This window comes from Undibacterium hunanense (genome assembly GCF_014284335.1).
GTDB lineage: Bacteria > Pseudomonadota > Gammaproteobacteria > Burkholderiales > Burkholderiaceae_D > Undibacterium > Undibacterium hunanense.
Genome location: NZ_JACOGF010000003.1, coordinates 230,685 through 288,355, shown reverse-complemented (window position 1 = coordinate 288,355; position 57,671 = coordinate 230,685). Strand labels below are relative to the sequence as shown.

Annotated in this window: 46 protein-coding genes (2 of these 46 cut by a window edge); 18 read left to right on the top strand and 28 right to left on the bottom strand. The window is 50.3% G+C overall.

Going from position 1 to position 57,671, the window contains the following annotated elements; genetic code table 11:
• From H8L32_RS07325 to H8L32_RS07310, 4 genes are all read right to left on the bottom strand, one after another.
• Positions 1-125 carry the start of a FadR/GntR family transcriptional regulator gene (locus H8L32_RS07325; RefSeq protein ID WP_186946512.1) on the bottom strand. 574 nt of this gene lie to the left of the window's left edge, so only the first 125 of its 699 coding nucleotides appear in the window; the start codon lies at positions 123-125; its stop codon lies beyond the left edge, outside the window.
• A gap of 209 nt (positions 126-334) precedes the next feature.
• Positions 335-1,300 carry an ornithine cyclodeaminase family protein gene (locus H8L32_RS07320; protein ID WP_186946511.1) on the bottom strand — a complete coding sequence of 322 codons (966 nt, stop codon included), beginning with the start codon at positions 1,298-1,300 and terminating at the stop codon, positions 335-337.
• Positions 1,301-1,304: 4 nt separating this feature from the next.
• The gene (locus tag H8L32_RS07315) at positions 1,305-2,588 is read right to left on the bottom strand and encodes a D-amino acid dehydrogenase (RefSeq protein WP_186946510.1); all 1,284 of its coding nucleotides are present in this window, start codon (positions 2,586-2,588) and stop codon (positions 1,305-1,307) included.
• Complete coding sequence (locus tag H8L32_RS07310; protein WP_186946509.1) at positions 2,585-3,340, bottom strand: gamma-glutamyl-gamma-aminobutyrate hydrolase family protein; 756 nt, start codon at positions 3,338-3,340, stop codon at positions 2,585-2,587. The genes H8L32_RS07315 and H8L32_RS07310 overlap by 4 nt, the downstream gene beginning before the upstream one ends.
• A gap of 147 nt (positions 3,341-3,487) precedes the next feature.
• On the opposite strand from H8L32_RS07310, the gene H8L32_RS07305 reads away from it, so the two are divergent.
• The 3 genes from H8L32_RS07305 (at position 3,488) to H8L32_RS07295 (ending at position 6,594) form a co-directional block, all read left to right on the top strand.
• A complete protein-coding gene (locus H8L32_RS07305; RefSeq protein ID WP_186946508.1) occupies positions 3,488-4,471 on the top strand; it encodes a LysR substrate-binding domain-containing protein in 984 nt (327 codons plus the stop codon).
• Positions 4,472-4,802: 331 nt separating this feature from the next.
• On the top strand, positions 4,803-5,954 hold the full coding sequence (locus tag H8L32_RS07300; RefSeq protein ID WP_186946507.1) for a branched-chain amino acid ABC transporter substrate-binding protein: 1,152 nt from the start codon (positions 4,803-4,805) through the stop codon (positions 5,952-5,954).
• 73 nt (positions 5,955-6,027) lie between these two features.
• Positions 6,028-6,594 carry an Rrf2 family transcriptional regulator gene (locus H8L32_RS07295; protein ID WP_186946506.1) on the top strand — a complete coding sequence of 189 codons (567 nt, stop codon included), beginning with the start codon at positions 6,028-6,030 and terminating at the stop codon, positions 6,592-6,594.
• A 97-nt stretch (positions 6,595-6,691) separates the two neighbouring features.
• On the opposite strand, the gene H8L32_RS07290 is transcribed toward H8L32_RS07295, so the two are convergent.
• From H8L32_RS07290 to H8L32_RS07200, 19 genes are all read right to left on the bottom strand, one after another.
• Positions 6,692-10,042, bottom strand: a complete 3,351-nt coding sequence (locus H8L32_RS07290; RefSeq protein WP_186946505.1) for a hypothetical protein — start codon at positions 10,040-10,042, stop codon at positions 6,692-6,694.
• 8 nt (positions 10,043-10,050) lie between these two features.
• The gene (locus H8L32_RS07285) at positions 10,051-11,391 is read right to left on the bottom strand and encodes an ATP-binding protein (RefSeq protein WP_186946504.1); all 1,341 of its coding nucleotides are present in this window, start codon (positions 11,389-11,391) and stop codon (positions 10,051-10,053) included.
• Between the two features lie 29 nt (positions 11,392-11,420).
• Positions 11,421-18,899: a contractile injection system tape measure protein gene (locus H8L32_RS07280; RefSeq protein ID WP_186946503.1), complete on the bottom strand. Its 7,479-nt coding sequence runs from the start codon at positions 18,897-18,899 to the stop codon at positions 11,421-11,423.
• A gap of 2 nt (positions 18,900-18,901) precedes the next feature.
• Positions 18,902-21,403 carry a hypothetical protein gene (locus H8L32_RS07275; protein WP_186946502.1) on the bottom strand — a complete coding sequence of 834 codons (2,502 nt, stop codon included), beginning with the start codon at positions 21,401-21,403 and terminating at the stop codon, positions 18,902-18,904.
• The gene (locus H8L32_RS07270; protein WP_186946501.1) at positions 21,393-21,689 is read right to left on the bottom strand and encodes a hypothetical protein; all 297 of its coding nucleotides are present in this window, start codon (positions 21,687-21,689) and stop codon (positions 21,393-21,395) included. Before H8L32_RS07270 ends, H8L32_RS07275 begins: the two co-directional genes overlap by 11 nt.
• Before the next feature lie 7 nt (positions 21,690-21,696).
• The gene (locus H8L32_RS07265; protein ID WP_186946500.1) at positions 21,697-22,512 is read right to left on the bottom strand and encodes a hypothetical protein; all 816 of its coding nucleotides are present in this window, start codon (positions 22,510-22,512) and stop codon (positions 21,697-21,699) included.
• 2 nt (positions 22,513-22,514) lie between these two features.
• Complete coding sequence (locus H8L32_RS28150) at positions 22,515-26,261, bottom strand: baseplate J/gp47 family protein (protein ID WP_186946499.1); 3,747 nt, start codon at positions 26,259-26,261, stop codon at positions 22,515-22,517.
• 15 nt (positions 26,262-26,276) lie between these two features.
• The gene (locus H8L32_RS07255) at positions 26,277-26,690 is read right to left on the bottom strand and encodes a GPW/gp25 family protein (RefSeq protein ID WP_222619266.1); all 414 of its coding nucleotides are present in this window, start codon (positions 26,688-26,690) and stop codon (positions 26,277-26,279) included.
• A gap of 21 nt (positions 26,691-26,711) precedes the next feature.
• Entirely contained in the window at positions 26,712-27,011 is a 300-nt protein-coding gene (locus H8L32_RS07250) for a PAAR domain-containing protein (RefSeq protein WP_186946497.1), read from the bottom strand.
• A 14-nt stretch (positions 27,012-27,025) separates the two neighbouring features.
• Positions 27,026-28,816: a type VI secretion system tip protein VgrG gene (gene vgrG / locus H8L32_RS07245; RefSeq protein ID WP_186946496.1), complete on the bottom strand. Its 1,791-nt coding sequence runs from the start codon at positions 28,814-28,816 to the stop codon at positions 27,026-27,028.
• Positions 28,817-28,870: 54 nt separating this feature from the next.
• Positions 28,871-29,575: a CIS tube protein gene (locus tag H8L32_RS07240; protein WP_186946495.1), complete on the bottom strand. Its 705-nt coding sequence runs from the start codon at positions 29,573-29,575 to the stop codon at positions 28,871-28,873.
• Between the two features lie 2 nt (positions 29,576-29,577).
• On the bottom strand, positions 29,578-29,742 hold the full coding sequence (locus H8L32_RS07235; protein ID WP_186946494.1) for a DUF5908 family protein: 165 nt from the start codon (positions 29,740-29,742) through the stop codon (positions 29,578-29,580).
• A 14-nt stretch (positions 29,743-29,756) separates the two neighbouring features.
• Positions 29,757-30,248, bottom strand: coding sequence for a phage tail protein (locus H8L32_RS07230; protein WP_186946493.1), 492 nt, complete (start codon positions 30,246-30,248; stop codon positions 29,757-29,759).
• Between the two features lie 13 nt (positions 30,249-30,261).
• Positions 30,262-30,720 (bottom strand): phage tail protein, encoded by a 459-nt coding sequence (locus tag H8L32_RS07225; protein WP_186946492.1) that lies wholly within the window; start codon positions 30,718-30,720, stop codon positions 30,262-30,264.
• A gap of 89 nt (positions 30,721-30,809) precedes the next feature.
• On the bottom strand, positions 30,810-32,345 hold the full coding sequence (locus H8L32_RS07220) for a phage tail sheath family protein (protein ID WP_186946491.1): 1,536 nt from the start codon (positions 32,343-32,345) through the stop codon (positions 30,810-30,812).
• A 17-nt stretch (positions 32,346-32,362) separates the two neighbouring features.
• Positions 32,363-32,872, bottom strand: a complete 510-nt coding sequence (locus H8L32_RS07215) for a hypothetical protein (protein WP_222619264.1) — start codon at positions 32,870-32,872, stop codon at positions 32,363-32,365.
• Between the two features lie 388 nt (positions 32,873-33,260).
• On the bottom strand, positions 33,261-33,836 hold the full coding sequence (locus H8L32_RS07210; RefSeq protein WP_186946489.1) for a DUF4255 domain-containing protein: 576 nt from the start codon (positions 33,834-33,836) through the stop codon (positions 33,261-33,263).
• 391 nt (positions 33,837-34,227) lie between these two features.
• Positions 34,228-34,824: a class I SAM-dependent methyltransferase gene (locus tag H8L32_RS07205; protein ID WP_186946488.1), complete on the bottom strand. Its 597-nt coding sequence runs from the start codon at positions 34,822-34,824 to the stop codon at positions 34,228-34,230.
• Between the two features lie 185 nt (positions 34,825-35,009).
• A complete protein-coding gene (locus H8L32_RS07200) occupies positions 35,010-35,243 on the bottom strand; it encodes a hypothetical protein (RefSeq protein ID WP_230412107.1) in 234 nt (77 codons plus the stop codon).
• An 825-nt stretch (positions 35,244-36,068) separates the two neighbouring features.
• Between H8L32_RS07200 and H8L32_RS07195 the strand changes: the two genes are divergently transcribed.
• Complete coding sequence (locus H8L32_RS07195) at positions 36,069-36,404, top strand: helix-turn-helix domain-containing protein (protein WP_186946487.1); 336 nt, start codon at positions 36,069-36,071, stop codon at positions 36,402-36,404.
• Between the two features lie 242 nt (positions 36,405-36,646).
• Here the strand turns inward: H8L32_RS07195 and H8L32_RS07190 are convergent, their stop codons facing one another.
• Complete coding sequence (locus H8L32_RS07190) at positions 36,647-37,702, bottom strand: AraC family transcriptional regulator (RefSeq protein WP_186946486.1); 1,056 nt, start codon at positions 37,700-37,702, stop codon at positions 36,647-36,649.
• A 236-nt stretch (positions 37,703-37,938) separates the two neighbouring features.
• Between H8L32_RS07190 and H8L32_RS07185 the strand changes: the two genes are divergently transcribed.
• The 10 genes from H8L32_RS07185 to H8L32_RS07140 all read left to right on the top strand — a co-directional run bounded on the left by H8L32_RS07185 (position 37,939) and on the right by H8L32_RS07140 (position 50,483).
• Positions 37,939-39,549, top strand: a complete 1,611-nt coding sequence (locus tag H8L32_RS07185) for an FAD-binding oxidoreductase (protein WP_186946485.1) — start codon at positions 37,939-37,941, stop codon at positions 39,547-39,549.
• On the top strand, positions 39,546-41,234 hold the full coding sequence (locus tag H8L32_RS07180; protein WP_186946484.1) for a glycerol-3-phosphate dehydrogenase/oxidase: 1,689 nt from the start codon (positions 39,546-39,548) through the stop codon (positions 41,232-41,234). Before H8L32_RS07185 ends, H8L32_RS07180 begins: the two co-directional genes overlap by 4 nt.
• A 51-nt stretch (positions 41,235-41,285) precedes the next feature.
• Positions 41,286-42,848, top strand: coding sequence for an FGGY-family carbohydrate kinase (locus H8L32_RS07175; protein ID WP_186946483.1), 1,563 nt, complete (start codon positions 41,286-41,288; stop codon positions 42,846-42,848).
• A 32-nt stretch (positions 42,849-42,880) separates the two neighbouring features.
• Positions 42,881-43,555 carry an alpha/beta fold hydrolase gene (locus H8L32_RS07170; protein ID WP_186946482.1) on the top strand — a complete coding sequence of 225 codons (675 nt, stop codon included), beginning with the start codon at positions 42,881-42,883 and terminating at the stop codon, positions 43,553-43,555.
• A 372-nt stretch (positions 43,556-43,927) separates the two neighbouring features.
• Positions 43,928-45,181, top strand: a complete 1,254-nt coding sequence (gene urtA / locus H8L32_RS07165) for an urea ABC transporter substrate-binding protein (RefSeq protein WP_186946481.1) — start codon at positions 43,928-43,930, stop codon at positions 45,179-45,181.
• A gap of 122 nt (positions 45,182-45,303) precedes the next feature.
• Entirely contained in the window at positions 45,304-46,902 is a 1,599-nt protein-coding gene (gene urtB, locus H8L32_RS07160; RefSeq protein WP_186946480.1) for an urea ABC transporter permease subunit UrtB, read from the top strand.
• On the top strand, positions 46,899-48,002 hold the full coding sequence (urtC, locus tag H8L32_RS07155) for an urea ABC transporter permease subunit UrtC (protein WP_230412106.1): 1,104 nt from the start codon (positions 46,899-46,901) through the stop codon (positions 48,000-48,002). Before urtB ends, urtC begins: the two co-directional genes overlap by 4 nt.
• An 11-nt stretch (positions 48,003-48,013) precedes the next feature.
• Positions 48,014-48,856, top strand: a complete 843-nt coding sequence (gene urtD, locus H8L32_RS07150) for an urea ABC transporter ATP-binding protein UrtD (RefSeq protein ID WP_186946785.1) — start codon at positions 48,014-48,016, stop codon at positions 48,854-48,856.
• Between the two features lie 21 nt (positions 48,857-48,877).
• Positions 48,878-49,576 (top strand): urea ABC transporter ATP-binding subunit UrtE, encoded by a 699-nt coding sequence (gene urtE, locus H8L32_RS07145; protein ID WP_186946479.1) that lies wholly within the window; start codon positions 48,878-48,880, stop codon positions 49,574-49,576.
• A 28-nt stretch (positions 49,577-49,604) separates the two neighbouring features.
• The gene (locus H8L32_RS07140; protein WP_186946478.1) at positions 49,605-50,483 is read left to right on the top strand and encodes an urease accessory protein UreD; all 879 of its coding nucleotides are present in this window, start codon (positions 49,605-49,607) and stop codon (positions 50,481-50,483) included.
• Here H8L32_RS07140 and H8L32_RS07135 read toward each other — a convergent pair.
• Positions 50,427-51,482, bottom strand: coding sequence for an NAD-dependent epimerase/dehydratase family protein (locus H8L32_RS07135; protein ID WP_186946477.1), 1,056 nt, complete (start codon positions 51,480-51,482; stop codon positions 50,427-50,429). The two genes, H8L32_RS07140 and H8L32_RS07135, sit on opposite strands and share 57 nt — an antisense overlap.
• 97 nt (positions 51,483-51,579) lie before the next feature.
• Between H8L32_RS07135 and H8L32_RS07130 the strand changes: the two genes are divergently transcribed.
• Positions 51,580-52,476, top strand: a complete 897-nt coding sequence (locus H8L32_RS07130; protein WP_186946476.1) for a LysR family transcriptional regulator — start codon at positions 51,580-51,582, stop codon at positions 52,474-52,476.
• Positions 52,477-52,536: 60 nt separating this feature from the next.
• On the opposite strand, the gene H8L32_RS07125 is transcribed toward H8L32_RS07130, so the two are convergent.
• Positions 52,537-53,481, bottom strand: coding sequence for a VTT domain-containing protein (locus H8L32_RS07125; protein WP_186946475.1), 945 nt, complete (start codon positions 53,479-53,481; stop codon positions 52,537-52,539).
• A gap of 162 nt (positions 53,482-53,643) precedes the next feature.
• On the bottom strand, positions 53,644-54,726 hold the full coding sequence (locus H8L32_RS07120; RefSeq protein ID WP_186946474.1) for a threonine ammonia-lyase: 1,083 nt from the start codon (positions 54,724-54,726) through the stop codon (positions 53,644-53,646).
• Between the two features lie 428 nt (positions 54,727-55,154).
• Between H8L32_RS07120 and H8L32_RS07115 the strand changes: the two genes are divergently transcribed.
• Positions 55,155-55,547, top strand: a complete 393-nt coding sequence (locus H8L32_RS07115) for a hypothetical protein (protein ID WP_186946473.1) — start codon at positions 55,155-55,157, stop codon at positions 55,545-55,547.
• Between the two features lie 107 nt (positions 55,548-55,654).
• Here the strand turns inward: H8L32_RS07115 and H8L32_RS07110 are convergent, their stop codons facing one another.
• Complete coding sequence (locus H8L32_RS07110) at positions 55,655-56,146, bottom strand: DUF1579 domain-containing protein (RefSeq protein WP_186946472.1); 492 nt, start codon at positions 56,144-56,146, stop codon at positions 55,655-55,657.
• 105 nt (positions 56,147-56,251) lie between these two features.
• Between H8L32_RS07110 and H8L32_RS07105 the strand changes: the two genes are divergently transcribed.
• Both H8L32_RS07105 and H8L32_RS07100 read left to right on the top strand, forming a co-directional pair.
• Complete coding sequence (locus tag H8L32_RS07105; RefSeq protein WP_222619263.1) at positions 56,252-57,202, top strand: helix-turn-helix transcriptional regulator; 951 nt, start codon at positions 56,252-56,254, stop codon at positions 57,200-57,202.
• A 198-nt stretch (positions 57,203-57,400) separates the two neighbouring features.
• Positions 57,401-57,671: the 5' portion of a hypothetical protein gene (locus tag H8L32_RS07100; protein WP_186946471.1), read on the top strand. It continues 17 nt past the right edge of the window; only the first 271 of its 288 coding nucleotides appear in the window; its start codon is at positions 57,401-57,403; its stop codon lies beyond the right edge, outside the window.

Sequence of the window (57,671 nt, the reverse complement as noted above, 5' to 3'; positions counted from 1 at the left end):
GGTGGTAGCCGTTCTCCTGCACCTATGTTTTCTTCGCGGATAAGTTCTTGAATCCGGCTTGATACCACCTTGTACAGACGTGGTTCGGTAATATTCGCTTCTTGAGGAGCAGGATTTTTTTTCATTGAGAGAATTCGATTAATGCAAAATATAGCAAGCGAAACTATAGCAGGCGAAATCGCCAACTCCCAATCTTAGTTTGATCTGTTCATTGTGGCAAGTTGCGATAGGTAAGAATTTTTTCAATATGTACTCCTGAACTTGTCAGATTTGACCTCCAAACGGTAAGAAATGAAAAATTTGCACCAAATTGGCTCATTATTAGATGCTGGACTTAAGCGCCGGACCCCACTTTCTGTTTGAGCCGCCTGTACACAAATTCCGCCATGGCAACATCTTCCATGCCTATGCCAACTGCCTTGTATAAGATGATCTGGCTATCGTCTTGCCTGATGGGTGCTGCCGCTGCCAGAACATCAGCCAGTTCGCTGAGCTTGTTCCAGTCAAGATAAGCCGGATTGCACAGGATTAAATCACCGGCTTCCTTTTTTGTCTGGGGTATCGATTCCACGACAATCCGGGCAGCGCGCCTGATGACGGTATCATCGATTTCCCTACTGTCTGGCTTGCTGGAACCTATCGCGGCAACAAAAGTGCCAGGTTTCAGCAAGTTACCGTCGAACAGTGGCGTGCTTGCCCTGGTTGCAGTGATCAGCACGTCAGCGCTGGCTGCTGCTTCATCTGCACTGACTGCACGGCAAGGACGTTGGTAGCGTATGGACAGTTCATGCGCAAATTGTTCGGGCTGGGCGATGCCTGACACCAATATTTCGGAAAAGTCGCGTACTGCCATCAGGGCTGGCACATGGGCACGTGCCTGTACCCCGGTGCCAAAGATGGCGAGGGTGGTGGCATTTTTTCGCGCCATGGCATCTGCAGCCAGTGCAGTGACGGCTGCGGTACGGTATTCCGTCATGGCTTCGCCTTCCATAACGGCCAGCAAGGTACCATCTGTGGCAGAAAAAAGCACGATCGCGAACGTGAATTTGCCATTGACAGTGGTATAGACTTTGGCACCTGCTGCATTCAGTCCGGGCATGATGGCACCCATCATGCTGAGCTTGGTGCTGCCACAGTCTATGCGCACTCTTTCCTGGTTGCTGCCTTGTTGGCTAAAGCCGGGAAATGCCTTGCGCATGACCTGTATGGCATCTTCTATCGTTAGCAGGTCAGCGATTTGTGCGTTGGTGATGATGTGCTCAATGCGGCGGCTATTGCTGTTTTCTATGCTATTTTCCATGCAGTTATCCATGTGGGTTTTCGTGTGGTTTGATTTGATGGGTTTGCGATGTCTGTAGCGCAGCGGGAATGGGTTCGTTACATAGTTCACTTGCCAGTTTTTCTGCGCTACCGCAGGCCAGGGTCCAGCCCAAAGCGCCATGGCCGGTATTGAGGTACAGGTTTTTCAGCTTGCTGCGCCCGATGATGGGTATGCCGGTTGGGGTGGCTGGCCTTAGGCCGGTCCAGGGAGACGTCCGGCCTTGTTGCTGACGCAGGGCCGGGAATAGTTGCTGTGCTTCATTTGCGATGCCGGCCCAGCGTTGCGGTTTTAGCGACAGGTCATTGCCTGTCATTTCCACTTTTCCAGCCACCCGCAGATACTTGCCTATGCGTGCGTAGACGATTTTTTTGCTCAGATCAGTGACACTCACGCTGGGGAGCTGCTTATCGTCACTGGCTTCATAAGTCAGGCTATAGCCTTTCAATGGGTAGATCGGTAGCTCGATTCCCATTGATGCCGCTGTGGCGACGCTGCCGACACCATTTGCCAGTACGTAGGCGTCGGCCACGATGTCGCCGGCGGTGGATTGCAGTGCCATGATTTTTCCACCAGCGACGATGGCTGAGGTAATGCTGGTATTGAAAGCAAATTCGACTTTATTACCTGCTTGCGCGAGATGCTTGCTCAATTGTGTACAAAATACGCCGCAATCGCCGACCTGTTCTGATGACGTATAGACGCCGCCAAACCAGTCTCTGCCCGACAAAGCCAGTGATGGTTCTACCTTTAAACAATCCGCTGGACTTAACATCTCTTGTACGCAACCGTAGCGACGCTGAAAATCGAGTTGTCTGGAGGCCACGTCTACTGCTTTGGCAGAAGATAGCATGACCAGTTTCCCGGCTGTACGAAGATCAAAATCCAATGCCAGTTCATTTTGCAGCTGGGTCAGGCAATCGCGGCTGAAAAATGCCAGGCGCAACAGTTCGATGCTGCTTTGTCTTGATCTGTGCGTGGTGCAGGCGTGCAGAAACCGGACTACCCATTGCCATTGCCGGATGTCCCATTGTGGTTGCCAGCGTAAAGGTGATTGTGGATCCAGCAGGTAAGCAGGCAGGCTTTTCCATACCGTAGCGTCTGCCAGTGGTGCAACGTAGGAATAGCTTAGCTGGGCACCATTCGCTTTGCTGGCACCCTGGCCAGCCTGCTCATATGCATCGACCACGATAATTTCGTGACCGCGCCTGGCAAGCGCATGGGCGCTGGTCAGGCCAATGACGCCAGCACCGATGATGCAGATTCTCATAGCGAGCCCTGGCCTGGCAAGATGCCGGACATGATTCTGAATTCAATGGCTGCCGCTGCCAGAGCCGAAAACAGCTTGTGTTCAGAAGCGTGAGCCTGGTATTCGGGATGCCATTGCACACCTATGCAGAACCGGTGACCAATGATTTCAATGGCTTCGACGACACCGTCATCAGCACTGGCGCTGACTAACAAGCGCTGGTTTCCCTCTATCACAGCCTGATGGTGCAGGCTGTTGACCTGCAATTCGTCCAGCCCCAGTATTTGTTGCAGGCGACTGTCTTTTGCGAGTTTGATACGATGGGTAGCGATATCGCATGTTGCCGTTTGTTTGTGTTCGATCTGGCTCGGCATATCAGATGGCAGATGCTGAAACAATCGGGCGCCCATTTCTACGGCAATCAGTTGCATGCCGCCGCATATGCCCAGTATAGGGATATTTCTTTTCAGTGCACCGCGCAGCAGCGCATGTTCGAACTGGGTACGGTCGGGCTTCAGACACATTTGGCTGTTATGTGCAGGCCTTGCGCCATACCAGAGGGGATCAATATCAAACATGCCGCCGCTAAGGACAATGGCATCCAGCCTGTCCAGGTAATGTTCAACCAATTCCATCTGATACGGCAATATCAAGGGGATGGCACCACCAGCGGCAACGGCGCTACAGTAATTTCTACGCAAAAAGAAATGCGATTCTATGTTGTTTGCTTCGTCACTACGGTCTGGCGAGATACCGATCAAGGGTTTGCGCATGGCTTGTCTTCCGTTTTTATCCTGACGGTATTCTTTTCCAAAAGCGTCTGGCAGGCAAACCAGAATTCCTATTGTTGGCATTAGTTGGGCTAATGCGTAGGATGCTGATATATAATTTCTGCTCCTTTCTCTCACTGTTGGGCCGCCATGTCGCAACGCCAATTACTGACACCCCTGGTCATGCATGCGATGAAGTATTTCGATGCTGCTGCCCGCCATCGCAGTTTTACCCGTGCTGCTGAGGAATTGCATGTGACCCAGGGGGCAGTCAGCCAGCAGATAAAAGGATTGGAAGAGCAGGTTGGCGTTGCCTTGTTCAAGCGTCTGCCGCGTGGACTGGCGATTACGCCTGAAGGTGAGCGCCTGTATCGCGTCGTGCGCAAGGTGTTGCGTGATCTTGAGACGGAATTGCATGCCATTCAGCCCGCCGGTCCCAATAAAACCCTGCTGATTCGTGCTTCTCCCTCATTTTCCATGATGTGGCTGATGCCGCGCCTGAACAGTTTTAGCCGCTTGTATCCGGATATCGAGATCCGCCTGCGTGGGGAGCTGTTTGGCATGAGTGCTGCGTTGATGAATGAAGAGGCGATAGACGTACTGGTGATGTATGGACAACTGCCAGACGATAGCGATCAGCAGGTGACTGCTCTGATGCATGAATATCTGATGCCGGTGGCCAGCCCCGATTACCTGCAACAGCAGTCGACTGTGCTGGAACCGGCTGATTTTCTAAAGCACAAGTTGCTGCATGATGATTCGCCGTGGGAGGGCGCACCGGCATTTGATGAATGGGCCGCCTGGCTGCGCAGCTATGCGCCAGATGGCAATGAAGAACTGGAAGGCACGGTCCGGCACGGCAATCAGTTCAATCTGTCGCAATTGGCGATCAATGCTGCCTTGCAGGGGCAGGGAATAGCTATGGCACGTGTGTCGCTGATCATGGATGAATTGCAGCGCAAACAGCTGGTGCCTGTGATATTGCAGGCCGTCAGGTCAAGTGCTCAGTATTTCCTGGTTTTTAACCATGGCACGTCGAATCGCGAATCGGTGAAGTTCTTCAAGGAATGGATAGTTGCTGAGTGCGGCAAGTTTGAACTGGAGCGGGAAAGCTTCCTGGTCAGCCTGGCTTAGTCCCTGTGATACATCAGAATTACATGGATTGTTGTAAAAATAAAGCAATCGCCTGCATCTATTTATCCTTGTTTATACCCTGTCGTCACCTGACGAAGGGGTATTTGCCTGCGAGTTCCATTGGCATTAGTAATACTAATGCCTTTCTATAGAAATTCTGGTTTGTGATTACGCAGTGATCATACCAAGATGCGCTTACGGTAAATGCGATGCCTGAACAATATGTGATGCCGAACTGTTGAAAGCCGGGGCTGTTATCAAAAATTGTGTGCATCGTCCGTTTGGCACCCGTTATGGCGGGTGAATTTTTTGTCGCATTCTGGAGAAAATTATGATCGTAAAATTTGGTCTGCTCACTGCCGCCACTCTATCTACACTTACTGCTTATCATCAGGCACAGGCTCAGGACCTGATCGTCAGGATTGGCCATGTCAGCCCACTTTCCGGCCCATCTGCCCACATGGGTAAAGATACCGAAGAAGGGGCGAGAATGGCGATAGAAGAATTGAATACCAAGGGTCTCAGCATAGGTGGTAAAAAAGCCAAATTTGAATTGCTGTCAGAAGATGATGCCAGTGATCCCAAGCAGGCAACGACTGTGGCGCAGAAACTGGTCGATGCCAAGGTGAATGGTGTGATTGGCCATATGAATTCAGGAACGACTATTCCGGCATCCAAGATTTATCAAACCGCTGGTATACCTCAGATATCACCTTCTGCGACCAATCCTAAATATACGCTTCAGGGATTTAACACGGCTTTCCGGGTTGTCGCCAATGATGGCCAACTGGGTGGGACCCTGGGGCGTTTTGCGGTGCAGATCAACCATGCAAAAAAAGTGGCAGTGATTGATGACCGGTCGGCCTATGGGCAAGGGGTGGCGGATGAATTTGTCAAAGGTGTCATCGGCAAATCCGGGCCAGATGCCATCGTCACGCGTCAATATACGACAGACAAGGCAACTGACTTCAACGCTATCCTGACCATTATCAAAAGCAAAAATCCGGATGTGATTTTCTTTGGCGGTATGGATGCGGTGGGAGGCCCCATGTTGCGTCAGATGAAGCAGCTCGGCATTGAAGCCAAATTTTTCGGTGGTGATGGTATTTGCTCATCTGATTTGCCCAACCTGGCCAGCGATGCGATAGGTGAAGGCAAGGTAGTTTGCGCAGAGGCGGGCGGTGTCGAAGAAGCCAAGAAAGGTGACCTGATCAAATTCAAGGCGGCATTTGCGAAGCGTTTTGGCCATGAAGTGGTGTTGAACGCACCGTATGCCTATGACAGCGTCATGACCATGGTGGACGCGATGCAAAAGGCCGGTTCATCTGAACCAGCCAAATATCTTCCTTTGCTGAGCAAGATTCAACACAAGGGTGTGACGGGGATGATCGCCTTTGACAACCGTGGCGACATTCTTGATGGGACTTTGACGCTGTATACGTATAAAGGTGGCAAGCGCGAATTGCTGACCATTACAAAATAAACGTCAAGACCGGGGCGTAGCCGAAAGCCGCGTTACGCCCCGGTATCCACAATGATTTAGAAGAATTGCGCACATGAGTCTGGCAAAAAGAAAACAGGTACGCTCAAAAACTGAAATTTTTGCCGATGCCGGTATCAACGAACAGTTTTATATTGCCGTTGAACTGCTGGCAAAACTAGTGATGAGCATGCCCGATTCCATTTCCATCACGGAGCTGGCACGTTGTACAGGCAAACGGCCTGCTCTGGTCCGATCCATCATTCGTATTCTTCACGACTATCAACTGGTCACCTGCGATGCTGGCAAAGATGGCTGGCACTGTTGCCACTGGCAAGACACAATGACCCTGGCCGATGTCTATTACTGCTTTTGCATGGTAGAAGAAGGTGCACGTGCAGATCATCAAAGACTGGATGAGGCAGAGACGCCAGACATCAGACAGCATGTAACCCGGCGCAATCTGGATATCACTGGCAGCAACCTGGATTTACTCATGATGCAGGTAAAAATCACCATCAATAGCGCAGTCGCACAACAACTTGCGCAATTTGATCTGGGACGTCTGCGTGGTCTGGCATCGTCACCGAGTTTTCGCCGCAACCATGGCTGGCCGCGTGACTATATGCCTGAACCTTGCTGACTTAATGTTGTAGCAAGCCTCATCCACTTTTTTGAAATGATAAAGGGTAGATTCATATCTACCCTTTATCACACTTATCGCATATCACATATAGGCTCTATGATTCCCTGGGCTTTTTCTTTTGCTGCTTGATCCTCTCTCGCTGCGGTAATTCGCGCTGAGAGCGGATGTACAGGTAACCCGCTATGGTACCTACAACGATCACGGCAAGCGCAATGATGAAGGGCAGATTTCCTTGCGATAGCCCGCTCCAGGTCGGATCATAAAATAGCAACAGGGTGAAGATAATCAACGGTGGCACCAGAACGAAAATCAACATCCACAAAAAATACTGACGGATGAAATTTTGTATATTGCAATATTTAAAATACAGGAAGGCCAATACGGCAATCGCAATCAGCCAGAAGTTCATCAGGATGATAAGCGGCCAGCGGTATTCGCAGACTTCACGGGCGATGAGCGAAGGCAAGCGATTTTCCGTGCCTGGCATTTTGAAATTTTCCAGCAGGCAGATCAAAACTTGCTCTGATGCTACGCAGGATTGTGGTGTGGCCGGAACCGGCTTGGCCAGATTGGCGACAGGCAGTGGCCAGAAGCCCATACCGCCAAAGTTGTAATTCATGTAGGCGATATCTGCCTCCAGCTGCTGCCAGTTGCGGTTATCGAATTGTACGACCGGTACAATGCCTTGCAAAAATTCCACCCGTTCGGCACCGCTGATACCGCTTTCGACGTCGATATCATGGCGCAGCAGTTTTTTGGCATCGGTACTTGGTTCATCCAGCAAGATCAGGAAATAGGTTTTCAGATCACGATTGTATTCTTCCTTGCTGCCATGGATTTCTCTTTCCACTTTACGCAACTTGATCAAGTTTGCCATGCCAAACGCACTATCCTGATCTGCCAGTGCCTGTCTGGACAAAAGAACATTGATGGCGACCTTGTCACCAGACATGCTATGCCTGAGATAACCATAAAATTCATTGAATAACTGGGCAGAATCGGCGTCTTTCGGATAATCCTGGAAATAGATGGTGACGCCATCGCCGCGTTTTGGTGTTCTGCTGAAGCCCAGGGTCAGATAAGGCATGGCCTTGGAGAATCTATCCGTTAAAGGGGTATGCAGGAGGTTGATAATATTGTTTGCCAGCCTGCGGAAGATCGCTTGCTTGCTTTCCCGTGGATATTTATTCCATTCATCCCAGTCACTTTTTTGCACCACCCAGTCCACTTTGGTATTGTAGTTGCGGGCGGTCTGAATAAATTCATTCTGCGCGGCTGAACCATCATCGATGGTGAATTGGCCACCCTTGGCAAGGTCATTGCTCTGTTTGAGTTCACCCAGGTTATCCATACTGAGGGCATGATAAGCAATACGACTCAGCATGCTGAAATTCATGGTCTGTTCTTTGCCCTGATTGGCCCAGAAGGGATAAAAACCGTAGACCACACCTGTTACATGATCGAGTGCGCAACCACATTTGCCACCATTCCACTTGATGGGCAAACCGGAATTAGGGTAATTTTTCCTGGCGGTAGCGTCAACGATGCTTGCCAGATAGCTGTCAAAGATTTTGGCAACGTCAGCAATAATGCCTTTGTACTCTTCCATGGAGCAGGCATTCTGACGCGCACGAAGTTTGGTCAGTCTGTCAAATGTAGCGTTCAGGTCGATTTGTGCGTTACCCTTAATGAGGCCTGCTTCAAGATTGGTCAAGTCTGCTTTGAGCAAGGCGAGTTCATCATCACCGAAGCGTATACTGGCAACATATTGATTATCCTGTGGCAGGTTCTTTTTACAGGCCGCTAAGGAGTACAGGATTTTTGCACGCGCTGCACTATTGAACAGATTGACATCCGGATACTGAACGTCCTGAATTTCCTTCAGCATTTTTATGATGCCAGTCGGCACGCTGGCATTGTTGATGTCGCCTTTCAAGTCATTTTTTAAATTGACCAAAGACTGTGCATTCAGTTGCACGCCATCCAGCACCTCAGCCTGTTTGCTCAGTTTTGTGAATGTCGCCGCTACCTCTTCGGGCGGGAAATCCTTCAGGACATCGTTCACATTCAATTCCAATTCTGACTTATCCAGGAAATAATTGTCATTGAGTTTGGCCAGCGCCCTGAGAGCGGCATCGTCGACGTTCTGTGTTTTCAAGGCAGCGAGTTTGGACGCATTGATCTGGTAGCCAGTGACATCAACGATCTGTTTTTCTATCAGGGGCCACAGATGTTGATACAACTGTGCACGGTTGCCCAATGCCTGATTGACGGCGGCTTTCATGGCTTCTACCGAATCAAACTCTTTATCTTTCAGTGCCGTCAAGGCAAGTATGACTTGGTCTTTTCCTCCCAGTATGGCAAGGTCATCTGCTGTCAGTGAGTAGATGTAGACGGTATTTGGTTCACGGACATCATTGCTATTGCCTGTTGTTTTGGTTCTTGTTTTTTTTCTGGACAGATAGCGTTTTACCAGTGCCAGCAATTCGGCATCGCTGCCTTGTCGCCTGACCTGAAAATCCTGCCCGCGTTGTGGCTCAGGTTCGAGATTGTCCCAGCTTTCAAAGTCCGGGCTGATCAGGATACCCATTTCTGTCGGGTATTTCTTGGCGAATTCTGCCAGTCGCGTTACTGCTGCTGGCAGGCGGGTACCGAGACTTTCATCCAGGGGAATTTTGAAATTGAAGCACATACGCTGCAGCCAGGATGCAGTAATCGGCCCCAGTATGCCATCGTTGAGCGGTTGTTTGGGCAAGGCGTAATCATGTTTCCAATCTGCCAGCGGATAATAGACCAGTCCCATCTGTTGCTGCATTTGCAGTACAACGTCATGACTCAGGTTACGGAAGTTGGAGATGCGCCAGATACGCTCATAATCTCCGAAAACTGGCGAGGTGATGGATGTCAGTACCGGTGCCCTGGCGGCCTTTGATGCTGATGTTGCCTGCGACATTTGTGGTACTTGCGGTGGTGCGGTCATTGCGGCTGGCGCTGGCACGATGACAGATACGGTACTTGCAGCGGCAGGTGCGGAAGCTGGGGCAGGAGCAGGAGCGATCGCGGTTGCCGGCACAATGACGGCCGGCATGTAGTTTGCCTTTACAGACTTTCTGGCTGACACCAGCTTGTTCTTGTCTGCATATACCGGCAAGTTGCTGACACCGGTTGAGGCGGGCGCGGGCACGGCAACGGTAACAGCAGGAGCGATAACAGGGACAATCGCAGGGGCTGGGGCTGCTGATGTCACTACTGCTGCTGCAACTGGCGCGGTATTACCCGCACTGGCTGCGCTGGTGCTGGCTGCTGTTGCTGTGCTGCCCGCACTTGCCGGTGTCGTCGGTGTTGTAGGGGAGGCGGCCCATGTCTGGCTATCGAAAACAATGCTGCACGCTAGCAGCAGGCAGCTTAATTGCCATAAACCGGGGCGATATGAATGTCGCTTCATGATGGTAATCATAGTGTTTTTCCATCCTTCATTAATTCTTTTCCAATACCAGCTATCAGGTCGTCTTGCACGATGGCTTGGCGCTGCATTCTGACCGCACGTATGGCGGCGTAACGCGCGACGTTAAGCAGGGCACCACCAGACAATTCATATTTTTCGGCCAGTCGTTTGAAATCAACATCCGGGCCCAGGCTGTCAGCCTGTGAAAACAATCCCCGCCAGAGGCGCTCGCGTTGCGTGGGGTCAGGCATGGCGAAATAGACTTCACTTTGAAAACGACGTGCAAAAGCCTGGTCTATATTCGCCTTCAAATTGGTCGCCAGCAGTACCACGCCCGGAAAATCTTCTACCCTTTGCAAGAGATAGGAAATCTCCTGGTTGGCGTGCCGGTCATTGGAGCTGCTGGTTTGCGTACGTTTGCCAAAAAGCGCATCTGCCTCATCAAAAAACAAGATCCATTTCTTGTTTTGCGCCTGGTCAAATACACTGGCCAGGTTTTTTTCGGTTTCACCGATGTACTTTGAAACGATCATCGAGAGATCGATGCGATACACGTCTGCGCCAACAGCAGCACCTATCAGACAGGCTGTCAGGGTTTTGCCGGTACCCGGTGGACCATAAAACAGACTGCGGTAGCCTGGCTTGACAGTTTTCTCCAGCCCCCAGCGCTGCAGGATCAACTGAGGATGTCTTAACCAGGTCACGATGTTTTCTACTTCTTCCATGACTTCTGGATTCAATACCAGGTCGCTCCATGACAGCTTGGTGTGCATCAGTTTGGCCGGGAAATTGGCACTGAAATCAGGCTTGTGAATCTCACCGCTGCTCAGTCTTTGCAGATACTCATTCCCCAGCATGAAGGAAGAACCAAAAAACGGCTCGCCATTGGCACCATGTTCCAAACGCAAAATGCCCTGTTGCAGGAAAAAATGGTCTTCCTGGAACAGACGTGCGACGTTAAAGCGTTCTTCCAGGTCATTGCCGGCCAGAATGAAGGCAGCGGTTTCGCAGGTCGGTAAAAAACCACCATGAATTTTGCCGCGCCAGCCACCAATTTCACTGTAGGCTCGTCCTGTTTGCGCATTTTGCAGCATGAAAATATCCAGCGCCTGCGGACGGCAATGGGGCAAGAATGCCAAAAGAAAAATGACCCTTTCTTCAAATCCCATTTGATATTGCAATACCAGTTCTGCATACGGGCCATCATCCGTATGCAAATCCGGGACAGGACATGATTCCTGCAAGGGGCGTGTGTCATCACCGTCGCTAAAATAGCTACGGAAGCGCATATCGCAAACCTGGGTAAACCAGGCTATTTCTCGCTCCAGGCATGCTGCGTTGTTGTTCATATCTCTATCTGTCATTTCCACAAATTGGTCTATCCGCGCCAGGTTGTATGTATCGGTTCTTCCATCCAGGGGAGTCTGGTCAGGGCGAAGCTCCAGGGCAGGCGATCCAGTAACATGTCAAACGTACCTGGAAGCACTTTCATGTGCCAGGCCTCATCTTGCCGGTACAAATGCGCCTGCCTTTGCAAAAAAGTTTCCCGCAGGGCCGCGATGGAGGAACCACCCAGTGCTCCCCAGTTGGCGATCACGCCTCCCAGCATTTGCTCTATCACTTCCTTTTCGCGGTCAAGGATGCTGATGCCGCTGCATATCGGTATGCCGCCCTTAATTCCACACAATAATTTATTCAGCACCAGTTGGTATTCAGGTGTCTCCAGTTCACCGGTAACAATGAACTGGAGCAAATGCACGGATCTCTGTGCACTTTGCTCATCAACAAAATTACCGTTTCTGGTCAGTTCCAGAATATCGAACAGTCTTTGTATATACGGCGCCAGCAGGATCAGTCCACCATTGTGTATATGGATATTGTCTACATTGATATCCGCACGATCTGGTATGTCACCGGATTGCGTTCTGTCCTTGCGCGGCTGAATGGCTTCGGCTGGCTTGACAGCGCCGGATTTATTTTCCGGGGCAGGAGTATTCTGCTCAACCGCATGTGTTGATCTTGCCGGTGCGTCTGCCACGTCTCTGTGCGTTTGCAATGCCACGTCGTCGGTTTTGCTTAACCAGTCAGCAATATCTGTTGCCTGATAGTGTGAAGCCAGGCCACGCACCATGGCCTGGGTAAATGCCGGGCCGGGCTGCGTGATGTGACTGACAAAGACATTTTCGTACACGATGCGCCAGACAAAGTTGGCCAGTGGCGGAATCGCTATTCCCAGGGCTGCTTCCAGTTGCACGAACAGCGATGGCAATCTTGGTGAGAAAACTGGCAATAATTTTCCCAGCAGATTTTTCAGGGCAAGAGGTGGCAAAATATCTAGCAGGCGGCGCAGGCCTTGTGGCCTGCTCAGTGCGCTGGTCATCACTTCACCGGCCATTGCCTTGAGTGTTTCCGTGTTATTTGCCAGTAGTTTTTGCGTCAGCAAGACAAAGATCGTTTTTTGTTCTGCATCCGGTTCTGTATGACGTTGCAGGATAAATGCCAGTCTTTCCACGTCCGATCGCGCCTGGTCTTTCTGCGTCTGTTGTACATCCTGTGCATTCTCTACATTCTGTATATTCTCTATGTCAGCCGCTTTAGCTGATTTAGCCGATGTAATAGATGTAGCAGTTTTTTTCACTGCATAGCTGAGTGGCTTACCTGGTACTCTGGCAGAGGACAGGGTATCCTGGTTGACCGTTGCCGCATTGGCTCTGGCATACTCTGCAACTTGTTTTGATTTGAATAATAAATCTTGCAGGCTGGTTTTGTACGTTTCTTCTGGTATCGCTGACCAAAGCAGAGCCTGGCCCGCAGGCAGGAATGACGGATCTGGCATTCCCATGTCTGAGGCGGCTTGCTGTATTTCAGCAGGAAAAAATTTCTCTTCCCATTGTTTCCAGAAACTGGTTTGTAGCCTGGCAGGAAATTGATTCAAAAGTGTATATAACAGGTGTTGCCATTCTTCTGGTGAAAATTGTGCATGATCCAGATTTGTCTGTTCAAGCTCATGCAGAAATTCCTGCATCAGTTGCGGGAATTCATTGCTGAGCGTGGAGATAATCAATTCACGACTGGTGCCGGTCTCATTGACGTCCATCGTCGCTGGCATTGCCTTTGCCTTTGTCGTAACCGGATGGTCTTCTGCCTCAGATACTGGCAGGGCAGCCTGCGGCAAATCTGCCGGTGGCAATATGCGTTGCTGTAATACGCGCAAATAGCTGCGGCCGTACACCAGGGTGTTGAGTGCAGTGAATAGTGGCTCTGGTCTGCTGGTACTAAAGTGTGCCAGCCAGGATTGAGCAAGCGATAGCATGGCTGCATCGGTACTTGAATCCTGCACGAAAACAGAAAGTAGTTTTCTCAGGAAGTTTTCTGCATGAAACGTATCTGCCGTGGATGTCAGCAAGAAAGAGAAGCTGGCTGCCAGTAATTTTTCTTTCAATGCAGATGCGCTGGCGGATGGATTGGCACTTGCCTGGCAAGCATTCCAGTTTGCCCAGACGATACCGAGCATACTGCCCGCCAGGTGTTGCAGTACATGGATCAAATCCCTGAGCTTGTCGTGGCTTGTCTGTGCCAGCAGGCGTCTTTGTTCTTCCGGACGTACCATATAGCGACGCAGCCCCTGTTCGAGCAGGTTTCTTTCTGCTGTCATCAAGTGCGCCCATACAGGTGCCAGGCTATCCATATTGGCTTGCAGCATGGCCTGCGCAATACGATGCGGCAGATTGGGCATGAGCTGCTGCACTGATCTGTCTGGTGGCACCTCTGCGGGTGATGAAGACCGTCTTGGTGTCACACCGGGTATAACGGCTTCATACAGGACGTGAGCGTCACCACTCTGTTCGTTGTTGGCTTTGGGGATTTCGTTTGCCTGGCTTTCAGCCACTTTTTGTGGCTCTGCATCCGGCTCGTTGGCTGATGTATTTTCTGATTGCTCTGAGCTTGTGGCTGTGATTGTATTTGCGATCGTGTCATCACCCTGAGCAGCCATATCACGAGGCTGTGCGTCGGCCTGTGCCAGGCAAAAATCAATTTTTTGTTGCAATTCCAGCGCTTGCGCATCATTGTTCAGCCACGCGGCAATAGCCTGAAGCTGTTCTTCACTGTAAGGGAAATACTGTAATATCGCCTGCCTGAAGGAGAGTTGCTGTTGTTCATCAGTTTGCCTGTGCATTAATATTTGCAATAACAAATACGGTATCAGGGCTGCATTTTTTGCACCGGCAAGCTGTTTGATTTGTGTTTCCAATGCCATCAGCCATACCTGCGTAGCCCGCAGTTGAGGTGTGGATGCCATTAGCTGTGACAACCAGAAATGCAGGGCAGGTGTGTTCCATGCCTGCGCCTGGGTAATGATGTCCTGCATGTCTGGAACAGTTGGCGTATCTGGAATGTCTTTGCTACCCTGACTATCATTAACTTGCGGCAGGTCGGGTACGGCTTCCTGCATGCGGGTCGTCGGTATTGTTGCTATTGGCTGACCGGATTGATTGACGGCAGTAACTTCATCTTTAACTTCGTCAGTAACTTCTCGCGGAAAATACGCACTGATGACTTGTGCCTTCAATTGAATATCGGCATCCCGGCTTACCGCCAGTATCTGCTCCAAGTCTATGATTTTTTGCGCCAGCAGGTCTTGCAAGACCATTCTTAAGTAAGTATGTAAATCTGCCGATTGCAATGCATAGCGTTCTATGGATTGCAGGAAGTGCTGTCTGGTTTGATCACCGTATTCCAGACCCAGGTAATCCAGCAGCAACTGATGCAACTGTGCGCTGTTGCATGCATTTAATATGCTGCTATCTTGTTTTAATTGAACAAGCAGGCTGGTAAATTCCGGGTGTTGATCTGATATGTCCTTTACGGCATCGGGACCATGATGCTCTCTGGTGAGCCATAGCAAGAGCTGTTTGCCCAGATCTGAAGAGAGCAAAGGATTGAGAGTTGGGGATAAATGGGCAGATGTGTATTCAGGTGTTAATTCGGTATTTACACTGGAATCTGATTCAGAATTTAATTTCGAATTAAGTTCGGAACTAAGCTCCGGGTTAAATTCGGCTTCAAAGCCAGTTTCACGTTCCATGCCGGGTGTTGCTGTATTCTGTGTCTGCGCATGGACCTGATTATGGACGTGATTATGAGTCTGAATACCAGACTGCAACCGGCTTTCCGCCTGATCTGTATGCACCGTACCCTGTGGCACAATCTCCTCTTGCGAGGCGAGGCTCAAGGATTCTTGCAGTAAACGATCTAGGTCAATTTCTTTGTCTTGCTGTAACTGTGTCAGTACCAGTTTCAGGAACAGGGCAGGGTATTCTGCCTGTTCAAAATAAGAAATGACAGACTGCCGGAAAAGCAGATGATGGTCCTGATTTTGGTCCTGCTCCAGGCCTTGTTGCGGATTGCTGGCAAACCACCATCTCAGCCATTGCTGCAATTGATCGTTGCTGAGTTCCAGTGTCCATAAAGATACTTGACCCTGAACCCAAAGACGGAAATTGGAGAAATCCTGATTTTTTCCTGATTCCCTGATGTCGGTGGGTGCTGGTATATCGCCGTGTTCCTGCATAAAGGATGCTGCATCGGCGTCAGCATCAACATCAACATCAGCATGAGCATGAGCATCGATATCAGCATCAGCTTGCTGTGTTGCAGCGTTTTTCGTCGTAGCGATCTGGTCCGGTATAGACCAGTTTTGCAAAGCCTGGTGTAACTGCTTTGCCTGTTGTTCCATATCCGGCAGTTTTTTCCAGATGTGCACGATGTCAGCAGCATGTTCCTGATCGCTCAGTATTGCCTGGATGACGTTTACTGGAGCTGCCTGCTCAGTATTGGCTTGCAACAGGTGCTGCATTGATTTGCGCTGGAGCTGCTCGGCATATTGCTCTACCATTTCGGCGGTGGACAGATTTGCGCTGGAAGTGTTTCTCGTTACTGGAATACTTTCTGCGCCAATCGCTGCACTGTTTCTTACATTAACCTCTGTATTAATCCCTGAATCAAGCCCTGCATTAATCCCTACATTAATTGTTGCAGTGTTCTTTGTCTCAGTTGCTGTATTGTCTGATATGCCCATTGTTGAAGCCGTTGATGCTTCTATTGGTAAGAGATTATTTTTGTGTGTGCGCAGCACCTGTGCAACTTGTGCAAGACGTCGGGCTTGTTGTCGTAATTCCGTCGCCAGTTGGATTGCTTGTGGTTGCAGTATCTGCACCCATTCCATCAATACGACGATATCAAGCGATTGCAGAATTTCTTGTCGCTGCTGATGACGAATCAGCATCCATACCTGCCTCAGGCTGTCTATCTTTTGTGCACCTGCAGATGTCCACGTGTGCATGATCGCAGCAGTGTCAACAGCCGACAATGCCTGAAACAATTGTTTGCTCAATGCAGATAATTCAATCGTTGCTGGATTTTGCTTGCCGTCTGTGTCTGTGTCTGTGTCTGTATCTGTACTTGTGTCTGTATCAGCGGCACCGAGCTTAACTATGTCTATCGCAGCATTTATGTCCACATTTGTGTCGGTACTGAGCTGGGTATATGTAGCGGCATTTGCGTTGACAGGTGCGTCGACATTTACTTGAATATTTGTATCGCTGTCTGCATCGTTGCCGTTGTCTGCATGTACATCGGTAGCAGTATCTGTGTCAGCATTCATATCGATATGAGCCGGTCCTGTCGTTCCTGATACTTGATCTGTCACCGTAGCTTCTGGAGACGTGGCTATGCTGTCTTGTTCAAGGGCACGCAGTTGTGGAAGTTGCCTGAGCAAATCTGCCATGTGTACTGAGTCAGGTGCGGCTTGCAAAAGCAGGGGGATGGCAGATGCCAATAAAGCTTGACGGGCAGTGAATGGCAGTTTGCCGGGCAGTTTGTCGATCAATTCTTCCAGGTCGCAGGTCGCGCTTGCTTGTAATACAAGGCAAAGATCATGCAGTTTCTGTGGTGGCAGTGTTGACAGCCACACTGTCCATGCACTTGCCTGCGCTTGGCGTATGATGTCGCCATGCTGATGCAACAGCCTTTCCCAATGAGGATTCAGTTGATGTAGATCGGCATTTTCCAGCGCTTTATACAACTGGGTCAGGCTAATGGCTGCGTTATCTGTTATTACATCACCGGTAGAAGTGGGCAGATTTGATGCCTGCACTTCTGGTTTTTCTGAAGCGACTCCAGTGTCGCCGGATTTCTCTATTGATGTTGCTGACGTTATTTTGTTTTTTGTGGCCGTTTTGCGTGCTGATTTTTTATTGCCGAAGAGTGCGATGTCCTTGTTCACTGACGGTGCATCGATGTCAGCGTCCTCCTGTTCATGCAAGCCAGGCTGGCTAGCCATTGCAGGTGTTCGTTTTGCATTACTGATTTGTGGCAGGTATGTGTGCAATTCTTCCATGCCGGCAGCGACATCGCGCAACGGCGGTAACTGTATTAATAAGGCATCTGGCTGCAGACTTGACGGTTTGGCGGACAGCAAAATGGGCAGACTTTGTTCAAACCACAGTTTTGCCTGGTCAGGGTTGATAAACCGGGATTGATTGAGTATTCTTTCCAGTACCCAGCTCGCCCGTGGCTGCAAAATTTGGCTGGCGACACGTAACTGCTCCGCCGGGACATTTTGCAACCAATGCGTCCATCCCTGTGCCTGTGCACGACGCAATAAATCTGCATGCTTGCCTGTCAAATTCTGCCAATGAGGTTTTATGGCGGGCCAGTCACCTGCGCATAAAGCCTGATACAAATGATCAACGTTGATGGTGTCCTGTGGTGTATCAGTCAGGTCGCCCGGTTTCTCCCGATTACTTTTTTGAGAGTTATGATCACCAGACTGATTTGTCGTCGCATCGCTGGCCAGGTGTTTTTGCCCTTTGTCGACCGCCGCCACTGCGGGCGTTGTCTCATTTTGTCTGTTGGCGACTTCATCGGTGATGAAGTCCAGGGGTTTTCCTGATATTTCTTTTTCTGGACTTTGAATACCTGCTTGCTTGCCTTTCATACCTTTCCTGTCAGGTATTTTTGTGGCAAGCATTTTTTCGATGAATTCTTCGCCAAATAATACGGACAGTGATCTCTGTTCCTGCTCCGGCGAGGGACTGTTTTTCTCAAGATATTGCTGATACTGTGTCAGCAATTCATGGCTGGCCTTGTTGCTGCTGACAGACCATGAATGCAGTGCTGTATCCATTGCTTGCGTTTGCCCGGCAGATAGCTGGTACAGCCATTGCCAGTAAGCCTGTGCAGCTGTGGTTGATGTACTGTGTGATGCCAGTTCCAGTTGTGCCCACTGTTGCACCTTATGCGACAACTGTGCTGGCCATTCGGCGAGTAATTTTTCAAGTACATTGAATAACTGTTTTTCACCAAATTGCAGCAATAAGCGCAGACGCATCTGTTCGTTGGCGACTATCTTCTTCATGGTGTTTGCGGCATCGCTGTTCTTGAGCACGCGTTCCAATAACTGTATGTGCGCTTCACGAGGATGAGTAGATGCTATCCATGCCAATTGCCCCGTGCGCAAGAAGTCTTCGAGATACTGTCTGTCGTCAGCCGCAACTTCTTCAACAATGCTAGGTTCAGTGGCTTGTTCACGTGGCATGTTCAAGGCGGAACTCAACTGGGCATACAGGCGTCGTGGCAATTCTGTTGGTAATTCTTCTTCGGTCATTTCACCGAGATCAATTTCCAATTTTTCTATACGATAAATACCTGCACCTGTGTCGGATTGTTCCATCACTTCATCAATCAGGGCAGGTATGCTGGTGCTGATCCAGTCGGACAGGGTTGATTCTTCCATCTGCCCCTGGGCAAATGAAAAATCAAATATCAGATCATCAATAGCATGGAATGATTTCATGATCATAACCAATGCTGTGGTGAATAATTCTGTCTGACGATACGCAGCAGGGTAATGATGTCATCTGCCGTCTGATCCAGACCTTCCGCTGGCTGACCTGAACGACGGGTCTGATTCAGCAATTCCAGCCAATTTTTATAGCGTTGTTCAAACTGGTGCATGTAGACATAATCAAGCCAGTGTATTTCTGGCAGGATATGGGCAGGCAGATTTTGTGCAATCAATTCTTCTACCCACGCCCGGCAGGCCGGATCGGCAAAACGTGCCGTGTAGCTGGGCAATACTATGCTGACGCGATGTTCATAAAAACCGTCTTCAACATCTCGGTTGACTTGCTGGCTGGCAGGGCGCAACAACAGGTGTTCAAGCACATGCAGGCCTTCGCTTTGCTGGCTGAGTTCTATCAGGCGCTGGCGCAAACCATGCGCATAATTGACAGCCTGATCTCTGGGCAGTGGAATGAGATACCAGATGGGTTTATCGGGCTCGACTTCCAGGCATAGCCAGACTTTTTTGTCAGCGCGTTCCACCAGATGGTAGCGCTGCAAGTCTATACCTGCACGCAACAACTCCACACAGATCATATCGTGAGGCAAGCGTTTAATCTGGGTTATTCCCCCGGTTTTTTGCAGCGGCAGGGGCAAAACATGGCTATCGTTGGCCTTGTACTTGGGGTGTTCTCCCAGTTTTTTTTCATAGGTTTTGGCACTCACAAAGGCCGGGGATGCGGATGAGAAATGTGCCGTCAAAGAGCGACCCAGGCTGGCCTCAGTACATCCCAGCAGTAATAATAATTTATGCTGCAAGCAAGCCCTGTTGGCGCCTGTCCAATACGGCGCGTGCACATTCATTGCTGCGCCACGCTGCGCACTTAATTCGCGTATGTGTGCCAGAAAACTGATTTTGCTGTCTATGACGGTTTGGTCGTCGTGTTCATGGTGGTACACGTTAAAACGACGCAGGGCGTCCGCCGGGAACGATTCGCCATAGATTGCCAGCATGCTATCCAGCACGCGGTTGCGGCGGTCAATAAACTGGTCGAATTTGGACAGGATTTCAGCTGGCAGGCTGGGGCTCAAAGTATTGCGATATAAAGTCTCTACCAGTGGTATTTGCTGATTGCCAAGCAGTTGTGAAAAATAACTTTGCTTTAAATCTGTATCGAGGGAATACAGATCAGGAATCCCCTGCAATGACTGCAGGTAATTCGCCATCATTTGTTCAAAGGCAAAAAGAAACCCCTTCAATTGCCTGGCACGGGCGTGCACTTCTGGCGGTTCCGAGCTGGGTACACCGTAGTGATTGATGCCGTAAATGGCAGGAGAGTGTTCTGCTATCGAAGAATATTCACGCAGTGGCCGGTGCTCACCTTGTGGCAGCTCAATTAACTCATCCAGGTTCACATCGTGCCGGCGAAAAGCATGTTGATTGAATTCATGTTTCTTCAGTATAAGACGCACTTGCTCAAGCAGGCTGACTTCCTGCGGCAGCATGAATTTTTGCCGGATGGGGTGATGTGTGGAAAACTGCTGACTGCCGGTCTGGGTATACACCAGATGCATCAAGTTCATCTGGTCCACATTGCGTGGAAACCCCAATACCGAGCAGCGCTTGGATTTCAGGTTGAAGTTAAGGTGATCGTATTTTTTACCTTGTGAATCGACCAGTTGCAGATGGTGCACCTGTTTTACCCCAGGCATGCGGCGTATAAGCGCGATCAGGCTGACAACATCGATATTATGCGATGTACGCGCAAAATATCTGTCATCAATGTAACCACGCCGGGTCAGAGGGCCGTCCAGTAATTCTTCCCAGTTTTTGCCTTCTGCTACGGCTTCTTCAAAACGGGTAATGCGCGCACCGGAAGAAATCAGGGTCGCGCACTGGAAATAGATATCCGCATAAATTTCGGCTGCTGGCCGGCTATCATCAATTTCAATTTCGCCAGCCAGGAAATAAATGTCCGTCTGGACGATGTACACCTGGTCCAGATCCTGGCAAAGATTGCGATTGTTGGCGTAAAGGGCAATGATGTCTTGCCTGACATCTTCAGGACTGCGCTGTTCTATTTCTGATAAAGGCTGGTGCAGTTTGACATAAATGGAAAACAGGCCTTCCAGTTTTTCGCCCTGATTGTCAGTCTGTATCCAGATGTCGTCAATTTCCGGCACATGGTCATAAATGAGCTTGCAGTAGTCAATAGCTGTGACCGGACGAATTGGCAAGATGTCCTGTGGGCGGTACAGTGCCTGGCGTTCAAAGTTGATACCACCCGATTCCAGCGTCAGGAAATCGGCTACTGAAAATCCTGATCGGTACACCAGATCAGTCAGGCCATAGCACAACATTTCCAGCAAGGTGACACCGGGATCATGGATATTGTAGTCTGTCCATGTCTGACCAGATAAAGCTTGCAGCAGTTCTACACCCTGACGGCGAAAGCCATCAAAATCGATTCCATCAGGGTCTGCCTGCAGGCGCTTTATGTGGTCATCAGCCAGCATGTCGTCGCACCTCGCTCAATTTCAGTTGAGAATGCAATTGCTGGACTAACTGATGTACGCGGTTATAGGGCATTTCTCCCAGCACCTCAATGATGAGACGTAATTCGGCAGCAGAAAATGTAAATTCCGCGTTAGCCTTGGCCGGGCTGCCAGGCGGTAGCAACAAGTTTACCTGCTGATTCAGGCTCCCGATCAGCGCAAAGACCTGCTTGAATGGTCTTTCTGCCAGACCTTCCAGTATCAGGTTGCCTTGCGCCAGCGAGATGGTGATATGAATAGGGTTCATGCTATGTTCACTTCTTTGCCTTTGCTGGCTGTGTCAGGGGGCGGGGCGCCAGTTTGGGTTTCTGGTCACTTTCCAGCATCTGGGTATCCAGCCACAACTGTGTCATGTGGTATTTGATCCAGACCTCATTGCCATAGGTACAGCCTACCCGCATCTGCAATTTGAATTCAAAGGGGGAGTTGCTGTCAGTGCTTATCCAGCGCAATTCTATGCGACTGCATTTGTTCCCAAAATGGGTTTGATGGTAGGTGATATGTGGATTGGCATTGAAGGCATTCATGGCAAAAGCGTGCATCAGTGCATAGCGACCTTCGGCATCTTTGCCGCCCACACCGGCAACAACTTCCCAGGCCTGGCAGCCAGTCATGGCCACGCTGATGTCGTACCAATTGCCATCGGCTGGAACCGCCATTTTTCCCTCACGTCCGACCCGTCCGCGCGAGGCGATGAAGCCGCCCACATCAAGCTCGTGTCGCGGTGTACTTTGTCGTATGCCAACGCGGCTATGGGTGACGCCGTCATCATCAACATGACTGGCCAGTGTCAGCAAGGGGCGATTTTTTTCTGCCTGAAAACTCAGGTTATTCGTACCCACGTCCAGACCCATGGACCACAAGGATGTTCCTTCTACAGTATTCTGATAGAAACTGAGCAATTTTCCATCGCCCAACTGCGCTACCTTGAAACCTTCAGTGGCGGATTTTTCAAAGCCTTCGTCGAGCATGTTGAGCATGGATTCGATCAAATCTCCGAAGTCATCCTCGGTAGGCATTTTACCGTGCTCAAACTGCTGTCTCAGCATGGCTCGAGTTCGTTTTTTCATAACTATTTCCTTGACGGAATAATAAAGGTGGAGCCAATTCTCAATTCATTGATACCCACGGGTTTCGGATCGGCTGATTCAAATTCGTCCTGCAACACAATCCAGTGCTGATTCATGGGCACGGCAATACTCCACGGATAAATGGGATATAAACTTTTTGCGCCATGTTCATTTCTTGCATTGTCATCCATCCTGAAACGCAGGTCAGTGCCTTGTCCGGTTGGAGTGATATGCAGCATGGAAAAGCCGGTCACTGCTTCGACATAGTCAAGATCCAGCAAAAAGGAAATAAGGTCATGCTCACGTATGCACCAGCCAAAATGCTGTTGATACCCGACCGGATGCCAGGGTGACAGAAAATCACATAGATACTGATTGATCTGATTGCTGTACCAGCCACCACGCAGCCCTGACTTGAGTTTGATCTGGCAACGAATCTGGATTTCTTCGTACACCGGATTTTCCACACTGACTTTGGTAAAAGGCGGGGCGCAGGTTTCAATGAACTGCTGTACTTCGTGTATCAGGTGGCCGCTCAGCAAAGGGCGCTGATTAAAGTGTCCACCCTTGTTCAGATAGGGCAGGGGGACGATCAATATCTGACCGCCACGCAGACGTTTGGCCGGGTCCATATCGCTGGACAGGTTGGCAAAGCATTTCACCTTATGAATTTCGGGAAACTGTTCCAGTATCAATAATTCATAATCACTGGCGGTCAGTGCACGGTTCTTGTGTCGCAATCTTTCGCTGACGCGGGTGCGGAAACGTTTGACTGTTTCCGCACTTTTACCACCTACTGAATGACGTATTTGTATGACACGGTCAATGCCAGGAATATTTTGCTTGCTGCGGGTGATACTCATGGCAGGCAATACCGCGCTGGCTTTGTTGGCCTGGTTGGCGCACCAGGTGACCTCGAGTGCCTGTGCATAAACAGAATACACACTGCAAAAGCGTTCCATGCCTTCATTGGCCGAAACACGCAGCCAATGTACACCGGCAGGCATGATGGTGTTGCTGATGTTTATATCGTCTGGCAAATTAAGACTGACTATACCGCTGGTCATAAAACCATCGGTAGAATCATCAATGATGTTTGCCCTGTCCAGTTTTTGCCAGCTATTGCCTGACAGGTACCACCATGACAGCCCGCTGTCTTTGATGCGGGTCATGGGCAAGGAATCTTCGCGCAGGTAAAAATACAGGGTCAGGGCACCACTCAGATCACTTCCCTGTAATCCGATGAAAAGATTGGCCGGATAATCGTATTGCGGTATCTGATAGATGGCGCGGGAATTGATTGCGACCATGGTTTCTGTACCAAGAGGGTGCAGATGTACCATCTTGTCTTGCGTTGCCCTTTGTTCCACCAAGCGGCTTTGTTCAAAACGGATGGTGGAATGCGCCTTGTAATTCAGTACTATGCTACTGATTTGTGGGGTATAGGGCGGATTGGGCAAGGCCTGCGCCAGACTTGCTCTCTTTTGTCTGGCGTTGTCGGTCAGGATCTGGGCTAACAGCATAGGATATTCCTGGTGTCCAAATGCGCCTTCAGGTGCTTCCAGGGTCAGCTTGAACAAACCGGCCATCGTCGCTGGCGTGTAAGAGAAATTTTGCAGGGCCGCATCACTGGTGTTGTAAGGCAGCGGTTTGTAAAATTGCAATGCAGATTGATACGACAACACACTGTCAGGTGCCAGTTGACTACTCTGGCTGCCGTCGTCGCGTGCCATTTCATCAAACAGGGTGATGTCTTCCAGGCCCTTTATCCATTTGCCACCGGACAGGACGGAGACACTGGCCAGCACTTCACCACTCTTCATGGGATGCGCGTAACCACGGTAATAAGCAGCAATACCTCCCAGATTGGTAGGCAGGCCATTCCATTCCACCTTGATTTCTGCATCATCCAGTTGTTTGCTGAGTATTTCTTCACAACCGACTATCAGATAAGAACCGACATTCGGCAAAGGGCCAAACGGCATGAAAGGTGACATGGCACTTAACTGGCCAATCTGATTGTGCAGCAATAGCTGCCTGCAACCCTGCACATCGACTTCCAGGCGAATGTGGCGCAAGACCCAGCTTTTCAGCAAATCATAGGGGTAGCGATATTCATTTTCGGTCATTTCAAACCGTGCCACCGGCAAATCTGTCTCATAATTATCGCCGTGCAGGCTGGCCTTGTAATTGCAAATGGCGGCAACTTCAGGTGGCAGGGAAAATTCTATGGACAGGCAATCGCGGCCAATGGCGGGATTGAGGCCAGTATATTCAGGGCGATATTCAGTCACGCGGTACCAGCCAGTGGCCGTGGTCAGTGAAATACGGAACATGCCACGCAACAGCTTGACGAAAATATCGTTCATGCGCACTGCTTCACTCTGTGAAGCATCGTACTCGTGCGCATTTTCTTGCGCAAAACGGCGCAGGCAGTCTTCTATGGTCTGATCAGTCGTGTTTTGGTATTGCAATAAAATGCGGACGCGGCGCTGGCCCTCGCGCAATAACAGCGTCTTGCTGGCAATGGCAAAGCCGAATCGGGCTGCCGTGGCGCCATAGTTTCGCTCGCCAGGTTTGGGCGCGCCCATTAAGGGAAGCGGTGGTAGCTTCTCATGGTCTTTTTCATCGCTGCCATCTGCCAGTGCATTGATAGGCTGGGTATGACAGGAGACTGATTCAAGACGACGATTTATCGTGCGCTGGTCAAAGAAAAGGGTATGCAGTGCCGTGATTTTTGCATCATTCAGGGTGACTGCTTCTTCGTTGGCATAGGTGATTTCATGCTGGTTCTTGTCGATGCCGGCGATGAATTCAGTGGCTTTCTCAACAAAAATCTGACGTACACCCGGCTTCGGCTGGATGACTATAAATGTATAGTCGGAACGGTGTGGGCGCTGCTCCATTTTCAGCATCTGGTGATAATAAAAATCCAGATGCGCTTGCCCGAATTGATTCAGGCGTATTTGCAGCTTTTGGAACAACTGTATGAAGGTAATCAGCAGGCTGCTGCCAGGATCATGTTCCTGACTGGCCATAGATTGTGGCAGCAGATGCCGTACACCGTTTTGAACTATCTGTATGGCTTGTGAAAACGCATGAAAATAACTGCGTGTCTCGGTGACGGTATGTGCGCTGCCAGCTTTTTTATCCTGCAGGTTGGCAGGCTTGACTGCCAGTGTATTCAGCAGTGGCAAGGCGGAAGGGCTGTGCGCTGAGGTGGCATCCTGGGCGCTGATTTCGGCTTCCAGTTCCAGCATGGCCAGCATTTCCTTATTCAGGCCACGCAGTATGCTTTCCAGTAATTTGGTGATTTCATAACCGGTGCGGCCATCTGTCCGCTTGGCGCAAGACAGCCAGTATTCCAGCAACCGTGCCAGCAGCAATGGCGAATCCAGCGGGATGGAGCAGATTTGTGGAAACTCTATCGTCAGGTCATGCTGATACCAAGCCTTGCCCGGGCTGTAGCTTTGCAATCTTTGTTCAAAGCGCATCGCCAGTTGCTTCAGGTCCAGCGACAGGATATTCGCCAGCAAGACAACTTCATCTGCATGGAAATATTGCTGCCAGTGACCGTCTTCGCTGAGATCAAGCTGATAGAACTTGACCATGCTGGCGTAATCGACTGCCATGGTCAGCAATTCTTCAAAACGCATTTCATTGAGTTTGAAGTAGTCACCGCTCAAGGCCGGCGAACGACGTTGCGCCTGGCTGCGGCCATCACTGATCAAGAGTCTGGGCTGTGTCACGTCAGCACCTCATGCTTATTCCTGGACATCGGTACCTTCCCGGAAATAGAAGGGGTACACCAGGTTATGGCGGGTGTTGGTTGTGACGATGCGGTAAATCAGTTCGATATTCAGCCGTCCTTCATAGATGTAACTGTGATCTGTTTCTATCGCTTCCAGTACAACCCTGGGTTCATAGAAAATGACGGCGCGTCGTATCAGGTCTTTCAGTACGGTAATGGTGCTTTCATTCAGGTTTTCGTAGATCTGTGCTTTCAGCCCGCAGCCGAAATTGGGCTGCATGACTCTCTCCCCCGGTGTGGTGGATATCAGTATCAACAGGCTTTGATGGATGTCTTCTTCGGCGCTGATCATCCTGACGTTGCCACGCCGGCTGAATTCAGGAGGGAAGCTCCAGCCTGTACCTAAAAATGAAGCATTGTTTTCCATGGTCATGATTCCGATTTGCGCCTAGCCACCGATGATGACAGTTGGAAAACCAAAGACGATATTGCCGCCATGGGCTGTATTGTCCCCTATCCTGGCGGAGGGCATTTTCCCTATAAATACTGTCATCGATCCCTTGACGATGGTGTCAGGAGGCCCGACGCAGACGCACATGTCGCCCACCACAGCAGCTGGTAAACCACCAATCAGCACGGTAGGAACACAGGGGCCACTGATAGGGCCGCCGACATGCGGGATCGGTGGCAAGCCGGGCGTGACCATCGGGCATACATGCATATCTGTAATACGTGCGGCTGGGGGCATCGCTTTTCTCCGTTTCAGTTAATCATCACGATGGCGCCGCGCACGGTGGTCTGGCCGCTGGCAGATAACTCTGCGGTAGCTGTTCCTTTGGCCGTGAAGCCTATATTTGCAGTACTGGTGATATTCAGACCTTTTGTCGTGACATCCATCTGCGCCGTTGTATCCACATTTTGCACGGCGGTGATCGTGATTTTTCCTGCTGCATTGATGGTGATGTCTTTCGGGCTATCCAGCAAGATGCCGCTTGGGCTCAATTCCACCTTGTTCATGTTCTCGTCTTGCAAGAGAATGGACTTGGTATCGTCACTGATGACTATCTTGTTGTTGGCCGGGGTAATCAACGTGATGACTTTTTTCTCTTCATCGAATTCCATCTTGAGTTTGCTGCGTGTCACCAGTGCCTTGTAGTTATTCACATCCTGAAGCGTATAAGCGGGCGTATGCTTGCTGCTGTACAGACTACCCAGTATCACCGGGCAGGAAGGGTCGTTATTAAAAAATCCCAATATCACTTCATCGCCGATTTCAGGAATGATGAAAGCACCAAACCCTGCCGAGCCATAGAAGCTGGCAAACCGCGCCCATACGCCGACTGTCTGTGCATTCATCAAGGGGACGGAAACCTGGATTTTGTATTGATTTTCCGGGTCGCCTTCCAGTTTCAGGACGACTCCAATATGCAGGCCGCATACACCGGATGTCCAGCCCGCTGCCTCAGGTGCATGGGTCTGGTAATCTTCCGTGAACCAATACGGGGGCATACCAAATTCAACTTCTGTCACCCAGTTGCCATCGATCAGGTGATGAAAGACGTTGGTAGCCAGCACGTTGCCATTAAAATGTTTGCCTACGCTTTTCAGTTCCAGCACCACGCCAGGTTTGGTAACGGCACTGCCCTGATAGCGCATTCTGCCGCGTATTCTCGACAAGCCGGATTTCAATTGCTGCGCCTTGGCCCAGTTGGTCAGTGTTGCAGATTCGAGGTTGGCGGCTGATTGCAAGCCAAAATCGGCGACGCCCAGCACTTTGGCCAGCTCCGCGGCAGCGATATCACCCTGGCTAGTCAGGGTAGTAGGTGTTGCAGTTCCCTTGACGATAGCCTGGGTTGCCATATCCCAGCTAGTGCTGGTGACGTTGCTGAGCTGCCAGCGTGCGTCGAGTTCGGCATGAAACTCCATCAGATCAATACCATAGGTCAGCGTCAGGACAGGTGCAGCCGAGGTCTGCGGTGCCTTGATACTGACCGTACCGGCATCAACGATCACCAGGAAGCCGTTGACCTCGGCCCGTGCCATCATATAGTCCCAGTCAGTTACATAGTATTGAACCAGTTCTTTATAGGTGACTGTGGTTGCTGCCACGTCGGCAGTCAGGCCGGGATAGTTACCGATCAGCGAGGTCATGATGTCGCTGTCGGTCTGCTCGACGAAATTGGCGTTTTTGCGGCCCACTGTCATTGCCAGCGCCTGGTCGCGGCATTCTATGACCAGCCGTGCATAATTGTCGCCAGTAATTTTGACGGAATGTTTAATCACTACGCCGGTGAAAATGACTTGCGTCGTGAGGTCATAGCCAGCACTGATCACAATCTTGGTGCCTGGTTTGAAATTTCCGCCATCAGCAAGAGGGAAAAGGCCATTCGGCATGTCGCCATCCAGCACGGTGATGATGGCTGTGGGTATGCGGTTAGTACTGTGATTCGTCTCAACTGATACGACTTGCGCCGCGTCAGGAATTGGCTTGCCATCGCAGGTGATGGACAAGGTCAGAACACCAGTGCTATTTGTAAATGGGGAATTTGCCATCTGCTTTCTTTTCTTGAAAAATCATTTCAGCGTATCTGCTTAGACAGGCTTACGCTATGAAAGCGGAGGAAAACGTAATTTCATTCCAGGCTGCAAGGTTCTGAAACAGGTCAGGCGGTTGATGCGGGCTACTTCCTGGTAATACGAACAATCGCGATAAATTTTGTAGCATAAAAGGGGCAGGGTATCGCCCGCCTTGACTTCTACCAGATGCGTCAGGTCGGGAGAGTTGAGCTTGGTCTCCTTGACGATTTCGGCGGCACTGGTGTATTCGATAAACGTCAGCGTGACCTTGGCGCGCAGCGGTTCACCGCTGGGTTTGAACAGGGTGTAGTCAAATTTCAAACCTTCAACACGGCCATAGAAAATCAGCATTCCCCATACCACCTGCACTATGGGGGCCTCATGCTTGGAGCCGACATAGGTGTACACGGTGTTGCGCAAGGCATCAATCTGCTGGATGACGGTCTGGGTCGTGCCAGGTACGGCACCTGTCCCGTCCAGTACCATTTCTTTCAGGGTCAGTTTTTCAGGCTGACTGGCAGAGAATTTTGTTTCATTTCCAGGTTGACCCAAGGCCTGATTTTTTGAATACCGGATCGTAAAATCATGACCATACCCGGACGGATTCATCAGAGCCGTAAACGCAGTACGGCTGCTGTCTACGCTGATGGTTCCCTCAGTGGAGACCGTACAGGGGGATATGGTCAGCAGGGTTTTTTGTCCTGACGCGGAAGCGGCTGGTGCTGGCAGTGGCATAATCAGCGCTCCCCGCGTTCACGTAACAGGGATGCAATCAATTGTTTGCATTCAAGCAGAATTTCGTCTTTCAGTACCTGTTTTTCCTGGAGATTGATTTCTGTATCCCGGGTTTCACGCTGCACGATGGTGGATTTGATCAGCAGTTGTTTGATTTCGATTGACATATCATGCTCCTGATCTATTTGGTGCGTTGTGAATAGGTATAACTGAATGTGATTTTCTCGATTGCGACATCATTTTTGGTAGAACTAAAGCTTTCCACATCCCACTTGATCGGATAGGCACCAAAGAACTCCCAGGTTCTGAGTACTTCGGTTGCTGTTGTACTGCCGGGTGCCATAGTGTTACTTTTAAGATTGACAATGATCGTTTGAGGAACGATCAATTGCATGAATTCACCCTCCAGTACCGCCTTGCACCAGACCACCAGCGGTGACTGAAGGGTGGCAATCCCGCGTTTGAGCTCCAGATTGCCGTGTTTCATCTTTAACGGCAACTGATGCACAAAGCGGTTTTCACCACCTTCCACCACTGATTCAGTTTCAATTTCTGTGCCAATTCCCGACACTTCGCTGAACGAAGTATCGGGAACCTGGATACCATTACCAATCGTTACTGAAAAGTAGAACGCTGGCGGTGGATACCCATTATCAAAAAAGTCATTGGTCATTAATCATTGACCATTAAGCATTCTTGATGGTCAGGCCTTCGTGCACGATTTCTATGGTTTCTATCGCCACTTCATTGCCTTCTGACTTCAGGTCTGTGCTGGTGATCTTGGTTGGCCAGGCATTGCTCAGTTCCCAGATCATCGTGTCTTTACCTTTTTCATCCAGCAGGCTGATCGTCACACTGATACGCTCAATGGTGTTGAGCTTGATCTTGTCCAGCCAATCCCAGAACTTGTTGTCACCCTTGAAGACGCCTTTTTTCATGGTGATATTGCTGTATTTCTTCATGCCGGGCATTTTGACTACTGAAAATATCGGGCTGTTTCCGGAACGATATTTGATCTCTTCGGATTGCACATCCAGACCAGATACTTCCTGAAACGCCATTTCATTCTTGCCCCACATTACCTTGAAATAGAATTTCGGCATGGGCCATACTGTTGCCGATTGCGTTTTTCCGTCATCTGCCATAATTTGCCTCTATCTTGTATAAATAAATAAAATTAAATGTAACCAGGGCAAGCTTTTGCCTACCGTGGTGCCATATCAAAAACACCGGATCAGGATTTTTGCATTTGTTGCTGGAACGTGATTTCAATAAATTCGGCAGGACGGCTGAGTGCAACCAGCACGGTAATGCGCATGATGCCTTCCAGGATATCTTCCGGTGTCATGGTTTCACCCAGGCCGACATGGACACTGAATGCATCTTCCGGACTCGCACCAGCCAGACCACCGCGTTTCCATATGCCATTCAGGAAATTGCTGATCATGCTTTTCATGGTGACCCAGGTGCCAGACACATTGGGTTCAAATACAAAAGCTTTGCTGGCCAGACGTACCGATTCTTCCAGCATGATCATGGTGCGGCGTACGTTGATATAGCGCCAGTCGAGACTATTGCCATCCAGTGTACGTGCGCCCCACACCAGTGTGCCTTCGCCTATGAATGGGCGGATGGCATTGATGGATTTGCCGGAAGTTGTGACGTTCAGGTCTTCCTGTTCGTCATGGGTCACATTGACGGCAGGTGCCACGACTTCATTCAGACTGACGTTGGCTGGTGCTTTCCAGACGCCGCGAGAATTGTCCACCAACGTGTAGATACCGGCCATGGCGCCAGAAGGTGGCAGCAAGTTCAGTTTTTTCTTGATCGTCAACAGGATATTGCCATAGCCAGGGCTGACCACGAACAGCGTTTTATGCAGTTCTTCATGGGACAGATAGTCAGGCTTGCTAGGGTCGCCTTCGACGCCGACCTTGGCGATGACAGCCAGGATGCTATCTTTCTTGTCTTGGGCCAATGGGCTTTGATTGACTTCGGCAGTCAGAATTTCCTTGAACTTGGCGACGTCAGTCAGGTTGTTGTAATCGAGATCCGATGTCTGGACGATCGATGTATCAATCCACGGATAATATGCTGCGCCGAAATTGAGGAAGTTGGTGCCGAGGGCATTACGGAATTTGGCGATGCAGTCACCGGCCGCAGGGTCTTTGCGGTCGCGGTAGCCGTTGTATACGTCGAGGATGGAAAAACGGTTTTTCATCTGGCTGCCGCAATGCATGAGGCTGGCCTGTTGCAAGGCGATGCAGTCTGCTTCAGCCAGGGACACGGCGTCCGGGATGACGACCATGGTTGGCTCCTGCTCTTTGAGCAGCTTATCAATACCGCCAGCCAGTTTCGGTTTTTCTATGCTTTGGCCATATGTGCCGACAGAGACGATATAGCAGGCACCGCCGCCGTTTTTGAAAAACAGCATCATGCTGTAGTACAGGAAGTAACGCGGATCTTTTTCGGCCAGCACATATTCGCTCTTGCCAATTTTGAAGTCGCTTACAGGTGTAGGCTTGCCTTCTTCCTTGGCTGGCAAGTCCGTAATGTCGAACAGATCTTTGGGTCTGTATCCATAATATTCATGGAATTCAGACATCGAGGTAATGCGCCACGGTTTGTCTGCCAACGAAGTGCCTTTGTTGTCTGCTTTCTCGGTATAGCCGATGAAGGCAGGAACTGCGGTAGCAACTTCAACTACCGAGTTGGGAAAGGCGTTTTTCTCAACGATATAGACACCGGGTGTTTTATACGCGCCAGCCATATGTGTTCCTTTGAAAATTATTGATGAATATAAATTTCCGCAACGAGCAGATTTTGCCCATCCGGACCTCTTTCTTTGCCAATTTTGTTAACACTTGCGTTTGGCAGTCGCTTGATCAAAACCTTTCCCGCCATACCAGCTTCCCGCAATTGAAACTGTTGCACCGGCCTGTACTGCATGGGGATTGCCGTTTGTGAGATCAAGGCAAAACCTGAGTCTGTGGCAGTTTGCGTTGAGGCTTCAAAAACGATGCCGGTCTGTCCTTCATTTGCATCCAGATCCACTATTTGCATTTTTTTCCTGGCTAATGAACCAGTAAAAAAATACTTCCAGCGTATCGTTTTGGATTTCAGGTGAATTGCATAGCACCTGGAAATCCGGTCTTTCTGTACTGCCTGGTTTAAAACTTCTGCTTCTGATAAAAAGATATTGATAGAAAATTGTGCTGCCTTGAATTGAAAGCCCTCATGTCGTCGTACCGTTTCCGGTCGGGAAGAGGTGGGTATGGCGCTTGCCTGTAATTTCACGAGAGCTGCATCCTGTGCCAGCCCTTCATTACTAAAGCACAGCGGCGGGGTAATGGGCCAATCGGTATAGAAAGAGAGTTGAGGGTCATCGCAACGGACTTCATAGCTGAAGCACAAGGCCTTGTCTTCTGCATTGCGTGCCAGTACGGCATCCCGGGTGTCTGCGACATGAAGGTCTTGCACGGTATCTGGCGAAGGACTGGCTGCGTCTGACTCACGCCACATTTCCAGACCTTTATCAACCGGGCGCAACAATAGACAATACTGCTTCTCCAGTTCTGCGCATTGAGGCGTCGGCGTAAAACGCCAGTTGGCACCGGGGGTGCCAGCAAAGAAATCATGCTCAATGACAATAGAGAACAGGGGAACAAAGCGCGCCATACGTCACCTAGCCCGCAACTTGATTCTTGGTGTCAATAATGACAGGTACCTGCCCTATGACTGCGGTGGCATCCATACTGATCATGCGTACTTTGTAGAATACCGATGGCAGATAGCGGCCGCCGAGCAGACTCCAGAGATTATTCAGATCAGGGATTTTCAGATTTTCGATATCCAGAATCAGTTTTTCTATCCTGGTATCCAGGCCGGGGCTGTTATGCTGGTCGAAGACAGCATGCTGCTGGAAAAAACTGACTGCATTGGAAATGGTCTTTAGTGCTTCAGCATAATTGCCGCCACCAAAATTCGCTGCCATCATCAAGTACAGATTCAGATACAGAGGAGTGCTGTGAACCAGCAGTCGTTCATCGTTGCTACGCTGAGGCAAGCCAGTACGGTAGGGAAGGGTATCTTTTTCAATGTTAACCAGCATCAGCACCAGCTTGTTGCTGGCATGCGGGGCGACACTGCCGTCAAGTTCAACCAGATTGGATACCACTACCAGGTCTTCAACCGAGTGATAATTGTTTCTGAAGTGTTGATTTAACTGCCCTGCCAAATGACTGATTGCTGCATTGATCATTGCTTAATCCTGCGTCACAAACTTTTTTTGTTCAGCCGCTCGACTAGAAACGGATGTCGCGAAATGCCATAATTTTATTGTAAAAATCTATTACAAATAATACATACAAGAGTAACATGTTACTTAATTTACGCACAACAGATAATTATTCGTTTTTTTTATTACTGATGTGGCAATTTTGCCTCATGACATCTTGTCGCTTTAATGGCGAAACTGTATAGAAGTGGTCGGACCAAAATCCGGAAGTGGTCAATTTTTCAGCCAGATTTGATGCATCTGGGCAAATTGAAATGCTGATATTGCTTGTGGGAAATTAATTGATGCCAATTACCCGAATGCCTGGTGATTCAGGCGGCTGCGAATCCTTGGGATAGGCTAGACAGGTTCTGGCTTATTTGTGCATTAATATAGTAAAGTCGTCGGGCAAATAGCCTGTGATCAATTCAGCTTGCGGATCCAGCTTGCGGCAGTAAGTCAGTACCTCATCCTTGATGTAGCCGCATAGCATTTCGTCCTGTCCAAATACTTCTGCATCCAGCAAATTAAACGCCACACCCTTGCCGGCAATTTTCCACATCTGTGAAATGATCTGCCAGGGATGTAGCACATTTTCAGAGCGATAATTCAGGCTGCCTGAGGCAATGACAATATCAACTTCGGGCAGGCCCGTGGTCAGAAAATCAGACTGGAAGAATTGTGTATTGGGAAGATGTCCCAGACGTTCCTGTGCTGCTTCGACGAATTCCTTGAGGAAATCCACGCCCAGGTAAATGAAGTTATCGTAGCGCGCATCCAGGAATGGTTTCAGGTCGCCGTAGCCACAACCAAGGTCGAGAATGGAGCAGCCCGAAAAATTACCCCAGGTACATAAGGTTTCGAAACGTTTGGTCTGGCTGTCCGGCCCACGAAACCCCATGGCCTGCAGGTTGCTGCCACCCAGGCGATGTTTGTGAAAGGCTTGTACGCTTGCTTTTTCCAAAAGTTTCATTGCTCAGCACCAGCAGTTGAAAAGTGATACTGATTTTAATCCATAAGCCGTGACGATAACGCGCGTAAAAGTGTTATTTAGTAAATAAAAAAGCGAAGGTTCCAGTATTTTCTGGACCTTCGCCAGTAAGTCGGGCACGCATCAGCTGGATGGTATTCAGGGCAGGGTTGCCATGGATAGAGCATCTATGCGGCAATTTTATGTTCAGCCCAATGATAGGCCATTGCTGCACTTGGTATGCCGACTGAATTGGTGTTTTCCGAAGACATGGTGATATGGCGTAAATATTCGCCGGCAGCCTGTCTTTGGCGTAACTCATCTGCAAATTTCAAGGCGGCAACCATGTCGCCTGATTGAAATTCCTTGCATTGAGACATTTTTATTTGGTTGTGGATTTCTATCCAGAATACAGCAAACATGTTTACCTCCCTTCATTAAGATAAAAAGCAATAGAAGCAGGGATGGAATACCCCTGAACTCCTGAATATACTGACTTGCCAGCCTGCATTTGCCTGGTCGCCAGCCCCGGCATCAAATCCCGGGAAATAAGTAATAACGTCGATGAAAGTGTTTCCGTGATCATTAAATGCTGATCACGACCGCTTACGCGGGTTTCCGTGCTGAGTCTGCTCAACGATGTCAGGCAGACGGTAAAACAAAAAAGCCCGAAGCTTTTAAGGGCATCCGGGCTTTTCAGCTTGGGGTAAGAGGGAGCTTGGTTTTAGCTTGCTCCCGCTACCTGAAGGTCTTCCCTTCGGATGCGGCTATATGGTGTTGAATACGTTTTAAAACTGACTGACTGGGATCGCGTATTGTTACTGTTATTGTGTTTGCTATGGCGGTTAATGCGCGTATTCAGTTTGTTAATAATGTTTGCAATGCTACGGTCTGTCATGGCGGCGGCAGCGACGGTTCCTGCTACTGCTGTATTGACTGTTAGTGTTGACGGCAAGGCGCACGCTGACACGAAGCCCTGCGCTGTTGGGCGCACGCTTTGTTTCAGTTGTGAGAGCCAGGTTGTCTTCACTATTAATCCTTAAAAAATTAGCGGCTGATTGCCGTAAATGCCTTGTGTATTTGAACCGTTTATGCTTACTACATTTGATGATTTGATCTTGCCATAGCTAAGAAAAAAAATCTAGCTTGTCATGGTGAAATAGTGGTATTCAATGTTGTATTTATGCGGCATCCGCAAAATGCATGCAAGTCCTGTATCATCGCAGCCGTCGAAGTGAGGTTCGATTATGCCCAATATATATACTGACACACCAGATTCATCCGCCCCGCATCAGCGTATCAAGGCCGAAATGCGCATTCGCGAATTGATGGCGGAAAACAAGATCCGCTCGGTGTCTGCCCTGCATCGCCTGTTGATCGCCAAACGCGTCACTGTCTCGCATTCGCAGTTGCTGCGTATCGTTGATAACAAGGCAGAACACTGGAAGGTGGAATTCATAGAAGCTTTTGCCGAACTGTTTAACTGTTCGGTACAGCAACTGTTCAAGTTTGAACTGGTAAAACCGGACGACGACTATCGTACACCGCCTGACGATGGGGCAAGCCAGGTATCAGTAGACTGACATCAATATCTGAAACCCCTGATCGTGTAAGTGCAATCTATATTCTCGCCTGAATTGCCGATATTTCTGAACCGGATGTTCAATTCATGCAGCCGTCATAAAAAAAGGATATAGTACTCATAGCTGCTGTACATGCAACCGATATGCATGATGGCAGTGAGGTGGGCCTTGTTCGCATTCAAACGGACAAGCCACCGTCCAGACAAATAAAACGTGGGAACATAAAATGTTTCCACGTTTTTTTATTTGTACAAGGCATGCTGGTCACGAAAACTGCCGGGGCTGGTGCCTGTCCATTCTTTGAAAGCATGATTGAAGGTGCTTTGTTCCTGATACCCAAGCAGGAAGGCGATATCAGTCAGACTATATTCCGATGTGCGCAGATAATCTTCTGCCAGTTCCTGACGACTGCGATCAAGCAATTGTTGAAAGCTGACACCGGCATCGCTAAGTTTACGTTGCAGGGTGCGTTGACTGAGTGCCAGTTCTTGAGCAATCAGCGGCAATCTTGCCTGATCCTGCGCCAGTTTGCTGGCAATGGCGGCACGCACCAGTGCAATGATGCCATTTTCATTCTGTAATCGTTGTTTTTCCCTAAGCAATTGTTCAGCATGTTGCTGCAATACCGGATACATGCTGATATCTGCATTGGGTACCTGCCAGTTCAGCAAAGCAGTCGGGAAGCGGGCGCAATTCAAGTCAGTGCCAAAATGCACGTCTGGTCCGAACAGCCTATGGTGTTCATCCAGTTTGTCTGGTGCGGCATGCATAAAAAGAACCGGGACAAAAGGCAGGGGGGTACCGGCAAACCAGTTGCCAAAAACCCGGATGCCGGCAAAAACGCTCTCGACCAGATGTCTGCTGGCCGCGGGAAAATGGTTATGCCATTGGTATTCTGTCAGGTCACCATCCGTGACCAGGCTCGAACGTCCCAGATCATGTGCCAGGCTTTCGTAGCGCATGGTGTGCTGAAAGGCTAGTCCAAAGTCCTTGCAGCTCATGAGTATCATGCCGTATACATTATAGGTGCCCAGCTTGACCCGTTCACCTGTGTGCAGGCCAAAATTCAGGTCACCACTGATTAGCGCTGCAGCATCCAGTAATTTTACATAATCTGCAGCAGCAATGGATTCACGCAACTGCGTCAGCGCATTCTCGCGCATGCCAGCCTGTATCGCCAGGTTGTGCAGGCACAAACCATACTCCCCGGCCAAATCCAGCAAAGGTTGCAGATAGGCTGCGGCCACCCGTCCCGATGAGGTATTGCCCAGATGTATGGTGCTGGCGTGATTTGGCATATTAAAACAAAACCTCTGTCATGAACGCACAAGACATCCCTAGGATGTCTGCTTAAGCTGGAACCAGTGCAGGCAACAGTGCAACAAGTATACCAAGGACTTACAAAAAAACGCCCCGGCTGCGTTGCAGCTCCTGATCGTACATTCCGTACCTTAGTACCGTCTTCGTTGCCACGCCTTGCCAGGCTAAATTTGCGTAAATCCTGAATAATTGAAACTTAAACGAAAGAATAAAAATGCGACGTTGGAATGGCTGGGGAGATGACAGTATCACATTTGCCCTGAATGCAGATGCGCTGGAGTTCTTGCGTGAACGTATAGGCGTGGGTGTGGCACCGGCCGATGCGGAGCTGAGTCAGATCTGCCAGCAACTGCCGGCAAGCAGACTGACCGCACATGCCCTGATCGATACCAGTCCAGAGACCCGCCTGCGACATAGCAGTGGACAAAGCGTGCCGGACTGGCTAAAAATGCGTTACGGCAAGATACAGACCTTCCCCGATGGCGTCGCTTATCCGGAAAGCATTGAAGAATTACGTACGCTGCTCGATTATGCCGGTCAGCGCAATATCGCGTTGATCCCCTATGGCGGTGGCACTAGTGTGGTGGGGCATCTGCAAGTGATTGCGAGTGATCAGCCGGTACTGAGTGTGGATATGTCGCGCTTGTGTGGCCTGCTTGATCTGGATAAAGAAGCGCAACTGGCGCGCTTTGGCGCGGGTACTTTCGGTCCTGATATTGAGGCGCAACTGCGCGCTCAGGGGTACACCCTGGGCCATTTTCCGCAGTCATTTGAATATTCAACCCTGGGCGGCTGGGTCGTTACCCGTTCTTCGGGGCAGCAATCGCTGGGATATGGCCGTATAGAAAACCTGTTTGCCGGTGGCAGAGTGGAAACGCCACAAGGGCGGCTGGATATCCGGCCATTTCCTGCATCGGCAGCCGGGCCGGATCTGCGCGAAATCCTGCTGGGTTCTGAAGGACGCATGGGGATATTGACTGAAGCCACGGTACGCATACGCCCCTTACCTGCATGCGAAGAATTTCATGCCGTATTCTTTCATGACTGGGATGCAGCACAGGCTGCCATCAGGGCCATTGTCCAGGCTGAACCTGGTTTGTCCATGCTGCGTTTGTCGAATGCAACCGAGACACTCACCAGCCTGACACTGGCAGGCCATAAAAAAATGATAGGCGTGCTGGAAAGTTATTTACGCTTGCGAGGCTGCGGATCAGAAAAATGCCTGTTATTGCTGGGTGCCAGTGGTGATGGCAGGCATGTACGGCATGCCATCAGATCATCGCTGAAAATCGCGCGAGGCTGGCAAGGTATTCATGTCGGTCGCTACATGGGTGAAAAATGGAAGCAGGGGCGTTTCAAGAATGTCTACCTGCGTAATAGCCTGTGGGAGCAGGGCTATGTCGTAGACACGGTAGAAACTGCCTGCGATTGGTCTAAAGTCAAAGGCATGATGCTGGGTATGGAACAGACCGGCAAGGACATCATGAGCAGCGAAGACGAAAAGCTGCATGTGTATACCCATTTATCCCATTTGTATGCGCAAGGAGCGAGTGTCTATACCACCTTCGTCTATCGCTTGAGTGGTGATTTTGATCGTGATATGGCGCGCTGGTACAAACTTAAATCTGCCATTTCCCGATTCATCGTGAGCCATGGAGGCACCATCAGCCACCAGCACGGTGTCGGTTACGATCATGCACCTTATCTTGCGGTAGAAAAAGGAGAGCTTGGCATGAGCAGTCTGCATCATCTGTACCGGCATTTTGATCCGAAGGGCATCATGAATCCCGGTAAATTATTGCCAGCAGAAGGCAGCTTGCGATGAAGGCCGAAAACAGCAAACAAGGCTTTCAATCCAATCAGGTCGCAGACTTGTTGTGCCAGGACTGGGATGTGCTGGTAATAGGCGGAGGCATTACCGGTGCTGGCATTTTACTGGAAGCGGCACGACGTGGCTGGAAAGTCTTGCTGGTAGAGCAAAGGGATTTTGCCTGGGGCACGTCCAGTCGCTCATCCAAGCTGGTGCACGGTGGGCTACGTTATATGCAACAGGGGAAATTTGGTCTGACATTGGATTCTGTCCATGAAAGGCAGCGCTTGCTGGAATCAGTCGCAGGTCTGGTGGATCCGCAGAGTTTTGCTTTTGGCGACTATAAGGGACGCAAACCGGGGCGCTGGCTGTTTTCTTTTGGTTTGGCTATTTATGACTGGATGGCTGGCAGGCAAGGGCAAAAGCAGACTCGCCGCTATCATCGGGCACAAGACTTCCTGATGCTGGCCCCGCATATTGATCGCCGCAATTTGCTGGGTGGTTTATGCTACCAGGACGCCAAAACCGACGATGCACGTCTGGTATTTCGGGTCTTGCAGGAAGCTGGAGCAAATGCTGGTCAGGCGCTGAACTATGTGGGCGTTGATCGCATCCTGTACCGTGATGGATTGGCATATGGCGCATCATTGATCGATGCACGCAACAAACAGCGCTACGAGATACAGGCAAAAGTCATTATTAATGCGACGGGAGCCTGGGCCGAAAAATTGTGCTCGCAGTCCATATCATTGCAGTCCACATCATTGCAGGTGCATGAGCAGGAGCCGCAACAGCAACAAGTTGCGCAACACAAGTTACGCCCTCTGCGCGGCAGTCATTTGTTGCTGCCCGCCTGGCGTTTGCCGGTGGCGCAAGCTGTCAGTTTTATGCACCCGCGTGATGGCCGGCCGGTATTTGCCTATCCCTGGGAAGGTGTTAGCCTCGTTGGCACCACCGATGTGGATCATCATACCGATTTGCAGACCGAGGCCAGCATTACCGCAGAAGAAGTTGACTATCTGATGGAAGCGCTGGATTTTCAGTTCCCGCAATTGCAGATCAGGCGAAGCGATATTATTTCTTGTTACGCCGGTGTACGCCCTGTGATTGATAGTGGCAAGGCAGATCCGTCGAAAGAAGGGCGTGACCATGCCATATGGCTGGAAAATGGATTACTGACAGTCACTGGCGGCAAGCTGACAACCTTTCGCCTGATTGCACTGGATGTCATGAAGCAAATAGCGTCCTTGCTTCCGGTACCGGCATCCGCCATCAATGACGACAGCTTGTTTAAACCGGCTGACGACTTGTCTGGCGATGCACGACTGGATCATGCGAGGAGAACGCGCCTGCAAGGACATTACGGTACTCTGGCTGCCGCCGTGCTGGCAGCAGCAAGGGAAGGGGAGCTGAACTACCTGCCCGGCACACTGACCATGTGGGTAGAGTTACGCTGGGCTGCCCGGCATGAAGCTGTGCAGCATCTGGAAGACCTGCTGTTGCGCAGAACCCGTATTGGCCTGCTGCTACGGCATGGTGGACTGGCCTTGTTGCCGCGTATCAAACTGATCTGTCAGACTGAACTGGGATGGAATGATGCATATTGGGAACTCGAACAGGCAGCTTACTTACAGTTGTGGAACAGGTATCACGCCTTGCCCGGTGACCTTAATCCTGAATCACAGGCGGCATGGGCATAATACAATACATGACAATATTTAAAATATTGCTGACATCAACACAGGATATCAATGTCCGGACAAACCATTTTAGCCATAGACAACGGCACCCAAAGCGTCAGGGCCATCCTGTTTGATTTGCGCGGTAATATTGTTGCCAAATCGCAGGTTCCGCTGGAAGCCTATTTTTCGGTACAGCCTGGTTGGGCCGAACATCATCCCGAAGATTATTGGCAGGCGGTATGCACTGCCTGCCAGCGCCTGTGGCAAATACCAGGCATCACGCCGGGCAGTGTGCTTGGGGTGGCAGTCACTACGCAACGCGGCACGGTCATCAATCTGAACAAACAGGGGCAGCCCTTGCGTCCGGCGATTACCTGGCTGGATCAACGACGTACCGATGTGGTACCGGCCGTTAATCCCTTGTGGCTAACTGCTTTTAAAATTGCCGGTGTTGCCAGCACCATCAATTTCTTCCGGGGTGAAGCCGAGGCCAACTGGATCAAGGCGCATCAACCAGACATCTGGGACAAGACCGATAAATACCTCATGCTGTCAGGCTACCTGAATCATCGTCTGTGTGGCAATTTTATCGATTCAGCAGGCTCACAAGTTGGCTATATTCCCTTTGACTATAAAGCCCTGAAATGGGCAGGCAAGCTGGACTGGAAATGGCAGGCACTGGCCGTCAGGCGAGAAACCTTGCCCGAGCTGGTTGCGCCTGGCACCGTCATGGGTCATATTACCGAAGCGGCTGCCGCCGCAACTGGCATACTGGCTGGCACGCCTTTGCTGGCTGCTGCTGCCGACAAGGCTTGCGAAGTCATTGGTGCCGGTTGCCAGCAACCGAATATAGGCTGCCTTAGCTACGGTACGACTGCTACCATCAACACCACCAGCAAGAAATATCTGGAGGTCACGCCTTTCATTCCGCCTTATCCGGCTGCGATTCCTCATTTCTATAGCACCGAAGTACAGATTTTTCGGGGCTACTGGATGGTCAACTGGTTCAAGGAACAATTCGGTCATCACGAACAATTACAGGCAACAGAACAAGGTGTAGCGCCCGAAGCCTTGTTTGATGCGCTGGTGAATGCCGTACCGCCAGGTTCCATGGGCCTGATGCTGCAACCTTACTGGTCGCCCGGCATCAAGATACCTGGGGCAGAAGCCAAGGGTGCCATCATTGGTTTTGGAGACGTGCACACGCGTGCCCATATGTATCGCGCCATACTGGAAGGGCTGGCTTACGCCTTGCGGGAGGGGAAAGAACGCATAGAAAAGCGCAGTGGCGTCGCCATTACAGAACTGCGCATTTCTGGTGGCGGATCACAGAGTGATGCGGCAATGCAACTCACCGCTGACATTTTTGGTTTGCCAACCTCGCGCCCGCATGTCTATGAAACCTCTGGGCTGGGTGCTGCAATTGATGCCGCAGTCGGTCTGGGCCTGCATCCCAGTTTTGATGTCGCCATCAAGGAAATGACACGCATAGGCAAAACCTTCGAGCCGATTGCGCACCACCATCAGATCTACAATGAGCTTTACCATCGCGTGTACCAAAAAATGTATGCGCGTCTACAGCCCCTGTATAAAGAGATACAGCAAATCACAGGCTATCCAAAAATGCATTGATTGTATTTATTTCATTGCTAACAAATACTGACATGACGACGATAGTACTTTTACCCGGCATGGACGGTACCGGGACACTTTATGCGCCTCTGCACAAGGCACTCAATGACAGATGCAAATTGCTTGTGGTCACGTACCCAGTCGATCAGGTACTGGATTATGCGGCGCTGGAAGCGGTGGCACGTAGTTATTTGCCGGTGGATGAGGAGTACATATTGCTTGGCGAATCGTTTTCCGGACCGATTGCCGTCTCTATTGCTGCCAGTCAACCGCCTGGCTTGCGTGCATTAATACTGTGTGCAAGTTTTGCGCGTAATCCCCATGCTTTATTTTCAGGTCTGAGATATTTCCTTCCCTGCTTGCCGGTACAGATGGCGCCTTCAGCCTTGTTAAGTCATTTATTGCTGGGTAAATTTTCAACGACAGAATTGCGTCAGTTGCTTGTTCACGCAATTATGGCTGTTTCGCCTGCTGTATTAAGAGCCAGAATGCGCAGTGTCCTGCTGGTTGATGTGAGGCAGAAATTGTCCGCCATTAAGGTACCCGTGCTGTATTTACACGCCACGCAAGACCGGTTAGTGCCGGTGTCTGCTTATAAGGAGATAGAAAAAATCTTGCCATCCGTAAAATTGTATGAGTTTGACGCACCGCATTTTTTGTTGCAGACCAAAGCAAAAGAAATTGCGGATCTGATCTCTGGCGTGTGACAAACAGCATGGTCAAAAGTCAGGCGACAAACCTGGAGAAATCGGGCATTTCAGACAATGCTGCTTTTTGCACAATTTAAGAGCGGCCATGCACCAAAAAGTGGAGTTTATTATTTGAAAATTTATGGAGTAATCATTTTCACCAATTCGGGTAGTTTTTATAGTGCTGCAACCATTTGGTGAATTTGTTGAACCAGTCGATTATTCAAGGACTGGCGAGGTGTTTGATTGCTTAATTGATTATTTATATCTGGCTTCAATCAGCTTGTTGAGTGACTTTGTTGCGATGCGGTAGTTGGCACGTTATCTGCTATCTGTAGTGGGAAGCTTGCAGTTTTTTGTTCCATGACCTCACTACTACCAGGAGAAAACATGTCACGTCGTACTGTTTTGAAAGCAACTGCACTTGCCGCAATGACTTTGGCCGCATCTGGCTGGATCTCGCAGGCACAGGCCGCCGATACCATCAAGGTCGGCATTCTGCATTCCCTGTCTGGCACTATGGCAATCTCGGAGACATCCTTGAAAGATGTAGCCCTGATGACGATCGATGAAATCAATGCCAAAGGTGGTGTCATGGGCAAAAAGCTGGAAGCGGTGATCGTTGATCCGGCATCCAACTGGCCACTGTTTGCCGAAAAAGCCCGTCAACTGGTATCGCAGGACAAAGTATCCGTTGTATTCGGTTGCTGGACATCCGTATCACGTAAATCCGTACTGCCGGTCTTCAAGGAACTCAACAGTCTGTTGTTTTACCCAGTTCAGTACGAAGGTGAAGAGCTCGAGAAAAACGTTTTCTACACAGGCGCAGCGCCAAATCAACAAGCCATTCCTGCCACTGAATACCTGATGTCGAAAGAAGGCGGCGGCGCCAAGCGCTTCGTCTTGCTGGGCACAGACTATGTGTATCCACGCACGACCAACAAAATCCTGCGTGCCTTCCTGCATAGCAAGGGCGTCAAGGATACCGATATCGATGAAGTCTATACACCATTCGGTCATTCCGATTACCAGACCATCGTAGCCAACATCAAGAAATTTGCGGCTGGTGGCAAAACTGCCGTCATTTCCACCATCAATGGTGATTCCAACGTACCGTTCTATAAAGAACTCGGCAATGCCGGTCTGAAGGCAACTGATGTGCCTGTCGTTGCATTCTCAGTTGGTGAAGAAGAATTGCGCGGGGTGGATGCCAAACCGCTGGTTGGCCATCTGGCCGCATGGAACTACTTCCAGTCTGTGAAAAATCCAGTGAATACTGAATTCATTAAGAAATGGAAAGACTATGCTGTCGCAAAAAAATTGCCTAATGCAGCCACAGTCGTCACCAACGATCCTATGGAAGCGACTTATGTCGGTATCTACATGTGGAAACAGGCTGTTGAAAAAGCCAAGTCCACAGATACTGACAAGGTCATCGCCGCCATGGGTGGACAGACTTTCAAGGCGCCATCCGGTTTTGAACTGACGATGGATAAAACCAATCATCACTTGCACAAGCCAGTCATGATAGGTGAGATCAAGGCTGACGGTCAGTTCAGCGTGGTCTACAAAACCAAGGCACCGATTCGTGCCCAGCCATGGAGCCCATACATCCCGGGCAATGAAGGCAAGCAAAAACTGTAATTGAAGGAATGATGCAGGCACTCAGGGTGTGATGTAGTTATCTGGCTGGCTGAATAGCTGGTCAGCATGGCTGTTGCCTTGAGTGCCGTTCCGGAATTTTTCCATTCTTGACCTGGTTGCCTATGACATTTCGTAAAATCTGCGCGAGCATTGTCTTGCTCGTGTTCAGCCTGGGTGCGCACGCAGCTATTGATGGCAAGCTCTTGCAGGCACTGTCCGGGGATGATCCCGATGCCCGCATTGTTGCTGTCAATTCCATCGCTGCCATGGGTAATGAAGAGGCTGTGGAAGTATTGACGGCGCTCAAAAATGAACAACTATTCGTCAAGGATGTCGCTGTTTATATGGTTGAAGGTGAGCAGGCCAAAGACCTTGCCAGCGGCAAAGTGCAGAAACTGCCGGATGATGCCGAAGCAATCACCATCAACAATCGCCTGCGTGCCGCACTCGATAGTGCGCTGTCAGGACTGAAGCTCTTTTCACCGGATAAAAATACCCGTCTGGTTGCTGCCACAGCGCTTGAGAAAGAGGCAACGCCAGAGCAATTGCCTTTGCTGAATAAAGCCTATCTGAAAGAAAACGATAGCGAAATCAAATCCCGCCTGCAAATGCTGATTGCAACGGCGAATCTACAAGCCAGTGACCCGATAGTACGCAAGGCGGCAGTCAAGGCTTTGCTGGATAGTCCGAATCCCAATTTGAAACCTGTGTTGCAAAAAATGCTGACACAAAATCCCGATGGCAGCTACAACGAAACCGATGCCAGCATACGGGTAGAAGCAGCCAATACCCTGAATGCCATTGATGGCCGTCTGGCGCGCATGGAATTTGTCGGCAATCTGTTTTATGGTGTGTCGTTGGGCAGTGTGCTGTTGCTGGCAGCACTGGGCCTGGCGATTACCTTTGGGCTGATGGGCATTATCAATATGGCGCATGGCGAATTGCTGATGATAGGTGCGTACACAACCTATGCCTGCCAGATGTTGTTCCGCAAGTTCATGCCCGGCGCGCTGGATGCTTATTTATTGCTGGCCTTGCCAGCCGCTTTTCTGGTGTCTGCTGCGGTTGGTATTTTGCTGGAAAGAACCGTCATACGCTGGTTATATGGCCGTCCATTGGAAACTTTATTGTGCACCTGGGGCATCAGCCTGATATTGATGCAGGCAGTGCGTTCCATTTTTGGTGCGCAAAATGTCGAAGTCGCTAATCCGGCCTGGATGTCGGGTGGTATCACGGTGCTGGGTTCGCTGGTGCTGTCGTATAACCGTATCATCATTATTTTCTTTGCCCTGTTCGTCGTATTTGCAGTCTGGTTATTACTGAACAAGACCCGGCTCGGTTTGTTCGTGCGTGCCGTGACGCAAAATCGCCGTATGGCTGACTGTGTGGGCGTGGCTACCGGCAAGATCGATATGCTGACTTTTGGCTTGGGTTCAGGTATAGCAGGTCTGGGTGGTGTGGCCCTGTCGCAATTGGGTAATGTTGGCCCTGATCTGGGGCAAAACTATATCGTCGATTCTTTTATGGTGGTAGTGCTGGGCGGAGTAGGGCAACTGGCGGGTACCGTGATCGCTGCTTTCGGTTTGGGTGAAGTCAACAAATTTCTGGAGCCTGTCGCCGGGGCGGTTATGGCAAAGATCGTCATCCTGGTATTCATCATCGTTTTCATACAACGCAGACCGCAAGGCTTGTTTGCGCTCAAAGGCAGGAGCGTAGAATGAACTCAACCATGACGACAATGAAGGGCCTGTTTTCCAGGCCTGCCTGGACTGGCATTGTAATTTGCGCAGTGATTGCCGTGTTGCTGCCCATCCTTAACCTGAGTTTCCCTGCTGGACACGCTCTGCATATTTCCAGCTATACGATAGCCCTGGTCGGCAAGTTCATGTGTTATGCCCTGGCGGCACTGGCGCTTGACCTGGTATGGGGTTATACCGGCATTCTGTCTTTGGGGCATGGCGTATTTTTCGCGCTGGGTGCCTATGCCCATGGCATGTACCTGATGCGTGCGATTGGCCGTGAGGGCGTTTATCAAAGTAATCTGCCTGACTTCATGGTCTTCCTGGACTGGAAAACCTATCCCTGGTATTGGTCCATGACCGACAGCTTCTGGTATTGCATGGCGCTGGTGGTACTGGTACCTGGCGTGCTGGCCTTTATCTTTGGTTTCTTTGCTTTCCGTTCCCGCATTAAGGGGGTGTATTTCTCTATCATCACCCAGGCGATGACATTTGCCTTCATGTTGCTGTTCTTTCGTAATAACACCGGCTTTGGTGGCAATAACGGTTTTACGGACTTCAAGCGCATTCTGGGTTTTACCATTACTGCGCCCGGCACCAAGGCTGCGCTGTATCTGATCACCTTGCTGATTTTGCTGTCGGCCCTGTTTTTGTGTCGCTGGATAGTCACGTCCAAGCTGGGGCGCGTGTTGCAGGCGGTACGTGATTCTGAATCACGCCTGATGTTCATCGGTTATAACCCTTTGTGGTTCAAGCTGTTTGTCTGGACGCTGTCTGCCATACTTTGCGGTATTGCCGGTGCCTTGTATGTGCCCCAGGTGGGCATCATCAACCCGTCTGAAATGTCACCAGCCAATTCGATAGAAATGGTGATCTGGGCGGCAGTCGGTGGACGCGGTACCTTGTTGGGCCCTATCATCGGTGCATTCACTGTCAATGGTCTGAAGAGCTGGTTCACCGCGGCCTTTCCCGACCTGTGGTTGTATGCATTGGGCTTGCTGTTCATATTGGTGACCTTGTTTATGCAGCAAGGTGTCCTGGGCCTGGTGAGCAAGCTCAAAAAACAGCGGGAGCCAGTATGACTTCTTATATGATGAGTGGCGTCTTGCGACCAGGACAGCAATACGATAGTGCAACCGGTGATCAGGGCGTGTCATATGGCCGCATCAAGCCGGAAGGCGTGGATACCACCCACGGTGCTATCCTTTATCTGGAAGATATTGTCGTTTCATTTGACGGTTTTAAGGCCATCAATAATCTGAACCTGGATATCTCGGTGGGAGAACTGCGTTGCATTATTGGCCCCAATGGAGCCGGTAAAACGACGATGATGGATGTGATCACCGGCAAAACCCGGCCCACTTCCGGCACAGCGTTTTTTGGTCAGACCATGGACCTGACACGCATGAGCGAAGTCGATATTGCCCATGCCGGCATAGGTCGCAAGTTCCAGCGCCCGACAGTGTTCGAGCAGCATAGTGTCTTCGAAAATCTTGAACTGGCCATGAAAATGGACAAGCGTGTCAAGACCACGCTGTTTGCCCGTTTAAACAGCGAACAGAAAGACAAGATAGCTGCCATCCTGCAATTGATACGCCTGAATGGACAAGAGAACAGACCGGCTGGCCTGTTGTCACATGGTCAAAAACAGTGGCTGGAAATCGGCATGTTGCTGATGCAGGAACCACAACTGATCTTGTTGGATGAACCGGTGGCCGGCATGTCGGATGCAGAAACTGCGCGTACCGCCGAATTGCTCAATGAATTGCGTGGCAAGCATTCCATCATGGTGGTCGAACATGATATGGGTTTCGTTACTGAAATTGCTCAGCAGGGCAAGGTCACGGTATTGCATGAGGGGTCTGTACTTGCCGAAGGTACGATGGCGCAAGTGCAGGCCGATGAACGTGTCATCGAAGTCTATCTGGGACGCTAAGGACGCTAATGAAAGCCAAGCATGCTTGAAGTCAAACAATTGCACCAGCATTACGGTTCCAGCCATACCTTGCGTGGCATTTCACTTTCGCTTAAAAAGGGCGAATGCATGGCTCTGCTTGGTCGTAATGGCGTTGGTAAAACCAGTCTGCTGAAATGTCTGATGGGTGTATTGCCTGTTACTGAAGGCACCGTCACTTTTGAAGGCCATGAGATCAATAAACTGTCGCCGCATGACAGAGCCCGGGCGGGGATTGCCTATGTGCCGCAAGGCCGTGAGATTTTTGCGCGCCTGACCGTAGAAGAAAACCTGCTCATGGGCATGGCCAATCTGCCAGCACGCAAGGCCGGCAAGATCAAGGATGAGGTATATCAACTTTTCCCCGTACTGAAAGAAATGTTGCACAGGCGCGGCGGTGATTTGTCCGGGGGGCAGCAGCAACAGCTTGCCATTGCCCGTGCCTTGCTGGCTGAGCCCAAACTCATCATCCTTGATGAACCTACTGAAGGCATACAGCCTTCCATCATCAAGGACATCGGTCGCGTCATCCGTTTGTTGCGTGAACGTGGTGACATCGGCATCTTGTTGTGTGAACAGTATTTTGATTTTGCCCGAGAACTGGCTGATCATTTTGTTGTACTGTCGCGCGGTGAAGTGGTGGCCAGTGGTGGGCAGGAATTGATGGATGGTGATGACGTCAAGCGGCATCTGGCGGTATAGTGCAGTTTTTATCTATCGCTAGCTGAATATGGATGTCTGCAGTCCGGTACTACCTTCAAACACTACCAAATCACACTGGCAGGCCAGCCTGCAACTGGGTTTTAGCAGGGATGCAGATGTTACGCGCCTGACGGAGCGTAAACACAGCGGCCCTCTACGTGTGCAAAAACCACTGTATCCTGAAGGGGATGCAGTGTGCCATGCCATCATTATCCATCCACCGGGTGGTGTGGTGGGGGGCGACCAGTTAAAGATAGCTGTCAATCTGGCTGCTGATACCCATGCACTGGTGACGACGCCAGGTGCGGCCAAATGGTATCGCAGTAACGGTTATACATCAGAACAACATATCAGTCTGAAACTTGATGCTGGTGCCAGGCTCGAATGGCTACCGCAGGAAACCATCTTTTTTGACGACGCCTGTGTCGATTTGCACCAGACAATACATCTGGCGGCAGATGCGAAGCTGATTACGGCAGATATTTATTGCTTTGGCCGTACTGCCTCTGGCGAAACCTATAACAGCGGCAAGATCGGGCAACATTGCAGCATTTATCGCGACGGCAAGATGATCTGGCATGAGCAGGGTAGCCTGCGAGGTGGTAGTTCTGCCATGCATAGCCCCTTGGGCCTGAACGGCAAATCGGTGTCGGCGATGGTACTGGCTTCTGGTGCCATGCTGTCTGGCGAACAATTGCAGGTCTTGCGTGAGCAAACAGCAGCCTTGTTGTCTGTACGTGAAGCAGATGCACTCTGTGGTGTTACGCAAATGAAGTCCGTCATTGTTGCACGCTACCTGGGCAACTCCAGCGAAGTTGCCCGGCATTGGCTGCAACTGGTGTGGCAGCATTTACGCCCTGTTGTGATTGGGCGTGACGCTATAATTCCGCGTATCTGGAATACCTGATTCGTAGGCTGCATCATGACTCATGCAACCCAGGCCAGCCAGACTGGAACGCACTGTCACATCGAGAGGTGTGCGTGGTTCTTCACCTAAAAAATCCAGCAATGCCTGGTTCGACAGTTTGACTGGCGTACGCCACAGGTAACGCATCTCCAGCATTTCTTTAAAGGTTTGCTGAAACGGCGCCAGCAAGTAAAACAAGGGCCAGGGGAACCAGCTTGCCTTCAATGCCGGTTGCGCAGTAACACGACCTATCGCAGCTACCATCTGCTGACCGTCATGATCCCAATGTCCTTCCATGTGGAAGCGGGCAAAATTATCCAGTTCGCTTTCACGTTCCAGCAGGCGTACCATGGTTTCTGCCACATCCGGCAGGTAAGCCCATTGATGCCCCATGCCGGCACTACCGGGGTAACGGACGACATTTACTGCTTTACCCGGTGTCACCAGCCCTTGTGAAAACCAGTTATTGGCTGCTTTGGGTCCAAAAAAATCACCAGCTCTGACGATAAGGGATTTGACACCCTGGCTGGCGGCCAGGCGCAGACGATGTTCCATTTCAACCCGAATTTTTCCTTTTTTTGTAATCGGGAATTGTGAGGCGTTTTCTGCAATCAGCGGAAAGGAATCCGGGCCAAAGTTATACACGGTGCCAGGTAACACTATGCGAGCACCGCAGGCTTTTGCTGCAGCGATGGTGTTGTCCATCATCGGCAGCACCAGTTTTTCCCAGTCGCGGTATCCGGGTGGGTTGACTGCATGAACGATGATAGATTTCCCATCTGCTGCGCGCATGACATCTTCTTGCACCATCACATCACCGGTCAGCCAGATATGGGCCGCAGTTTTATCCTTTACTTGTTCAGGGTGGCGATGCAGGCTTGTCACCTGCCAGCCGCGTTGCATCAACAGACGTGCCACTTCGCCACCTATGCCGCCGGTTGCACCTAAAACCAGTGCCTGTTTGTTGTTTTGGATGTGACCTGATGTTTGCTGGTTCATTTTGATACTCCTTGTCGGTAAGTTGATGTAGTCATTGTGTATCTTCGTCAGGCTATATACAATTCTCTAAAACTGCATAGGTGATATACATTTTTGTATGGATGATAAAAATATTCATTGGGACTATTACCGTACCGCTCTGGCGGTGCTGGAAGAAGGGTCGTTATCAGGTGCGGCGCGTGCCCTGGGTCTGACGCAGCCAACGGTAGGGCGGCAGATTGAGGCGCTGGAACAGGCTTTAGGAACCAGCCTGTTTGTACGCAACCAGTCTGGCTTGTCACCCACCATTGCCGCGCTCGCGCTCAAACCTTATGCAGAAAGCTTGCGGGCGACTGAAAGCGCCTTGCTGCGTAGCGTCTCAGCAGAAGCGAATGAAGTACGTGGTACTGTACGCATCACGGCATCAGAAGTCATGGGGGTGGAAATATTGCCCGCCATCCTGGCAGACTTGCGGCAAACTTGCCCTGATCTGAGCATGGAGCTACAGATATCCAACCTGACTCAGGATTTGCTCAAGCGCGATGCCGATATTGCCGTGCGTATGACGGAGCCCTTGCAGGATGCATTGATCGCCCGTCGTGCTGGAACTATCGATCTGGGTTTCTTTGCCCATGCAGATTATCTTGCGCGCCACGGTGCGCCGACAGACATGCAGGCCCTGAAAGGGCATAGTTTGATCGGCTTTGACCGGGAATTGCCGTATATAAGGGCTTTTCAAAAACGTTTCCCGTTTATGCAGCGCGCTGATTTCTCTTTGAGAGCAGATAGCGACGTAGTGCAATTGGCCGCCATACGTAAAGGCTATGGTATCGGTATTTGCCAGGTTGGGCTGGCAAGCCAGCATCCTCAACTGCAACGGGTGCTGGCAGCAGAATTTCAGATCGATCTGCCTGTCTGGGTTGTCATGCATGAAGACCTGCGTTCAAGCCAGCGTTACAAGACGACGTTTGATCATCTGGTCACGGCCTTGCAGGCCTTGTTGGGCAAGGCCTGAATTTTTCTTGCCTTGATCAGACCTGAATCAGACCTGAATCTGACCTTAATCAGGATTTGCTCAGGATTTGATCAGCAGCGCCGGATGTTGAATGGCCAATTCGCGCCAGGCATCAAAACCACCGGCAAATGGCCTGACATCCTGAAAGCCGAGTTGCCTCAGGGTGTGTGCGGCATGGACTGCAGCGGCATCGCCGGGGCAAGCGCAAATGGTGATCACCATTTCATGCTGTGGCCATCCATTGGCTGCCAGACCGACCTGTTTCATTTCACTGACAGTGGCATGTGGTATGACGCCGGTTTCAGCAATCAGTGCAGGGCTGCGCAAGTCAATAATGCGCGGCATGCTGTTTCTTTTGATGGTATCAGCCAACTCTGCCGGACTGAAATGCGGGATGGATGCCAGTTTTTCAAAACGCTTTTTCTGCCAGAACTTCCAGGCCAGCCAGCACAGCAGCAAGCCGATAAACACTGCGATAATACGGATACCATGCATGGATAAAAATGCCAGAGCGATACCGATTTGCGCTTGCAAGGCAAAGCCAGCCAGCAAGGCCATGCCTGCCCATAAAGCTGCACCGACGGCAGAAGCCAGCATGAAAGACGCACGTGGCATGCCCAATGCCCCCGCTACTGGTGGTGCCACGGTAGAAAAGCCAGGAATAAACTTGCCAACCACCAGTGACCACACGCCCCAGCGCACAAACCTGGCTTCTGTCTGGTTCACGCATGAACCCGGGTTAATCGACATCTTGCACAAAAATTTCAAGACCTTGTAGCCGAAGCTTTTGCCAGCCTGATACCAGACCAGATCTGCAATCAGTGATGCGGTGACTGCTGCCAGCAGCAAAACGGCCAGTTGCTCTATTTCAGTTACCTGACTGGCATTCAGCATCATAGTGGGCACAGCAGGCACAGGCAGGCCCAATTGTTGCAGCAAGACGTTAACAAACACCATCAAATTGCTGTGTTGATGCAAAAATTCTGTCAGCCAGCCTTGGTCCATACCGGTTCCGTTCTTGGTGATGCAGTGGGCAGGTGTCTGGAAACAAGCTCAATACCGCCCGAATACCCCATACCTGAAAGAAACTCTATTGTAGGGCATTGTGAGCTTTCATATATGAGGCTTGTTGTAAAGTGTTGTCGCCTCACTCACTCGCTCACTTACTCAGGCAGCCAGTGCCTGCGTTGATGCGTCTGCCCTGGCCAGCAATTCTGCATACCTGGTCGGATCTACGTTGGAGCCACAAACGATAATCGCTACCCGCTTGCCCGCCAGTCTTTGTCGCAATGGGCCAAACAATCCGGCCGTGGCGACTGCCGCAGCGGGTTCTGCAACCAGTTTGACATCATGGTAGAGATCCGACATCGCAGCGCAGATTTCATCATCGCTGACCCTGACTATTTCATCCACAAAGCGCTGGCATACCCTGAAACTGTAATCCATGGCATACGGGGCGCACAGACTGTCGGCAATACTGTCAACCACAGACAGTTTTTCAGGCAGCCCTGACTGAAAGCTGCGGTACATGGCATCCGCCCCGTAAGGCTCCACTCCATAAACAGCGCAATGCGGTGCCAGCTGTTTGACGGCAGAGGCAATACCTGCACACAAACCGCCACCACCAACAGGAACAATGACCGCATCCAGCTGCACCACCTGTTGCATCAATTCCAGCCCCACCGTTGCCGTGCCCAGGGCAGTCAGGGGGCCGTCATAGGGATGGATCATGGTGCGCTGTTCTTCTTCAACGATGCGCTGCCCCAAAGCAAATGCCCGGTGCATGTCTGCTTCAAGTATTACTTCTGCGCCGTCGTGGCGACAGGCATTGATACGGGTAGGGCTGGCGTTTTTTGGCAAAACGACCTTGCAAGACACACCCGCAAGTTTGGCTGCATACGCAACTGCCATGGCATGATTGCCGGCACTGACCGCCACCACACCACGCTGACGTGCGGCAGCATCCAGTGCAGAAATACAATTCAGTGCACCACGCAGTTTGAAGGTGCCGGTTTTTTGAAACAGCTCCAGCTTGAGCCAGACTTCGGTGTCGGGTTCCAGTTTGTTCAGGGCCGTACCGGTCTGCCATTTCCAGACGGGCGTATGTAAAACCTGTTGCGATAATTTGGCAGCCGTCTGGCGTATATCTGACAGGGAAGGATAGGGGTAGTCATTTCTTTGGGTATTTAAAACCGTGGATGGCAAGGATGCAGAGGCGTGCACAGGCCTGCCTGTAGCGACATGGGACATAAAAACTCCAGTATGGAAATCAGCAGAAAAATCGTGAACAAATTGCGAACGTGCGCAGGTTCAAGACATCAGAACAATGATGTGCTGAAGGGCCGCCAGGCACCGGCATACGCCGTAGCTTAACGACCCGGAATAATTCGAATAATGGAAATGTCGCAGATGGAAACAACAGGCAGCACAACCGCGTACACGACAGCAAATGCGGCATCAATAGCGCATGAGTTCGTGTTTAGCAAGGGATGAGGAGTTGCGTGCATGGAAAAACTTTAACCGATTTTGACTGGGATGGCAAGAGGGATCAGTCAAGCAGATTGGTTTTTTGCTGCCAATGGCACTTGACTGTTGAAATGAGCTAGTATTTGAAGCGGCATAAAATAAAAGCACTGGTATTTCTGTGGTGCGACAGAACTCATGGAAGGTGAGTGCAAGTGCGAAAAATAAAAATTTCAAATGAAATTAAGCTGATCATTGTCTTGGTTGTTGCAGTAGGGGCGTTAATACCCTTTTTGATTAATTTTTTATTGATTCAAAGCGACGCATTTCAGACGGCTAAAACCTTTTTACTGGCCTCGCAAGAATTGTCGGGGTTGATGGGGGAGCCTGTTGAATCAGTTCATTTGTACTGGAGGGACGGCATCTCTCTGGAAATGAACAATAACAATGGCAATAAAAGTGGATCAGCCTTCTTTGCCATTGCTTCAAAAGGGCATTCACGTGAATTACTTGTGTACACTACACTTAAAGTCGAATCCGGTTACTGGGTAGTGAAATCTGCGACAACAAAAATAAATGATACTTCTGAAATCGAGTTGATGAAATAGGAAGACGATCCGTAATAAAAATCTTTCAAGCCATGCGTGCCCGGGCACTGACATAAAATGTGGCCGTTGTGTGAACCTGCTCAGATGCTGTCATGAGTGAATTCCAATCATTCTCGCTGACGCTCAAAATCCATCACCCAGTTAGTTTCCCAGGTACTGCCACCATCAGGTGAAAATGCCTGTTCCCAGCGTGGCATGTCGGGTGCTGGCAGGGTCCATAAAAAACGTACGCGTATGGGCTGGCCAGCAAATGTGTCGTCGGCATAAAATTCACCGATGCCGTTTTGAAAGCGGCCGCGCATCGGTGTGTCGAGGTGACCGGGGTAACGGGCATCCAGCCACCAGATGGACCAGGTGCCGCTGCTTGCATCAAAACTGCGCAGCGTGGCGGCACAGTAGGGCGTGTCTGGCATGTTCAACTGGTTGTCATCAAAATTACCAGCACCACCCATGATCTTGATGGTGGATGTGGTGCCGGTAAATTCCAGCCAATCCTGGCATTGGGCCAGTCTTTCTTTCAGGCGGCGATGTTTTACTTTCCAGTTACCTATGAAGAAATCAAAATCAGCTGCGCCTGTCGTGTTGGTCGATGTGGACATGATGTTCCTTGTATGTGTGGCATTACGGTGCCGAATGAGCACCTTTGAGCATCTTATTGTTAATATAGGACGAAATTAATCCTAATTAATGTTTATACTTGCAGCATGTCTTCCATTTATCATCCGACCACACGTGTTCTGGCAGTGCTTGAGCTATTGCAGGCGCATGGCCGTCTTGGTGGTGCCGAATTGGCAGATATGCTGAATATCGACAGACGTAGCCTGCGGCGTTATATCGTCACACTGGAAGAAATGGGTATCCCTGTGATGACTGAACGCGGTCGTTACGGTGGCTATGCCTTGATGCCAGGTTTTAAATTACCACCCATGATGTTCAGTGATGACGAGGCCCTGGCACTGACCACAGGTTTATTGGCTGCCCGCAGATTGGGTCTGGTGGATGCAGCGCCGGCAATTGCCAGCAGTCTGGCAAAACTGCAGCGGCTATTGCCAGATAAATTGAAACGAAAGCTACAGGCACTGGAAGAGGTGGTGCAACTGGATCTGGTGCCATCAACCAAACCCGCAGACCAGCAAGTCCTGGGCAGTTTGAGTGAAGCTGTCATGCAACAACTGAGGGTGCATCTGGAATATCGCGCCGCCGACGGTAATGCCAGCAACCGGGATTTTGATACGTATGGCGTGGCGTTTCATGCTGCTTGCTGGTATGCAGTCGGGTTTTGTCATCTGCGTAAGGATATCCGCAGCTTCCGGCTGGATCGTATATTGAGTGTGCGGGTCCTGGATACGCATTTTGAACGTCCTGCAAGGTTTAACGTGGTCCAGCATTTACGCAAGGCGGTGGCGACGTTACCGCGCGCATTCAGTACCGAGGTATTACTGAAAACGGACATGTACACAGCAGGCGCTCATTTGTCTGATGCGATAGGTGTGCTGGAACAGTGTAGTGATGGCGTATTACTGCATAACCAGTCGGATGACCTCGACTGGCTGGCAAGGCAATTGGCAGCCCTGCCATTTGAATTTGTGATTCATAAACCGCAGCAGTTGCGCTTAGAGGTGAAGGCGCTGGCCAGGCGTTTAACAAAAGCTTGAGAGTGAAGGAATTCAGTATAAGGTCTGCATATGCGTAGGTGTAAATGCAACATACAGGTGTGTAAATCGTCTTTTTAAAATATAAATCGTCATATTAAGAAGAAAATATTCATTAAAAGGCTTGCTTGTTGAAAAAACCTGTGGCAAGATTTAATCACTGAAACAAAAGGCATTTTTTAAAACTGAACGGAAATGATCGTGAAAACCACTTCTCAACCAGCATCTTTATCAAACTTGCGCCTCGCAGCGCGGGCAGGGCTGTTGTTGAATGGGCTGGCCAGTTTGCTTCCTGCCAGTATGCGCAATGCCGCGAGTGTAGCCGGTGCGGTAAAAGCGGTTGCACAGATTACAGCAATCACTGATATCCAGGCTGCTACAGATGCTGGCTGCGCACTCCCAGTTTTTACGTGCTCTGGCGAACATGGCTATCAAGATTATGGCTACTACTGGACACGTATGATTGACATCC

Bases quoted from the DNA above. Each gene is read 5' to 3' on its own strand.
- urtD (WP_186946785.1), top strand. From the start codon at position 48,014: ATGAGTGGCGTCTTGCGACCAGGACAGCAATACGATAGTGCAACCGGT.
- H8L32_RS07225 (WP_186946492.1), bottom strand. From the start codon at position 30,720: ATGGCAGATGACGGAAAAACGCAATCGGCAACAGTATGGCCCATGCCG.
- H8L32_RS07275 (WP_186946502.1), bottom strand. From the start codon at position 21,403: ATGCTGGCTGATGACCACATAAAGCGCCTGCAGGCAGACCCTGATGGA.
- urtB (WP_186946480.1), top strand. From the start codon at position 45,304: ATGACATTTCGTAAAATCTGCGCGAGCATTGTCTTGCTCGTGTTCAGC.
- urtA (WP_186946481.1), top strand. From the start codon at position 43,928: ATGTCACGTCGTACTGTTTTGAAAGCAACTGCACTTGCCGCAATGACT.
- H8L32_RS07270 (WP_186946501.1), bottom strand. From the start codon at position 21,689: ATGAACCCTATTCATATCACCATCTCGCTGGCGCAAGGCAACCTGATA.
- H8L32_RS07175 (WP_186946483.1), top strand. From the start codon at position 41,286: ATGTCCGGACAAACCATTTTAGCCATAGACAACGGCACCCAAAGCGTC.
- H8L32_RS07170 (WP_186946482.1), top strand. From the start codon at position 42,881: ATGACGACGATAGTACTTTTACCCGGCATGGACGGTACCGGGACACTT.
- H8L32_RS07320 (WP_186946511.1), bottom strand. From the start codon at position 1,300: ATGGAAAATAGCATAGAAAACAGCAATAGCCGCCGCATTGAGCACATC.
- H8L32_RS07120 (WP_186946474.1), bottom strand. From the start codon at position 54,726: ATGTCCCATGTCGCTACAGGCAGGCCTGTGCACGCCTCTGCATCCTTG.
- H8L32_RS07230 (WP_186946493.1), bottom strand. From the start codon at position 30,248: ATGACCAATGACTTTTTTGATAATGGGTATCCACCGCCAGCGTTCTAC.
- H8L32_RS07305 (WP_186946508.1), top strand. From the start codon at position 3,488: ATGTCGCAACGCCAATTACTGACACCCCTGGTCATGCATGCGATGAAG.
- H8L32_RS07210 (WP_186946489.1), bottom strand. From the start codon at position 33,836: ATGATCAATGCAGCAATCAGTCATTTGGCAGGGCAGTTAAATCAACAC.
- H8L32_RS07300 (WP_186946507.1), top strand. From the start codon at position 4,803: ATGATCGTAAAATTTGGTCTGCTCACTGCCGCCACTCTATCTACACTT.
- H8L32_RS07135 (WP_186946477.1), bottom strand. From the start codon at position 51,482: ATGAACCAGCAAACATCAGGTCACATCCAAAACAACAAACAGGCACTG.
- H8L32_RS07185 (WP_186946485.1), top strand. From the start codon at position 37,939: ATGCGACGTTGGAATGGCTGGGGAGATGACAGTATCACATTTGCCCTG.
- H8L32_RS07195 (WP_186946487.1), top strand. From the start codon at position 36,069: ATGCCCAATATATATACTGACACACCAGATTCATCCGCCCCGCATCAG.
- H8L32_RS07310 (WP_186946509.1), bottom strand. From the start codon at position 3,340: ATGCGCAAACCCTTGATCGGTATCTCGCCAGACCGTAGTGACGAAGCA.
- H8L32_RS07240 (WP_186946495.1), bottom strand. From the start codon at position 29,575: ATGCCACTGCCAGCACCAGCCGCTTCCGCGTCAGGACAAAAAACCCTG.
- H8L32_RS07220 (WP_186946491.1), bottom strand. From the start codon at position 32,345: ATGGCTGGCGCGTATAAAACACCCGGTGTCTATATCGTTGAGAAAAAC.
- H8L32_RS07235 (WP_186946494.1), bottom strand. From the start codon at position 29,742: ATGTCAATCGAAATCAAACAACTGCTGATCAAATCCACCATCGTGCAG.
- H8L32_RS07315 (WP_186946510.1), bottom strand. From the start codon at position 2,588: ATGAGAATCTGCATCATCGGTGCTGGCGTCATTGGCCTGACCAGCGCC.
- urtC (WP_230412106.1), top strand. From the start codon at position 46,899: ATGAACTCAACCATGACGACAATGAAGGGCCTGTTTTCCAGGCCTGCC.
- H8L32_RS07180 (WP_186946484.1), top strand. From the start codon at position 39,546: ATGAAGGCCGAAAACAGCAAACAAGGCTTTCAATCCAATCAGGTCGCA.
- H8L32_RS07280 (WP_186946503.1), bottom strand. From the start codon at position 18,899: ATGAAATCATTCCATGCTATTGATGATCTGATATTTGATTTTTCATTT.
- H8L32_RS07110 (WP_186946472.1), bottom strand. From the start codon at position 56,146: ATGTCCACATCGACCAACACGACAGGCGCAGCTGATTTTGATTTCTTC.
- H8L32_RS07295 (WP_186946506.1), top strand. From the start codon at position 6,028: ATGAGTCTGGCAAAAAGAAAACAGGTACGCTCAAAAACTGAAATTTTT.
- H8L32_RS07190 (WP_186946486.1), bottom strand. From the start codon at position 37,702: ATGCCAAATCACGCCAGCACCATACATCTGGGCAATACCTCATCGGGA.
- H8L32_RS07125 (WP_186946475.1), bottom strand. From the start codon at position 53,481: ATGGACCAAGGCTGGCTGACAGAATTTTTGCATCAACACAGCAATTTG.
- H8L32_RS07200 (WP_230412107.1), bottom strand. From the start codon at position 35,243: ATGTTTGCTGTATTCTGGATAGAAATCCACAACCAAATAAAAATGTCT.
- H8L32_RS07265 (WP_186946500.1), bottom strand. From the start codon at position 22,512: ATGAAAAAACGAACTCGAGCCATGCTGAGACAGCAGTTTGAGCACGGT.
- H8L32_RS07205 (WP_186946488.1), bottom strand. From the start codon at position 34,824: ATGAAACTTTTGGAAAAAGCAAGCGTACAAGCCTTTCACAAACATCGC.
- H8L32_RS07105 (WP_222619263.1), top strand. From the start codon at position 56,252: ATGTCTTCCATTTATCATCCGACCACACGTGTTCTGGCAGTGCTTGAG.
- H8L32_RS07255 (WP_222619266.1), bottom strand. From the start codon at position 26,690: ATGGAAAACAATGCTTCATTTTTAGGTACAGGCTGGAGCTTCCCTCCT.
- H8L32_RS07250 (WP_186946497.1), bottom strand. From the start codon at position 27,011: ATGCCCCCAGCCGCACGTATTACAGATATGCATGTATGCCCGATGGTC.
- H8L32_RS07285 (WP_186946504.1), bottom strand. From the start codon at position 11,391: ATGAACAACAACGCAGCATGCCTGGAGCGAGAAATAGCCTGGTTTACC.
- urtE (WP_186946479.1), top strand. From the start codon at position 48,878: ATGCTTGAAGTCAAACAATTGCACCAGCATTACGGTTCCAGCCATACC.
- H8L32_RS07290 (WP_186946505.1), bottom strand. From the start codon at position 10,042: ATGAAGCGACATTCATATCGCCCCGGTTTATGGCAATTAAGCTGCCTG.
- H8L32_RS07140 (WP_186946478.1), top strand. From the start codon at position 49,605: ATGGATGTCTGCAGTCCGGTACTACCTTCAAACACTACCAAATCACAC.
- vgrG (WP_186946496.1), bottom strand. From the start codon at position 28,816: ATGGCAAATTCCCCATTTACAAATAGCACTGGTGTTCTGACCTTGTCC.
- H8L32_RS07130 (WP_186946476.1), top strand. From the start codon at position 51,580: ATGGATGATAAAAATATTCATTGGGACTATTACCGTACCGCTCTGGCG.